At 60.0% G+C, this 57,671-nt stretch carries 47 protein-coding genes (1 of these 47 running past the window's edge); 24 read left to right on the forward strand and 23 right to left on the reverse strand.

The features are described from left to right. Positions 1-100: 100 nt before the first annotated feature. The 7 genes from PG5_RS28260 to PG5_RS28290 form a co-directional block, all read right to left on the reverse strand. Positions 101-1,513, reverse strand: coding sequence for an amino acid permease (locus tag PG5_RS28260; RefSeq protein ID WP_020800501.1), 1,413 nt, complete (start codon positions 1,511-1,513; stop codon positions 101-103). Positions 1,514-1,717: 204 nt separating this feature from the next. Beyond that, the gene (locus PG5_RS28265; RefSeq protein WP_020800502.1) at positions 1,718-3,979 is read right to left on the reverse strand and encodes an ATP-binding protein; all 2,262 of its coding nucleotides are present in this window, start codon (positions 3,977-3,979) and stop codon (positions 1,718-1,720) included. Further along, complete coding sequence (locus tag PG5_RS28270) at positions 3,976-4,722, reverse strand: ABC transporter substrate-binding protein (RefSeq protein ID WP_020800503.1); 747 nt, start codon at positions 4,720-4,722, stop codon at positions 3,976-3,978. Before PG5_RS28270 ends, PG5_RS28265 begins: the two co-directional genes overlap by 4 nt. Positions 4,723-4,754: 32 nt before the next feature. Further along, positions 4,755-5,471, reverse strand: coding sequence for a response regulator (locus PG5_RS28275; protein ID WP_020800504.1), 717 nt, complete (start codon positions 5,469-5,471; stop codon positions 4,755-4,757). A 74-nt stretch (positions 5,472-5,545) separates the two neighbouring features. Then, the gene (locus PG5_RS28280) at positions 5,546-6,205 is read right to left on the reverse strand and encodes a TetR family transcriptional regulator C-terminal domain-containing protein (RefSeq protein ID WP_020800505.1); all 660 of its coding nucleotides are present in this window, start codon (positions 6,203-6,205) and stop codon (positions 5,546-5,548) included. Positions 6,206-6,421: 216 nt separating this feature from the next. Next, positions 6,422-7,213, reverse strand: a complete 792-nt coding sequence (locus tag PG5_RS28285) for a class II aldolase/adducin family protein (RefSeq protein ID WP_020800507.1) — start codon at positions 7,211-7,213, stop codon at positions 6,422-6,424. Between the two features lie 77 nt (positions 7,214-7,290). Next, positions 7,291-8,340 (reverse strand): ABC transporter substrate-binding protein, encoded by a 1,050-nt coding sequence (locus PG5_RS28290; protein WP_020800508.1) that lies wholly within the window; start codon positions 8,338-8,340, stop codon positions 7,291-7,293. 314 nt (positions 8,341-8,654) lie between these two features. Here PG5_RS28290 and PG5_RS28295 point away from each other — a divergent pair, with 314 nt between their 5' ends. Then, the gene (locus PG5_RS28295; protein WP_020800510.1) at positions 8,655-10,616 is read left to right on the forward strand and encodes an FAD-dependent oxidoreductase; all 1,962 of its coding nucleotides are present in this window, start codon (positions 8,655-8,657) and stop codon (positions 10,614-10,616) included. 151 nt (positions 10,617-10,767) lie between these two features. Further along, positions 10,768-11,349 carry a cupin domain-containing protein gene (locus tag PG5_RS28300; RefSeq protein WP_020800511.1) on the forward strand — a complete coding sequence of 194 codons (582 nt, stop codon included), beginning with the start codon at positions 10,768-10,770 and terminating at the stop codon, positions 11,347-11,349. On the opposite strand, the gene PG5_RS28305 is transcribed toward PG5_RS28300, so the two are convergent. Next, positions 11,346-12,278 carry a helix-turn-helix domain-containing protein gene (locus tag PG5_RS28305; RefSeq protein WP_020800512.1) on the reverse strand — a complete coding sequence of 311 codons (933 nt, stop codon included), beginning with the start codon at positions 12,276-12,278 and terminating at the stop codon, positions 11,346-11,348. The genes PG5_RS28300 and PG5_RS28305 overlap by 4 nt on opposite strands. Before the next feature lie 162 nt (positions 12,279-12,440). On the opposite strand from PG5_RS28305, the gene PG5_RS28310 reads away from it, so the two are divergent. The 10 genes from PG5_RS28310 to PG5_RS28355 all read left to right on the forward strand — a co-directional run bounded on the left by PG5_RS28310 (position 12,441) and on the right by PG5_RS28355 (position 24,084). Further along, complete coding sequence (locus PG5_RS28310) at positions 12,441-13,799, forward strand: glutamine synthetase family protein (protein ID WP_020800513.1); 1,359 nt, start codon at positions 12,441-12,443, stop codon at positions 13,797-13,799. Between the two features lie 137 nt (positions 13,800-13,936). Beyond that, positions 13,937-15,025 (forward strand): polyamine ABC transporter substrate-binding protein, encoded by a 1,089-nt coding sequence (locus PG5_RS28315; protein WP_020800514.1) that lies wholly within the window; start codon positions 13,937-13,939, stop codon positions 15,023-15,025. Continuing rightward, positions 15,022-16,323 carry an FAD-binding oxidoreductase gene (locus PG5_RS28320; protein ID WP_020800515.1) on the forward strand — a complete coding sequence of 434 codons (1,302 nt, stop codon included), beginning with the start codon at positions 15,022-15,024 and terminating at the stop codon, positions 16,321-16,323. Before PG5_RS28315 ends, PG5_RS28320 begins: the two co-directional genes overlap by 4 nt. Positions 16,324-16,592: 269 nt before the next feature. Then, the gene (locus tag PG5_RS28325; RefSeq protein ID WP_020800516.1) at positions 16,593-17,189 is read left to right on the forward strand and encodes a paraquat-inducible protein A; all 597 of its coding nucleotides are present in this window, start codon (positions 16,593-16,595) and stop codon (positions 17,187-17,189) included. After that, positions 17,186-17,842, forward strand: a complete 657-nt coding sequence (locus PG5_RS28330; RefSeq protein ID WP_020800517.1) for a paraquat-inducible protein A — start codon at positions 17,186-17,188, stop codon at positions 17,840-17,842. Before PG5_RS28325 ends, PG5_RS28330 begins: the two co-directional genes overlap by 4 nt. Further along, entirely contained in the window at positions 17,823-19,499 is a 1,677-nt protein-coding gene (locus PG5_RS28335) for an intermembrane transport protein PqiB (RefSeq protein WP_020800518.1), read from the forward strand. The genes PG5_RS28330 and PG5_RS28335 overlap by 20 nt, the downstream gene beginning before the upstream one ends. Positions 19,500-19,516: 17 nt before the next feature. Then, positions 19,517-20,083, forward strand: coding sequence for a PqiC family protein (locus PG5_RS28340; RefSeq protein ID WP_020800519.1), 567 nt, complete (start codon positions 19,517-19,519; stop codon positions 20,081-20,083). A 318-nt stretch (positions 20,084-20,401) separates the two neighbouring features. Beyond that, positions 20,402-21,415: an iron ABC transporter substrate-binding protein gene (locus PG5_RS28345; protein WP_020800520.1), complete on the forward strand. Its 1,014-nt coding sequence runs from the start codon at positions 20,402-20,404 to the stop codon at positions 21,413-21,415. 3 nt (positions 21,416-21,418) lie between these two features. Next, positions 21,419-23,017: an iron ABC transporter permease gene (locus PG5_RS28350; RefSeq protein ID WP_020800521.1), complete on the forward strand. Its 1,599-nt coding sequence runs from the start codon at positions 21,419-21,421 to the stop codon at positions 23,015-23,017. Next, complete coding sequence (locus tag PG5_RS28355) at positions 23,014-24,084, forward strand: ABC transporter ATP-binding protein (RefSeq protein ID WP_020800522.1); 1,071 nt, start codon at positions 23,014-23,016, stop codon at positions 24,082-24,084. The genes PG5_RS28350 and PG5_RS28355 overlap by 4 nt, the downstream gene beginning before the upstream one ends. A gap of 10 nt (positions 24,085-24,094) precedes the next feature. Here the strand turns inward: PG5_RS28355 and xerC are convergent, their stop codons facing one another. Then, on the reverse strand, positions 24,095-25,033 hold the full coding sequence (gene xerC, locus PG5_RS28360) for a tyrosine recombinase XerC (RefSeq protein WP_020800523.1): 939 nt from the start codon (positions 25,031-25,033) through the stop codon (positions 24,095-24,097). A 188-nt stretch (positions 25,034-25,221) separates the two neighbouring features. On the opposite strand from xerC, the gene PG5_RS28365 reads away from it, so the two are divergent. Beyond that, positions 25,222-26,601: a UDP-glucose/GDP-mannose dehydrogenase family protein gene (locus PG5_RS28365; protein ID WP_020800524.1), complete on the forward strand. Its 1,380-nt coding sequence runs from the start codon at positions 25,222-25,224 to the stop codon at positions 26,599-26,601. A 93-nt stretch (positions 26,602-26,694) separates the two neighbouring features. On the opposite strand, the gene PG5_RS28370 is transcribed toward PG5_RS28365, so the two are convergent. The 7 genes from PG5_RS28370 to PG5_RS28405 all read right to left on the reverse strand — a co-directional run bounded on the left by PG5_RS28370 (position 26,695) and on the right by PG5_RS28405 (position 38,281). Beyond that, on the reverse strand, positions 26,695-29,775 hold the full coding sequence (locus tag PG5_RS28370) for an ATP-binding protein (protein WP_020800525.1): 3,081 nt from the start codon (positions 29,773-29,775) through the stop codon (positions 26,695-26,697). After that, positions 29,772-31,595, reverse strand: coding sequence for a trypsin-like peptidase domain-containing protein (locus PG5_RS28375; protein ID WP_020800526.1), 1,824 nt, complete (start codon positions 31,593-31,595; stop codon positions 29,772-29,774). The genes PG5_RS28370 and PG5_RS28375 overlap by 4 nt, the downstream gene beginning before the upstream one ends. A 5-nt stretch (positions 31,596-31,600) precedes the next feature. Beyond that, positions 31,601-34,417, reverse strand: coding sequence for a S8 family serine peptidase (locus PG5_RS28380; protein WP_020800527.1), 2,817 nt, complete (start codon positions 34,415-34,417; stop codon positions 31,601-31,603). Between the two features lie 82 nt (positions 34,418-34,499). Next, a complete protein-coding gene (locus tag PG5_RS28385; protein ID WP_020800528.1) occupies positions 34,500-35,624 on the reverse strand; it encodes a hypothetical protein in 1,125 nt (374 codons plus the stop codon). A 41-nt stretch (positions 35,625-35,665) separates the two neighbouring features. Then, entirely contained in the window at positions 35,666-36,067 is a 402-nt protein-coding gene (locus tag PG5_RS28390; RefSeq protein WP_042955813.1) for a hypothetical protein, read from the reverse strand. Between the two features lie 36 nt (positions 36,068-36,103). Next, complete coding sequence (locus PG5_RS28395; protein WP_020800530.1) at positions 36,104-37,138, reverse strand: hypothetical protein; 1,035 nt, start codon at positions 37,136-37,138, stop codon at positions 36,104-36,106. Positions 37,139-37,315: 177 nt separating this feature from the next. Further along, the gene (locus tag PG5_RS28405) at positions 37,316-38,281 is read right to left on the reverse strand and encodes a LysR family transcriptional regulator (protein ID WP_020800531.1); all 966 of its coding nucleotides are present in this window, start codon (positions 38,279-38,281) and stop codon (positions 37,316-37,318) included. Positions 38,282-38,589: 308 nt separating this feature from the next. Between PG5_RS28405 and argH the strand changes: the two genes are divergently transcribed. The 8 genes from argH to PG5_RS28450 all read left to right on the forward strand — a co-directional run bounded on the left by argH (position 38,590) and on the right by PG5_RS28450 (position 47,245). After that, a complete protein-coding gene (gene argH, locus PG5_RS28415; protein WP_020800532.1) occupies positions 38,590-40,017 on the forward strand; it encodes an argininosuccinate lyase in 1,428 nt (475 codons plus the stop codon). A gap of 153 nt (positions 40,018-40,170) precedes the next feature. Next, entirely contained in the window at positions 40,171-41,049 is an 879-nt protein-coding gene (locus tag PG5_RS28420; protein WP_020800533.1) for an amino acid ABC transporter permease, read from the forward strand. A gap of 10 nt (positions 41,050-41,059) precedes the next feature. Continuing rightward, positions 41,060-41,824, forward strand: coding sequence for an amino acid ABC transporter ATP-binding protein (locus PG5_RS28425; protein ID WP_008062703.1), 765 nt, complete (start codon positions 41,060-41,062; stop codon positions 41,822-41,824). 38 nt (positions 41,825-41,862) lie between these two features. Then, on the forward strand, positions 41,863-42,687 hold the full coding sequence (locus PG5_RS28430) for an ABC transporter substrate-binding protein (protein ID WP_020800534.1): 825 nt from the start codon (positions 41,863-41,865) through the stop codon (positions 42,685-42,687). A gap of 153 nt (positions 42,688-42,840) precedes the next feature. Further along, a complete protein-coding gene (locus tag PG5_RS28435; protein ID WP_020800535.1) occupies positions 42,841-43,689 on the forward strand; it encodes a polysaccharide deacetylase in 849 nt (282 codons plus the stop codon). After that, complete coding sequence (locus PG5_RS28440) at positions 43,682-44,569, forward strand: polysaccharide deacetylase (RefSeq protein ID WP_020800536.1); 888 nt, start codon at positions 43,682-43,684, stop codon at positions 44,567-44,569. Before PG5_RS28435 ends, PG5_RS28440 begins: the two co-directional genes overlap by 8 nt. Continuing rightward, positions 44,566-45,915, forward strand: a complete 1,350-nt coding sequence (locus PG5_RS28445) for an MmgE/PrpD family protein (RefSeq protein ID WP_020800537.1) — start codon at positions 44,566-44,568, stop codon at positions 45,913-45,915. The genes PG5_RS28440 and PG5_RS28445 overlap by 4 nt, the downstream gene beginning before the upstream one ends. A gap of 151 nt (positions 45,916-46,066) precedes the next feature. After that, positions 46,067-47,245, forward strand: a complete 1,179-nt coding sequence (locus PG5_RS28450) for an MFS transporter (protein ID WP_020800538.1) — start codon at positions 46,067-46,069, stop codon at positions 47,243-47,245. 15 nt (positions 47,246-47,260) lie between these two features. Here PG5_RS28450 and PG5_RS34365 read toward each other — a convergent pair whose 3' ends face one another. After that, on the reverse strand, positions 47,261-47,404 hold the full coding sequence (locus tag PG5_RS34365; RefSeq protein WP_155943756.1) for a hypothetical protein: 144 nt from the start codon (positions 47,402-47,404) through the stop codon (positions 47,261-47,263). Here PG5_RS34365 and PG5_RS28455 point away from each other — a divergent pair. The 3 genes from PG5_RS28455 (at position 47,403) to PG5_RS28465 (ending at position 50,519) form a co-directional block, all read left to right on the forward strand. After that, the gene (locus PG5_RS28455; RefSeq protein WP_042955820.1) at positions 47,403-48,110 is read left to right on the forward strand and encodes an HPP family protein; all 708 of its coding nucleotides are present in this window, start codon (positions 47,403-47,405) and stop codon (positions 48,108-48,110) included. The two genes, PG5_RS34365 and PG5_RS28455, sit on opposite strands and share 2 nt — an antisense overlap. Positions 48,111-48,257: 147 nt before the next feature. Continuing rightward, the gene (locus PG5_RS28460) at positions 48,258-49,364 is read left to right on the forward strand and encodes an enoyl-CoA hydratase/isomerase family protein (protein WP_033042293.1); all 1,107 of its coding nucleotides are present in this window, start codon (positions 48,258-48,260) and stop codon (positions 49,362-49,364) included. Between the two features lie 3 nt (positions 49,365-49,367). After that, positions 49,368-50,519, forward strand: coding sequence for an acyl-CoA dehydrogenase family protein (locus tag PG5_RS28465; RefSeq protein WP_020800541.1), 1,152 nt, complete (start codon positions 49,368-49,370; stop codon positions 50,517-50,519). A gap of 105 nt (positions 50,520-50,624) precedes the next feature. Here the strand turns inward: PG5_RS28465 and PG5_RS28470 are convergent, their stop codons facing one another. From PG5_RS28470 to PG5_RS28495, 6 genes are all read right to left on the reverse strand, one after another. Further along, positions 50,625-51,398, reverse strand: coding sequence for an enoyl-CoA hydratase (locus PG5_RS28470; RefSeq protein WP_020800542.1), 774 nt, complete (start codon positions 51,396-51,398; stop codon positions 50,625-50,627). Positions 51,399-51,538: 140 nt separating this feature from the next. Then, complete coding sequence (locus PG5_RS28475) at positions 51,539-52,666, reverse strand: acyl-CoA dehydrogenase (RefSeq protein WP_020800544.1); 1,128 nt, start codon at positions 52,664-52,666, stop codon at positions 51,539-51,541. Positions 52,667-52,799: 133 nt separating this feature from the next. Then, positions 52,800-53,993: an acetyl-CoA C-acyltransferase gene (locus PG5_RS28480; protein WP_020800545.1), complete on the reverse strand. Its 1,194-nt coding sequence runs from the start codon at positions 53,991-53,993 to the stop codon at positions 52,800-52,802. 12 nt (positions 53,994-54,005) lie between these two features. After that, the gene (locus PG5_RS28485; protein ID WP_020800546.1) at positions 54,006-54,767 is read right to left on the reverse strand and encodes an SDR family NAD(P)-dependent oxidoreductase; all 762 of its coding nucleotides are present in this window, start codon (positions 54,765-54,767) and stop codon (positions 54,006-54,008) included. A gap of 16 nt (positions 54,768-54,783) precedes the next feature. Further along, positions 54,784-56,448, reverse strand: a complete 1,665-nt coding sequence (locus tag PG5_RS28490) for an AMP-binding protein (RefSeq protein ID WP_020800547.1) — start codon at positions 56,446-56,448, stop codon at positions 54,784-54,786. Positions 56,449-56,694: 246 nt separating this feature from the next. Next, positions 56,695-57,671, reverse strand: the 3' portion of a protein-coding gene (locus tag PG5_RS28495) for an AraC family transcriptional regulator (protein ID WP_020800548.1). 40 nt of this gene lie beyond the right edge of the window; the window shows 977 of its 1,017 coding nt (coding positions 41-1,017); its start codon lies off the right edge, out of view; it ends in the stop codon at positions 56,695-56,697.

Consider the following 57,671-nt stretch of genomic DNA (forward strand, 5'->3'; position numbering starts at 1 on the left):
CCTGCTCGCGAAGGCGGCACCACATTCAACATTTCTGTTGACTGGTGCACCGCTTTCGCGAGCAGGCTCGCTCCCACAGGGGGGGTGTTGAGACAGGGATCTATACGCTCGGCAGGCTCGGCGCCAACACCTCTTCACGCTTGCGATGGAACAGGAAATACGCGCCATAACACAGCGCAATAAATCCAAAGCCCCAATACAGTGATGGTCGCTGGGTTTCATCCAGTGCCAGGAACACGAAGAGCGAGCAGCACAGCGTGATGCACATCAGCGGCAACACCGGGAACCACGGCGCGCGGTACTTGAGGTCGCTGAGCTTGCCGCCGTCGCGCAGGTAGGCCTTGCGGAACTTGTACTGCGCCAGGGCGATGACAATCCAGGTCACGGTGCCGGACATCCCGCTCACCGCCATCAACACCATGAACAAGGTGTCGGCGGCAATAAAACTGGTCATCAGCGACACCAGGGCGAAACACAAGGTGATGCTCAACGCACGCAATGGCACGCCACGCTTGCTCAACGGCGCCAGGCTTTTTGGCGCCATGCCGGTTTTCGACATGGCCCACAGGATGCGCGTAGAGGCATACAGGCCGGAGTTGCCCACCGACAGGATCGCCGTGAGGATCACGAAGTTCATCAGGTCGGCGGCGTAGGGGATGCCGACCATGTCGAACACTTGCACGAACGGACTTTCCATCAGCCCAGCCTGCTGCCACGGCACGATGGCCGACAGTACGACGATTGCCAGGACGTAGAAGATCAACACGCGAAACACCACGTTGCGCACGGCGCGGGGAATACTTTTTTCCGGCTGGTCGGTTTCGCCCGCCGCCACACCCATGATCTCGCAGCCCTGGAAGGCGTAGACCACAGTCATCATCACCGCGAATACCGCGGACATGCCGTTGGGGAACAACGAATCGCCGATCAGGTTGGTCATCATCGGTGCAGGCGCGCCACTGGTCAGCGGGATTGCGCCGAAGATCACCAGCACACCGACCACAATGAACCCGAGAATCGCCGCCACCTTGATCCCGGAGAACCAGTATTCCGCCTCACCGAAGGCACGGGTTGCCATCGCGTTGATGCCGAACAGCACTACCACGAACAACGCTGACCAATACCAGATCGGCACCTCCGGGAACCAGCGCGTCATCAACATGCCAGCTGCGGTGAACTCAAGGCCTACGGTGGTGGCCCAGCTCATCCAGTACACCCAGCCGATCATGAAGCCGGTGGCCGGGCCGATGAACTTGGTCGCGTGGGTCTGGAACGAACCGGACACCGGCATCTGCACCGACAATTCGCCGAGGCAGACCATCACCAGGTACATCAGGAAACCGGCAACCAGATAGGCCAGGATCGCTCCCACCGGCCCGCCCTGGTTGATGGTCACGCCGGAGCCCATGAATAGCCCGGTGCCGATCACGCCGCCCAGGGACAACATGAAAATGTGCCGACTCTTCAGGGCCCGAGTCAGCTGGATGCCTTTACGATCGGTGTTTTCGCTCATGCCCGGCACCCCGACTCGCTGAGGCGGGCAGCGCATGACAGGAAGTCAGGCAAGGAGGAAGCAGCTTTACGGCAATTCATTATTATTATCTCCAATAAGCTTCGAAGACCGCGCTGCGGCGGTTGCGTCGATTATTGGAAAGCCATGTAAGGCCCTGTTGTACGTAAAGATCGAAGTTGTAGAAAGTCGTAACAAATTTGTACGTCAGCTCTGCAACAGGCCTTTGAGCGTGTGCAGCGAACCTTGCAGTTGCGCTTCGACCAAGGGCACCAACGATCGAATCGCGGTTTGGTCATTGCCCAGCGCCGCGATTTCCAGACTCCGTAATGCCTCGGCCAAGGCACGAAACCCCAGGGAATCGCCGCTGCCGGCCAGGCGGTGCGCCAGTTGTGCGACTTCGGTGCAATCATCGGCCTCAATGGCTTCGCCCAGTGCCTCACGGTGTTGCACGATTGAGTCGCGCAATACGGTCAGCAAGCCCTGTACTTTCTGCTCGCCAAGCAAACTGCGATGGGTCTGCAGCAACGGCCAGTCCATCGCTGCGTCGTCAACCTCGGACAGGCCGGTAGTTGCCCGCCCCGCCAGCACCTGTCGCAGGTTGTCCAGCTTCAGGGGTTTGGCCAGGATGCCATCCATGCCCGCATCCAGATAACCGCGTACCAACGCCGGTTGCACGCTGGCGGTCAAGGCAAAGATGCGCGTCTCACGGTTAGGTCCGTCGTTGTCACGGATCTGTTTGCACAACTGGACGCCGCTCATGCCCGGCAGGTGCACGTCCAGCAAGATCAGATCGAAGCTGCGCGCCGAGCATTGCGCCCATGCCTGTTCAGCGTCGTTGGCCAGCCACACTTGATGCCCGTCCCGTTGCAACAGGCCCTCGGCCACTTCGCGGTTGAGCGCCACGTCCTCGACCACCAGGATGTCCAGCGCCGGGCCCGCCGCATAAGTGGGCGTCGAGGCAATGGCCTCGATGGCCGGCTGCAACGTCAACTCGAACCAGAAACAACTGCCGCGCTCGACTTCGCTGCTGACGCCGATGCAGCCCCCCATCTTCTCCACCAGATGCTTACAGATGGCCAGCCCCAGTCCCGTGCCGCCATAACGCTGTGCGACTTCTTCGCTGGCCTGGGTGAATCGCTCGAAAATCTTCGCCTGCATCGCCGGGGCTATACCGATGCCGTTGTCGGTGACACTCACCCGCAGACGCTGTCCGCCCAGATCTGGCGGCAATGCGAGCAATGCCACTTCGACACAGACGTCACCGTTTTCTGTGAACTTGATCGCGTTGGCCAACAGGTTACTCAGCACCTGGCGCAGGTATTGCTCGGCACCGTGGTGATGCTCGGCCACCCGTTGATCGACGCGGCAATGCAGGATCGTGTCATTGTCCAGCGCCTTGGGTTCCAGCAGCGTGAGGACTTCATCGAGCAATTGGCGCATCGAGAAATTCACCGGTTCCGGGAGGCTGGTGCCCTCCTCCAGCTTGGCGAAATACAGCACTTCATTGAGGATCGTCAGCAGCCCCTCGCCGGCCTTGTGCAGCGCATCCAGGCGTCTGCTGTCCTGCGGGTCGAGACGGGCACCGCTCAGCAGCTCGGCCATGCCAAGGATGCCATTGAGTGGCGTGCGCAGTTCGTGGCTCATGGTGGCCAGAAACCGTGATTTGGCGAGGTTGGCCGCTTCGGCGTCGTCCTTGGCGCGCATCAGGCTGGCCGTGCGCCGCTCGACCATGCGCAGTAATTCGTCGCGGTTGTCCTGCAGGGCCAGGCGGTCGGTTTCCCGGCGGTCGATGTCGCTGAGGATCGCCCTGCGCATGTCATCGAGGGCATGGGCCACGGTGTCGATTTCGTCGTTTTGCGCGCCAGGACGCTTGTCCAGGCGCAGCGGCTCGTGCCATTGCCCTGCGGCAATGCGCCGGGCAAATTCGGCCATGACTTTCAGATGCCGGGTCACCAGGCGATAAAACAGCCCCGACAACGCCACCGCCAGACCGCAGAAAAACACCGCCATCCACAACAGGTTGGTCAAGCCGGTGGCATACAGGCGTTGATACACCGCCCCCAGGTCGGTGCTGACTTCCAGCTCGCCGAGATGGCGCAAGGGACCGGCAGGTGGTTGGTAATCCAGGGCAAAGCTCTCGATGCGCAACGGCCCTGCCGGCGCGGGATTGCCTTGCACCAGGTCGAAATCGGGACCGGTCAAATGCACCCTGGCGACGTCGGAGAAATCCACCAGGCCGCGCAGTTGCACATTCAATTGCTCTTGGTTCAGGTCCCAGAGACTGCGCTCCAGGCTGGCCAGGTAACCGGCGCGGATCAGCTCCATGCGCGAGTCGATCTCGCGCATTTCCCGGCGATACTCGATATACAACTGCACGCTGCTGGCCAGCACGGTAAAACACAGGCTGAACAGCAGGATGAACCACAGCAGGCGCCGCAGCAGTCCACCGGCACGTGCGCGGATCATTGTGCGTTCGCCGGCAGGTTGATCATGTCGCGGTAGATGACCTCGCTTTCATTGAGAAGGCGCTGGATATCACCGGCATCCACCATGCGCTGCAACTGCGCATCAATCTGCGGCATGTGGGCGGACAACGGCGAACGGCGGGAAACGGCGACCCGCAAATAGTCCACGCTCAGGGCCTTGGGCAAGGCCACGATGTCCTGGGCGCCAGGCAGGGTTTCCACGTACAGCTCACCGGTGCGGCGCTCCTGGGTGATGAAATCGATGCGCCCGCGAATCAGCTTGCCGAAATTCTGGCGGCTGCTGGCGACCCATTCGATGTTGTTGTGTTGCGCGACCATGCGATCGAATGCCAGGCCGTAGCTTTCACCGAACAGCAAGCCGCCACGGTAGTGGGCCAGGTCCTGCAGTTGTTCGAACTTCACCGGATGCTGGCGATTGATGAACAACGCCACTTCTTCGCGCAGCACCGCAACGGTGGAAAACAACATGCTCTGTTCCCGTTGCGCGGTGCTGTAGGCGAGCACCACATCGACCCGGCCTTCGGCAACGTCCAGCAGGCAGCGTTTCCAGTTACCCAGCACCACAATCTCGACCTCATAGCCGAGTTGGCCGAATAACTGCCTGACCACACTGGGCGCCAGGCCACGCACTTGTTTGCCGTCGCTCCAGGAAATCGGCGGGTACACCGGGTAATCGCAATAGCGGATCTTGTCCGCCGCCTGCACGTTGCTCGCCAATAACATCAGTAACGCCCAGAGCAACCGTCCCACCGTCGTCACGCCGCCAGGCTGGCAGTGAACAGGTAGCCGGCGCCATGGATGGTGATGATCAGTTGCGGTTCGGCGGGATCGTCATGCAGTTTGCGGCGCAAGCGCCCCACCAGCACGTCGATCGAGCGGTCGTTGGGCACCCATTCGCGGTTGCGGATCTGGTCCATCAATTGATCGCGGCTAAGGGTGTGGCCGCTGTTGCGCAAAAATACACTGAGCAACTGGTACTCGCCGTGGGTCAGCAAGGTCTCGCTGCCGTCCGGATCGATCAAGCGCCGGCGGTCGGTGTCCAGCGCCCAGTCGGCGAATTGCTTGACCGGTTTGGCGACAGCGGCAACCGGCTGTGGCGCCTGCGCATGGCGTACCCGGCGAATGAGGTTTTTTGCCCGCGACACCAGTTCCCGTGGATTGAGAGGTTTGATCACGTAGTCATCGGCGCCGCATTCGAGGCCGACGATTCGGTCGATTTCGTCATTGCGCCCGGTGATCAGGATGATCCCGACTTCCGATCGCACGCGCAGTTCGCGGGTCAGGGTCAGGCCGTCCTTGCCTGGCAGGCGGATATCAAGCATGACCAGGTCGACAGCCTGGCTGGCCAGGAAGGTTTCGGCCAGTTCCGCCGTGGCGGCGCAGTGCACGTCGTAGCCTTCCTGTGACAGGTAGGCATGCAACAGTTCGCGAATCAGCGGATCGTCATCGACGATCAGTACCCGAGGAGTCATTGCTGGGTGTCCTGCTTGTTTCTTATTAGAGGGCTTGCATCAGCGGCAGAGAGTAGCCACTGCTGAACGGGCGATCAACAGCTACTCGTCTGCACGCAAAACCGCTGCCGGCCGCCGGCCTGCAAACCGTCGACCCAGGCTTCGCAAATCTGGATGCCCTGCTCGGGGGTAAAGGTCCCGGGATTGAGCCCGGACTCCAGCCACAGGCCATCGAGCAACGCGCTAAGGCTGATCGCGGCCAGGTCGGCGTCGAAGTGCTCTCCCCCTTCCTCCCACCCCTCCTCCTGCGCCAACTCCCTGAGCACCTTGCCCAGGATCGCGCGGTACTCGCCATAGGAATGCTCGTGGGCTTGATTGATCGCCTCGGCGGTTTTCACTGCGCCCCAGAAGGCGAGCCAGGCGTCGATCAGTTGCGGGTCGAGCAGTTCGGCGCAGAAGGACGCGCGAAAGAACGCCGACAAACGCTCCCGGCCAGTGGGTGCCGCTTGCTCCATGGCGTCGCGCAACAGCGTCATGACGCGCCCGGTGATCGCCATGTAGGCCTCGGCCACCAGTTCGTCCTTGCCCGAATAGTGATGGCTGATCAGCCCGACCGATACGCCCGCCTCAGCGGAAATCTTGCGGATCGACGCCCCCTGGAAACCATGGCGCTTGAGGCACACCAGTGTCGCCTCGATCAGATTGGCCTTGCGCAACTCCGGTTCCATGCGGGAAAAACGGGCTTCCTGATTCATGGGCGACTGCTCCTGGTTTGTCGATCGTTGGGGCTCGCGTTATGGCTTGCGAGTTGAACGAATGTACAGCAAGAGTATGCCCGCCTGAAAGATCGCCTTCGCGAGCAGGCTCGCTCCCACAGGTTTCTTGTCGTGCACGATATTTCCCAACGCCTTGACCAATTGTGGGAGCGAGCCTGCTCGCGAAGGCGTCAGTCCATTCACACATGATCCCGATCAGTCCCGATACCCCGGCGCCACCCGCTCCAACAATCGCAGTAACGCCGCCCAAGCCAATTGCATGGCATCAGGGTCGCTCAACTCACCCTCTTCCAGCGGCCGCCCCGGGTCATTGAACTGGCGCTCGGTATGCGCGCACACCTGCGCCGGTGGCAGGACCAACTCCCCGGCCGCCTGCGCCGCCAGCTGGATTTCGCAGGCCTTTTCCAGGTAATACATGCGCAAAAATGCCTGGCTCACGGTTTCGCCGACGGTCAGCAGGCCGTGGTTGCGCAGCATCAGCACCGGCTTGTCGCCCATGTCGGCCACCAGTCGCTGTTGCTCACTCATGTCCAGGGCCACGCCCTCGTAGTCGTGGTAGGCCACCCGGCCGTAGAACTCCATGGAAATCTGGTTCACCGGCAACAACCCGCACTTCAACGCCGCCACTGCACAACCGGATTTAGTGTGGGTGTGCAGCACGCACTGCGCATCTTCGCGGGCACCGTGGATGGCGCTGTGAATCACGAACCCGGCCGGATTGACCGGGTACGGCGACGGCTCCACCGCGTTGCCATCGAGGTCGATCTTCACCAGGTTGGACGCGGTGATCTCATCGAACATCAGCCCGTAGGGATTGATCAGGAAGTGATGCTCCGGCCCTGGAATACGCACCGAGATGTGAGTGAAGATCAGGTCGGTCATGCGAAAGTGTGCAATCAGGCGATAACAGGCCGCCAGCTCTTCTCGCAGGCGCTGTTCGGTCGCGCTGCGTTCAGGGGCGGTCAGGGCGGTTGCGATGTTACTCATCGTTCGGGGTCTCCAGGGTGTTCGGTTGGGCAGACAGTAAGGCTGGACGCTTCGACAGGTCCAGCCATCCCCTGTACTTATTTGCTGGCCCAGGCGTTGAAACGTTCTTCCAGTTCTTCGCCATGGTCGACCCAGAAGCCGACGTTCATCGACAACGCGCCCTTGAGGTTCTGCGGCGCCGTGGGCACCCATTGCGCCAGTTTGTCATCGAGCCGCGCGGCGGCCTGGGTATTGGTCGGACCGTAGGGGATTTGCTCGACGTATTTCACCTGTGCATCCGGCTGGTTGGCAAAGGCGATGAAGCGCTTGGCCTGGTCGACGTGCCTGGAGCCCTTGATGATTGCCCAGTAGTCCATGCCGTACAGGCTGCCGGGCCAGACCAGGCCCAGATGACTGCCTTTCTGCGCGGCGTCGGCGATGCGCCCACTGTAGGTCGAGGTCATCACCACGTCGCCAGCGGTCAGCCATTGCGGCGGTTGCGCCCCGGCCTCCCACCACTGGATGTAGGGCTTTAGCTCAGTGAGCTTGGCAAATGCACGGTCCACGCCTTGCGGGGTACCGAGTACCTTGTACACGTCTTCGGTTTTCACGCCGTCCGCCAGCAGGGCGAACTCCAGGTTGTACACCGCACGCTTGCGCAGCCCGCGCTTGCCGGGGATTTTCTGTACGTCCCAGAAATCTGCCCATGACGTCGGGGCCTGGGCCAGTTTGTCGCGATCGTAGGCAATCGCCACGCTCCACACCAACGCGGCGGACCCGCACTCTTGCGCCGCCTCGGGGATCAACTCTTCGCTGCCACCCAGGCGATTCCAGTCCAGTCGCTCATACATGCCCTCTTCGCAGCCACGCATCAGGTCCGGACCTTCGATCTGCACCACGTCCCAGTCGACGTTGCCGGTGTCGACCATCACTTTGATCCTGGCCATTTCACCGTTGTATTCGCTCTGGATCACCTTGCTTTGATCCACGGCGGCAAAAGGCTGGAAGAACGCCACGTCCTGGGCTTTTTGTCCGGCGCCGCCATAACCCACCACCACCATGTCCGACGCTGCCTGTGCGCTGCCAAGGCCCATGGCCAGGGTCAGCGCCAAGGGATAAAAACCGTGCTTGAGCGTATTCGATTTCATCAGTGGTTCCTCGTGCAGGTGCCAGGCGACCCAAGGTCGGCATGGCCCTTTTTTATTGTTGGTGAGGTTCGCCCCAGGAGCGGGCTCGACACGAAACTAATCAAGGCTAAGTAAAAAAACAAGTTGATTTTTTACTACGGGTAAATTTTTATAGACCCAACAAAAACAACGAATACCTGCTGCCTCTGTAGGAGCGAGCATGCTCGCGATGGGGGCCAACGATAACGCGGGCTGCCTGAATGCCCGCGTTATGGTTTACGTCCATCGCGAGCATGCTCGCTCCTACAGGTCAGCCCGCCCGGAGTATGCGCACCATGTCGAGCCCGACCCCAGCTTTTGCTCACCTGTTCGAACCCTTGCAGATCCGTGGCAAGCGCCTGAAAAACCGCATCATGTCCAGCGGTCACGACACCTCCATGCCCACTGACAACCTGGTGAACGAGCAGCTGATTGCCTATCACCGGGCACGTGCCGAAGGCGGCGTCGGGCTGATCGTGCTGCAGGTGGCCGGGGTGCATGACAGTGCGCGGTACACCTCCCACGTTCTGATGGCTACCGACGATGAATGCATCGAGGGCTACCGCAAGCTGGCGCAAACCTGCCACGCCCACGGCACGGTGGTGCTGTCGCAGGTGTTCCACCCGGGACGGGAAATCATGGAATCCAGCGATGGCCTGCTGGCCGTGGCTTACTCGGCATCGGCGGTGCCCAACGAGCGCTTCCGGGTTATGCCACGGGCGCTGGACCAGGCAATGATCGACGAGATTGTCGACGGTTACGCGGCGGCGGCCCGACGCCTGCATCAAGCCGGCATCGATGGCGTGGAAGTGGTTGCCAGTCACGGTTACCTGCCGGCGCAGTTCATCAACCCGCGCGTCAACCGGCGCACCGACGGCTACAACGGCGAGCTGGAGCAGCGCCTGCGTTTCCTGCGTGAAGTCATCGCTGCGATTCGCGCTGCGACCGACGAGCACTTCATCATCGGCCTGCGCATCTCTGCCGATGAACGCGACCCCGAGGGGCTGACCGAAGACGAGTCCCTGGCTGCCGTGCAATCGCTGCAACCCCTGCTGGACTACGTTCACATTGTCGCCGGCACCTCGGCATCGCTCGGGGGGGCCGTGCACATCGTGCCGCCGATGGCGATCGAAGCGGCCTACCTGGCCAAGGAGGCTGGCACCTTCAAGGCTGGCTTGAGCATTCCGTTGTTCGTCACCGGGCGCATCAACCAGCCCCAGGAAGCCGAGCTGATTCTGGCGCGTGGCCAGGCCGATGTGTGCGGCATGACGCGGGCGTTAATCTGCGATCCGCAAATGCCCAACAAGACCGACGACGGCCGCGTGGAAGATGTGCGCGCGTGCATTGCCTGCAATCAGGCGTGCATCGGGCACTTCCACAAGGGCTTGCCGATTTCCTGCATCCAGCACCCGGAAACCGGTCGTGAATTGATATTTGGCCAGCGCCAAGCGACTGTAAAACGTAAGCGCATCATGGTCGTCGGCGGTGGGCCGGCCGGGATGAAAGCCGCTGCGGTGGCCGCCCAGCGCGGGCATGAGGTGACCCTGTACGAAGCCAGCGCGCAACTGGGCGGCCAGGTGTTGCTCGCGCAACTGCTGCCACGGCGCAGTGAATTCGGGGGGGCCAGCACCAACCTGCAGCGGGAAATGCAATTGGCCGGGGTGCGTGTGGTGCGCAATACCCGGGTCGACCGCGCTCTGGTGGAGCAGGAAAAGCCGGACACGGTGATCGTCGCCACCGGTGCTGAACCCTATTGGCCGCCCTTCGAGCGCGGTGGCGAGCTGCACGTGGTGGATGCCTGGCAAGTGCTGCGTGAGGAGGTAAAAATCGGCCGCTCGGTGGTGGTGGTCGATTGGCGCTGCGACTGGATCGGCCCCGGTATCGCCGAGCGCCTGACCCGTGCCGGACATCAAGTGCAACTGGCGGTCAACGGCACCCATTGCGGGGAAAACCTGCCGCTGTACGTGCGCGATCAATTGGCTGGCGAGTTGCACAAGCTCGCCATTCCCGTCATCCCTTACGCCCGGTTGTACGGTTGTGACGACAACACGGTCTACCTGCAACACACCGCCAGCGGCGAGCCGATGCTGATGGAGAACGTCGATACGCTGGTGCTTTGCCAGGGCCATCAGCCAGTGGATACCCTGGGCGCGCAACTGCAAGGCCTGGTGGAATTTCGGCGTATCGGCGACTGCCTGGCGCCGCGTACCGCCGAAGAAGCGATTTATGAGGGACTTAAAGTCGCGTGGGAGCTTTAAGCCTGTTTATACTCCGGGGCTTTAGCGCCAACCTTTGTAGGAGCTGCCGCAGGCTGCGATCTTTTGACCTGCTTTCAAAATACAAGATCAAAAGATCGCAGCCTGCGGCAGCTCCTACAGTGGGCCGTAGCTTACCGGTTTGGAACTCAGTATGAGCAATGACAGCAAGACCCAGGCCGAACCGCATTTTCTCGGCACGCGGATTCGCGGCCTGCGTAAACGCCGGGGCATGACCCTGGCGGAACTGGCCCGACAGAGCGAGCTGACCGCTGGCTACATCAGCCAACTGGAACGCAATCTCGCCTATCCGTCGATCCCGGCGCTGTTCAACATTGCCCGCAGTCTCGGCGTGACCATCCAATGGTTTTTCGCCAGCGAGGCGGTCACCGACCCTGAAGACGACGGCATTGTCGTGCGCAAGCACAGCCGCCTGAACGTGCATTACGAAGACGGCATCGTCGACCAGTTGTTGACCCCGCAAGCCAACCGTCAGCTGGAAATGCTTCACTCGCGTTTCCCGCCCGGCACCTACAGCCAGCAAAGCTATAGCCACGACGGCGAAGAAGCCGGCTATCTGCTGTCAGGCAGCTTTGAGTTGTGGGTCGGCGAGCGCTACTTTCAACTCAATGAAGGTGACAGCTTCAGTTTCTCCAGCCAGGAACCGCATCGTTATGGCAATCCCGGCGACGTGGATGCCGTGGTGATCTGGGTGATTACCCCACCGACTTTCTAGCGCCGGCCACGCCCGGCTGCCTGGACCACGCTTGCACGCTTGAGGGTGTCGCTCGGGAGTTCCTTGAACAACGCGCGATAGCTGCTGGAAAACCGGCCCAGGTGCCAGAACGACCAGTGCATCGCCACTTCGGCCACGGTGGTTTGTGCCGGCGTGCGGCTGAGCAGTTCGCGACGGGCGCTGTTCAGGCGGCGCAGGCGCAGCCATTGGGTTGGCGCCATGCCGGTGAAGGTCTTGAAGGCATGCTGCAGCTGGCGCAATGAAACCCCGGCGACCTCGGACAACGCCAACAGGTTGAGCTGTTCCTCCGGGCTCTCCGCCGCCCATTCCCCTACCCGCTTCATGATCGCCCGCTCCCCTGCCCGGCGCTGCAATGCTCCCGGGTCGAGGCAGGTACAGGCGTTGTCGAGGATGAACAGGCAATCCTCCAGCAGTTGCTGGGTCAAGGCTTCGCGGCTTGGCGGGTCGTAGGTCTGCGACAGCTGGGTCAGGGTTGCGCTGAGCCAACGGCTGAACAATGCATTTTGCTGCGAATTGAGCGGCGCCATGAACAACCCCTCCAGCCGCGCGACATCCAGGGCGTGACGCTGGACAAACTCGGGCCCGAACACCACGGCGATTTCCTGGTAGTTCTCCGGGGTGATCCAGATATTGCGGCTTTCGCCGTTCAACACGTACAGCGCGTTGTCGCTACGGTCGAAACAGAACGCGAGCGCGCCTTGTGGCGCGCTGAAATTCTGCTCGACCCGGGTGTTCATGTGCTCCTCGTAAATCTCTACGCCCTGTAGATCCAGATAGCGCACCCTGCCGGCAAAATGCCCCGGCGACATCTGTTGGTAATGCTGGACCCAGCCCGGTGTGGCACGGATTTGCTCGGCGATATCACAGGTATTGAACGCTTGAACGTGTAGTGAATTGCAGACTGTCATTGGGTGACCTTACGCACTCTTTTGGTGCGCTTTGTCCTGCTTAAAGTGGATAGATGGAACCGCAAGGCTCGCCCAAGATAGACGTCAACGCGCTACAGGGGAAGTGTCCGGCGGATGAAACCGGCCTCTCCTGGCGTTAATAAAACCAATAACGAGGTCTTTATGAATGTCCCTTTCGATCAGCTGTTCACTTGGCTGAAAGATCACAAGATTACCGAAGTCGAGTGCGTCGTCAGCGACCTGACCGGCATTGCACGCGGCAAAATCGCACCCACCAACAAGTTCCTGCATGAGCGAGGCATGCGCCTGCCGGAAAGTGTGCTGTTGCAAACGGTAACCGGGGACTTTGTCGACGACGACATCTACTACGACCTGCTTGACCCGGCGGATATCGACATGGTCTGCAAGCCGGTATCCGATGCAGTGTACGTCGTGCCTTGGGCGATCGAGCCGACCGCCATCGTGATTCACGACACCTTCGACAAGTTCGGCAACCCGATTGAACTGTCGCCGCGCAACGTGCTCAAGAAAGTCCTGCAGCTGTACACCGATAAAGGCTGGCGGCCGATTGTCGCGCCGGAAATGGAGTTCTACCTGACCCAGCGTTGCGAAGACCCGGATTTGCCACTCAAGGCCCCGATGGGCCGCTCCGGGCGCGCCGAAAGCGGTCGCCAGTCGTTCTCCATCGACGCCGCCAACGAATTCGACCCACTGTTCGAAGACGTCTACGACTGGTGCGAACTCCAGGGCCTGGACCTCGACACACTGATCCACGAAGACGGCCCGGCGCAGATGGAAATCAACTTCCGCCACGGCGACGCCCTGGACCTGGCCGACCAGATCACCGTGTTCAAGCGCACCATGCGCGAGGCGGCGCTCAAGCACAATGTCGCGGCGACGTTCATGGCCAAGCCGGTCGGCGATGAGCCGGGCAGCGCCATGCATATCCACCAGAGCGTGGTGGACATTGCCACCGGCCAGCCGATCTTCGCCGACGCCGACGGCAACATGAGCGAGTTGTTCCTGCACCACATCGGTGGCTTGCAGAAGTACATCCCCAAAGTCCTGCCGATGTTCGCGCCGAACGTCAACTCGTTCCGCCGCTTCCTGCCGGACACTTCGGCACCGGTGAACGTCGAATGGGGCGAAGAAAACCGCACCGTCGGCCTGCGCGTACCGACCTCGAGCCCCGACGCCATGCGTGTGGAAAACCGCTTGCCCGGGGCCGATGCCAACCCTTACCTGGCCATCGCCGCCAGCCTGCTGTGCGGTTTCCTGGGCATGGTCGAGCGCATTGAACCGAGCCCCGCGGTGCAGGGCCGGGCCTATGAGCGGCGCAACCTGCGCCTGCCGATCACCATCGAAGACGCGCTGACGCAGATGGAGGAATGCGCCACCGTCAGCCGCTACCTGGGCGACAAGTTCGTGCGCGGCTACGTCGCGGTCAAGCGCGCCGAGCATGAGAACTTCAAGCGCGTGATCAGCTCGTGGGAGCGCGAGTTCCTGTTGCTCAGCGTCTGACTCGAAGACCTCTTCGCGAGCAGGCTCGCTCCCACATTTGAAATGCATTCCCCTGTGGGAGCGAGCCTGCTCGCGAAAGCGGCCGCCAGAACACCAAAAATCACCTGAAAAAACCAATAATTCCAAGAGGTGTCGATATGCGTCTATTGAAATCCATGGTTCCGCTCGCGCTGACTGCAATGTTCAGCGCCGTCGCCCAGGCTCAGCCTCAGGTCAGTGTCTACAACTGGACCGACTACATCGGCGAGACCACCCTCGCCGACTTCCAGGCAAAAACCTCGATCAAAGTGATCTACGACGTTTTCGACTCCAATGAAACCCTGGAAGGCAAGTTGCTCGCCGGGCGTACCGGGTACGACGTGGTCGTGCCCTCCAACCACTTCCTCGCCCGCCAGGTGAAGGCCGGCGCGTTCCTCAAGCTGGACCGCGAGCAACTGCCGAACTTCAAGAACCTGGACCCGAAGCTGCTGGCCTTGCTGGAGAAAAACGATCCGGGCAATGCGCACTCGGTGCCGTACCTGTGGGGCACCAACGGCATCGGCTACAACGTCGACAAGGTCAAGCAGGTGCTGGGCATCGACCGCATCGATTCCTGGGCCGTACTGTTCGAGCCGGAAAACATCAAGAAACTCAGCCAGTGCGGCGTATCGATGATGGACTCGGCCGATGAAGTGTTTCCCGCAGTCCTCAACTACATGGGCATGGACCCGCGCAGCGAGAACCCCGAAGACTTCAAGAAAGCCGAAGCCAAGCTGCTGGGCATCCGTCCGTACATCACCTATTTCCATTCGTCCAAGTACGTCTCGGACCTGGCCAATGGCGACATCTGCGTGGCATTCGGTTACTCCGGCGATGTGTTCCAGGCCGCCAACCGGGCCAAGGAAGCCAATAACGGCGTGAACATCGCCTACGCCATTCCCAAGGAAGGCAGCAACCTGTGGTTCGACCTGCTGGCCATTCCCGCCGACGCCAGCAACCCGAAAGAGGCACACGCGTTCATCAATTACCTCCTCGACCCGCAAGTGATCGCCAAGGTCAGCGCCTCGGTCGGCTATGCCAACCCCAATCCGGCGGCAAAGCAGTACATGGACCCTGGATTGGTGAACAACCCCGAGGTTTACCCGCCGCAGGAAGTGCTCGACAAGCTCTATATCTCCACCACCCCGCCGCAGTCGATCATGCGCCTGATGACCCGCTCGTGGAGCAAAGTGAAGTCCAACCAATGAACCAGTACACACAGGAACATGCTCGCTCGTATTACGCCGCGTCGGCCCATGGCATGGCGCAATTTCCAGGGCTGACAGCGGACCTTGAGGCCGATGTCTGCGTGATTGGCGGTGGTTTCACCGGCATCAACACCGCCATCGAACTGGCCCAGTGCGGGCTCTCGGTGATCCTGCTGGAAGGCCGGCGGATCGGCTGGGGTGCCAGCGGGCGCAACGGCGGACAACTGATACGCGGCATTGGTCATGACGTCAGTGGTTTCGCCAAACATATCGGTGCCGAAGGTGTGCGCTATCTGGAGCGCGCCGGTATCGAATCGGTCGAGCTGGTGGGCCGGCGAATCCGCGAACACGGCATCGATTGTGACCTGCGCTGGGGTTTTTGCGAATTGGCTAACACCCCGGCGCAGTTTGCGGGACTTGCGTCTGAATACGCAGCGCTCAAGGAATCGGGGTACGCCCACGAAACCCGCCTGGTCGAGCCCGGACAGATTCGCACGCACGTGGTCAATTCAGGCGTATATGCCGGCGGTCTGGTCGACATGGGGTCCGGTCACCTGCACCCCTTGAACCTGGTCCTGGGCGAAGCGCGGCTTGCGTCGTCCCTTGGCGTGCAGATCTTCGAGCAGAGTCCGGTGCTGGAGTTGATCCATGGTGACACCGTGCAGGTTCGTTGTGCTGGCGGCACGGTTCGCGCGGGTAGCCTGGTGCTTGCCTGTAACGCCCACCTGGAAGAACTCGAACCGAAACTCAGCGGCAAGGTGCTCCCGGCCGGCAGCTACATCATTGCCACCGAACCCTTGTCGGCAGACGTTGCCGCGCAGCTGATCCCGCATAACCTGGCGCTGTGCGACCAGAAAGTCGGCCTGGACTACTACCGGCTCTCGGCAGACCGGCGCCTGTTGTTCGGCGGTGCCTGCCATTATTCCGGGCGCGATCCACGGGACATCACGGCCTACATGCGCCCGCAGATGCTCAAGGTCTTTCCGCAGCTGGCGAATGTGCGCATCGACTATCAATGGGGCGGCAAGATCGGCATCACAGCCAATCGATTCCCACAGGTCGGGCGCCTGCGCCAACACCCGAATGTGTTCTACGCCCAGGGTTACTCAGGCCATGGCCTCAACGTGACCCACTGGTGCGCAAAACTGCTGGGCGAAGCGATCCAGGCCGGACATAGCAAAGGCTTCGATGTGTTCAGCGCCGTTCCGCACATGACCTTCCCGGGCGGCCGCGCCCTGCGCTCGCCGCTGCTGGCGCTCGGCATGCTGTGGTACCGGATGCGCGAAGTGCTCGGTTAACCCCCGTGCCCCTCTTGCGGCACGCGGCGGTCTCTGTAGGAGCGAGCATGCTCGCGAAAAACCTGAGAGCACCGCGGGGTGCCAGGCTCCCCTCGTTATCGTTAACGACCATCGCGAGCATGCTCGCTCCTACAGTAAATCGGGTGCATCTGGTCGACTGCCAGGCCCATGCGCCAACCCCATAACCTTTATTTCGATTTGCTCAATCGCGAGTCACTTCTATATTGAGGGGGTGCTCTGAACTTCGTGCCTCTTGTTGAGCCTGGCCCATGGCAACTACTGATCAACTGATCATCTGCGAGCACTGCGACTGCGTGTATCAAAAAGTCACACTCGCCAAACATCAGAAAACCCTGTGTACACGCTGCGGCGGCGTGCTTCAGCGCTATAACGGCCTGACGGTGGAGCAACGCCTGGCGTTGACCTTCACCGCATTGATGCTGTGGATTTTCGCCAACTTCTATCCGGTCATGAGCATCAGCCTCAAAGGCCTGAAAAATAGCGCAACACTTTGGGATTCGGTGCTGGCGTTGAGCCTGGGCCCCATCACCTTCATCGCCATGGTGGCGGCGATCGCCATGATCATCGCGCCGATTTTCCAGTTGGTGCTCTTGATCTGGGTCCTGGGTTTCGCCCTCACCCACAGGCGTTCACCTGGTTTCAGATTCTGCATGCGCTGGCTGGAAACCCTCAGGCCGTGGAGCATGCTGGAAGTCTGCCTGCTGGGAGCAATGGTCGCCGTGATCAAGCTCGCCGGGTTACTGGATGTGCTGCCCGGCATCGGTCTGTTCGCCTTGGCCATCCTCAGCCTGATGATGATCCGCATTGCCGGCCGCGATATCCGTGAACTATGGGACATCGTATGACAACACCTCCTGTCGCCAGTGATCTCAACCTGTGCCTGTGCCACAGCTGCGGCCTGGCCTGTGACATGACCTTCGAACCCCATGAATGCGAGCGCTGTGGCGCTCCCCTGCATCGACGTAAACCCAACTCGTTGACCCGGACCTGGGCGTATATGTTCACCGCACTGGTGTTTTACATCCCGGCCAATTTGCTGCCTGTGATGAACACCAAGATGGTCGGCAATGGCGCCGACAGCACGATCATGAGCGGCGTGATTGAGTTCTGGCAGCACGGAGCCTGGGATATAGCCCTGATCATCTTCATCGCCAGCATCGCGGTGCCTGGCGTCAAGTTCGTCGCACTGACGCTGCTGCTGGTGACCGTTCAGCGCGATAGCCAGTGGGCACTGCGCGAGCGTTCGCAAATGTACCGTTTTGTCGAGCTCATCGGTTATTGGTCGATGCTTGACGTCATCGTAGTGGCCCTGGTGGCCTCCCTGGTCAAGTTCCAGGCCCTGGCCGATATCGAACCGCGCCCGGGCATTTTGTTCTTTGGCCTGGTGGTGGTGTTCACCATGCTCTCCGCGATGAGTTTCGATCCGCGACTGATCTGGGATAAAGAGCGGCAAAAACCATTAAATGAGGAGGTCACGGATGAAGTCACAAGCCACTGACGGGCCGTTGGTCCCGGGCCAAGCTCCGATCAAGACCCGCCGCTTCAGCTTTTCGCTCGTGTGGATCGTACCGATCGTTGCGGTGCTGGTGGGGATATCGCTGGTGGTCCACAGCATCTTGCAGGAAGGTCCCACCATCACCGTCACCTTCAAGACTGGTGACGGCCTGACCGCCAACAAGACCGAAGTCAAATACCGCAACGTGGTAATCGGTCATGTCTCGGACGTAGAACTGGCCAACGACCAGAAGAGCGTGAACGCCACCATCAAACTGGCCAAACAGGCCGAAAGCTTCACCCGCAAAGACTCGCAGTTTTGGGTGGTTAGGCCGCGGATCGGCGCTGGCGGGGTGTCGGGTATCGATACGCTGTTGTCCGGGGATTACATCGGCGCCGATATCGGCCAGGACAATGCACGGGCGAAGACCTTCAAAGGCCTGGAAAACCCGCCAGCCATCACCTATGGCGAGCCGGGCAAGCGTTTCACCCTGCACACCCAGGACCTGGGGTCACTGGATATTGGCTCGCCGGTCTACTACCGCAAGATTCCGGTCGGCCAGGTCGTGGCCTACGCCCTGGACCCCGATGGCAAAGGGGTGAACATCGAACTGTTCATCCACGCCCCCAATGATCAGTACGTCACTGAGAACACCCGATTCTGGAACGCCAGCGGTGTGGACGTGAGCGTCGGTGCCAACGGTTTTGCGGTCAAGACCGAGTCCCTGTCTTCCTTGCTGGTGGGTGGGATTGCGTTCCGTGCGCCGGAATACAGCCCCGACGACAAACCGGCCCCGGAAGAATATGCCTACGAACTGTTCGAGGACCAGCAAACCGCCCTCGCCCCGCCCTACGGCAAGGCGCAATACCTGAGTTTACGTTTCGATCAGGCGCTGCGCGGGCTCAAGGTCGATGCACCGGTGGAATTCCTGGGTGTGGAATTCGGGCGAGTTGTCTCGATCAATCTGGATTTCGACGCGAAGAAACGCACGTTCCCGGTCAATGTCGGCATCGTGATTTATCCGCAACGACTCGGCCAGGCCCACGCAAAAATGCTCAAGGCCTTGAATCATGACCCCAATGACGAAGCCGCGGGCGTCCGCCTGATGGGCTCTTTCGTCGAAAACGGCCTGCGTGCGCAGGCCCGTAGCGGCAATCTGTTGACCGGTCAGCTATACATTGCACTCGATTTTTACCCCAAGGCCGAGAAAGTCGTTTTCGATCCCACCGCCCGCCCCGTTTCCATTCCAACGATTCCGGGCAGCCTCGAACAATTGCAGGAAAAGCTCGAGGCCATGGTCACCAAGATCAATCAACTGCCCATCGAACGGATCGCCGGCAATCTGGACAGCAACCTCGTCGAATTGCGCAAGGGTTTGTCGCAATTCAATGCCAAGACCTTGCCTAGCGTACAAAGCACCCTGGGGGACGTGAGCAAAACCCTGCAATCGGCCAGCACCACCTTGCAATCGGCCAATTCGACGCTTGCCGATGACTCGCCGCAACGGGAAAAACTCAGCCAGACGATGGATGAGCTCGGACGCACCTCGCGCGCCTTGCGTGATCTGGCCGATTATCTGGGCCGGCATCCGGAATCCTTGATTCGCGGCCGTCCAAACAATGCCGCGCCGATCGATATGCAAGGGCCGCCGAGCAAATGACCACAGGAGCAACATTCATGGCTTTTTCACTGAAAATCACCTTGTTCGCCGCGTTGTCGTTGCTCGCCGCCTGCCGCAGCGATCCGATTCAGTTTCACACCCTGACCCCAGCCCAACTGACGGGCACTTCACGCAATGGCGCGCAAATCGAGATTGAATTGCTCAGCGTCCCGCCGCAGGTCGATCGCCCGCAGATCGTCGTACGCCAGGGCAATACCGGCATGGCGATCCTGGAAACCGACTGGTGGGGTGCCAGCCTGGTGGATGAGTTGCGCAGCGCCTTGCTCGACCAGATGATCAACAATAATCCGCAACGCAGGCTGTTGGTGCGCCTGGAGGTACAGCGCTTCGATTCGATTCCCGGCCAGTATGGATTGCTCGACGTAAGATGGCGCCTGCGCAGCAGCAATGGCCATGAAGACGTCATCGGAAATTGCCGCAGCACCCTGCAGACCCCATCAGGACCCTCGATCGAGGAGCTGGTAGCTGCGCAGCAGAACAACGTCAGGCGCCTGGCCGCGCTGATCAGCCAGGCAGCGGCTGGCACGCAAAAAGGTTGTCCATCCGCCAATGCCAACCAATGATGCAATCCCCCTGTCCAAGCGAGGCTTTGTGGCGAGGGGATTTATCCCCGCTGGGTCGCGCAGCGGCCCCAAAACCTGCAAATCGGTGTATCTGATTCCGTGTGCATTAGCGTTGCGACTGCTTCGCAGCCGAACGGGGATAAATCCCCTCGCTACAAAGGTTCGCCCACAGGATTTGACGATTTTTTCTCATTCGAGGCTCTACATTAGCCGGCGTTGAATCTGCAAATGATTCGTATTGATCTAGAATAATTGACGTCGTTCTATTTCTCGATTGAATCAGCTTGCATGACCCAAAATAACAGGAGCCGGCGCCGCATGAAGTCCCCAATCCCTTCGTTCCTCAAAAAGGCCCTGCTGGCCACCGCTTTGCTGAGCGCTGGTCACGCGTACGCCGCCGATACCGTTGGTATCGTGGTCTACAACGCACAGCATGAAAGCCTGACCAAATCCTGGGTCGAAGGTTTTACGCAGGAAACCGGTATTCCGGTGACATTGCGCAACGGCGACGATACCGAAATGGGCAACCAGATCGTGCAGGAAGGCGCCGACTCGCCGGCCGATGTATTCCTCACCGAGAACTCCCCGGCGATGGTGCTGGTCGACAACGCCGGTTTGTTCGCGCCCGTGGACAAAACCACCCTGGAACAGGTCGATTCAGCCTACCGCCCGGCCCACGGCAAATGGCTGGGCATCGCTGCACGCTCCACGGTGTTCGTCTACAACCCGAGCAAATTGTCCGAAGCCCAGTTGCCCAAGTCGATCATGGACCTTGCCGCGCCGAACTGGAAAGGCCGCTGGGGCGCATCCCCGGGCGGCGCCGACTTCCAGGCGATCGTTGCCGCCATGATCGAACAAAAAGGCGAAGCCGCCACCCTGGAGTGGCTCAAGGCGATGAAAACCAACTTCAGCGCGTACCGGGGCAACAGTTCGGTGCTCAAGGCGGTGAATGCCGGGCAGATCGACAGCGGCGTGATATACCACTATTACAGCTTCGTCGATCAGGCAAAGACCGGCGAGAACAGCAAGAACACTGCCTTGCACTACTTCAAACACAAGGACCCGGGAGCGTTTGTCAGCATTTCCGGAGGTGGCGTCCTGGCCTCCAGCAAACACAAGGAACAAGCCCAGGCGTTCCTCAAGTGGATCACTGGCAAGGACGGCCAGGCCATCCTCAAGGACGGCAAGTCGTTTGAATACGCCGTGGGCAAGAACGCCGAATCCAACCCTAAACTGGTGCCTTTGCAGCAGCTCGACGCGCCGTCCGTGGACGCCTCGAAACTCGACAGTAGAAAAGCCGTGGAGCTGATGACTCAGGCGGGACTGCTCTAATTGATGCCTGAAATCCTGCCGGTGGATACCGCCCAAGCGCTACCCGCCAATTTACGTAGACGGTCACGCGGCATGTTCGCGAGCCGCGGTGGCGCGTGGGTGGTCGGGTTGTCGGTGCTGGTGTCGTTGCTGGCACTGCTGCCGATTGCCTACGTCATCGGCGTGTCCTTGCAAACCGGCTGGTCCACGGTGGTGACCTTGGTGTTCCGCCCACGGGTGGGCGAGTTGCTGACCAACACCGTGTTGCTGGTGGTACTGACCATTCCCCTTTGCGTGGCGCTGGGTGTGGCACTGGCCTGGCTGACCGAACGCACGGATCTGCCGGGGCGGCGCTGGTGGTCGTTACTGGCCACGGCCCCCCTGGCGGTGCCAGCCTTTGTCCACAGCTATGCCTGGGTCAGCCTGGTGCCGCCGATCCACGGCTTGTTTGCCGGGGTGCTGGTGTCGGTCATTGCCTACTTCCCGTTTCTCTACCTGCCGATTGCCGCAACGCTGCGGCGCCTCGACCCGGCCATTGAAGATGTCGGCGAATCCCTTGGGCTCAAGCCGTGGGCGGTATTTTTTCGCGTCGTGCTCCCGCAGTTGCGCCTGGCCATTTGCGGTGGCGCGTTGCTGGTCGGCCTGCATCTGCTGGCCGAGTACGGTCTGTACGCGATGATCCGCTTCGACACCTTCACCACCGCGATCTTCGATCAGTTCAAGTCCACCTTCAACGGGCCTGCCGCCCACATGCTGGCCAGCGTGCTTGCCTTGTGTTGCCTGGTGATGCTGACCGTGGAATCCGCCGCTCGGGGCCATGCGCGCTACGCCCGCGTGGGCACCGGTAGTGCCCGTGAGCAACGGGTGGTGCGCCTGAAAACCCCGGCCAGGGTGCTCGCATTGACCTTGCAGGGCGTCACATGTGCCCTGGCGCTGGGTGTGCCCCTGATCACCCTTGGCGGATGGTTGATCGCCGGCGGCGTGCAAGCCTGGGACCTGGATGAGCTCCTGCCGGCCCTGCAACAGACCCTGCTGCTGGGTGTCGCGGGCGCGGCCCTGACCACCTGCGCGGCCATTCCCATCGCCTGGTTGTCAATCCGCTATCCAGGACGGATGCAACGGATACTGGAAAGCTGCAACTACATCACCAGCTCATTGCCGGGCATCGTCGTGGCGTTGGCCCTGGTGACCGTGACCATTCACTTTGCCCGGCCGATCTACCAGACCACCATCACCGTGCTCTTGGCTTATCTGCTGATGTTCTTGCCCCGGGCCCTGGTGAGCTTGCGCGCCGGCATCGCCCAGGCACCCGTGGAACTGGAAAACATCGCCCGCAGCCTGGGCCGCTCCCCTGCCCGCGCATTGTGGCTGATCACCCTGCGCCTGGCCGCTCCGGGGGCGGCTGCCGGCGCGGCCCTGGTGTTCCTGGCGATCACCAATGAACTGACCGCCACCCTGTTGCTCGCGCCGAACGGCACGCGGACCCTCGCTACCGGGTTCTGGGCCATGACCAGCGAAATTGACTATGTCGCGGCAGCGCCCTATGCCCTGCTGATGATCCTGTTGTCGCTGCCGCTGACCGGGCTCCTTTATCACCAATCGAAAAAAACGGCTGGCCGATGAACACTCTTGAACTGCATTCACTGAACAAGTCCTACGGCGCCCACAAAGCCCTGGATAACGTCAGCCTGTCGGTACCCAGCGGCAGCCGTACGGTCATCGTCGGCCCCTCGGGCTCGGGCAAGACCACCTTGCTGCGCATGATTGCCGGCTTCGAGTTCCCTGACTCCGGCCGCTTGTCGCTCAATGGTCAAACCCTGGTCGACAGCACCCATGAAGTACCGGCACACCAACGCCTGATTGGCTATGTCCCGCAGGACGGCGCTTTGTTTCCGCACATGACCGTGGCCGCCAACATCGGCTTCGGCTTGTCGATCAAAGGCCAAGAAAAGCACGAGCGTGTCGCCCAGTTGATGGACAGCGTAGCCCTCGACTCGACCATGGCCGCGCGCTGGCCCCACGAGTTGTCCGGCGGACAGCAGCAGCGTGTAGCGCTGGCACGGGCACTGGCGCAGCGGCCGCGCCTGATGTTGCTGGACGAGCCGTTTTCGGCACTCGATACCGGTTTGCGCGCGGTCATGCGCAAGATGGTCGCCCGCCTGCTGGAAGACGCAGGGGTCACCACCATCCTGGTCACCCACGACCAGAGCGAAGCCTTGTCCTTCGCCGATCAACTGGCCGTGATGCGCCATGGCCGGCTGGTGCAGTCAGGCCATCCGCTGGACCTCTACCGCTACCCCGAAGACGAACAGACCGCGCTGTTCCTTGGCGACGCCGTGGTCATGCCGGCCCGGATCGAGGCGGGCTGGGCGCATTGCGACCTGGGCCGGATACCGGTCAACAATCATCGCAACAACCACTCGGCGCAGATCATGCTCCGGCCCGAACAGTTGCAACTGGCCAGCGTCTTGCCAGACGACACCGGTGTCGCTGGCTGCCGGGCAAAGGTCATCGACCGCGACTTCAGCGGAAACACCTGCACCTTGACCGTGGAGTTACAGCCTCGCGCCCCCGACCAGCCGATTGGCCGATCCTTGCTGGTGCGCAGCTCCGGCATGTATGCGCCGCCGGCGGGCAGCGCCGTGCAGGTCTCGACGATTGGCCACGCGCACGTGCTGAGCGAACCTTGAGCCAAGGCCCTCAAAGGTCGAAGCGATCTACCGCCCGACGCCGCTCGTTGTCATCGCGCACATCGTAGTTGGCCGTGGTCTGGATATTGCTGTGATGCGCCAGTTTTTGCGCGATGGACAGATCGTGTTCTTCAATCACCCGGGTGATGAACGAACGGCGAAAATCATGCGGCATGATTTTCACCCCCACCTGTGTGCCCCGCTGCCGGGCGATGTAATAGATCGCGTGCTTGGTAATGCGCTCACGGGTGATGTGACTGCCGCGCCGGATTCGGTTGAACAGGAACGGATCGTCCTCTTCGCCTTCCTTGAGCATCGAGCGGCGCAGTTCCAGCCAGGCATCGAGCTTGGCGAAAGCCCAGGCCGGGGCGTACTTGATCAACTGTTTGTTGCCCTTGGCCGTGACGCGCAGGCTGCGCTCATTGAAGTCGACCTGATTGAGGTCGAGGTTCACCGACTCCGATTTGCGCATGCCAGAACCGTACAGGATCGCAATGATGGCGGCGTCGCGCAGGCCTTGTGGCCGAGGATCGGCGGCGCAGACCTCCATCAATTCCTGGATCAATGAGCGCCGCAGGTTGCGCCCCTGGGACAGACGCGTGCCGGCGATACCCTTGACCGAGCGCATTTTCAACAAGTGTTCCTGGCTGATCAGGCTCATGCGCCACGCTTCGTTCATCACTCCGCGCACCGCATTGACGTACAGCGACGACGTGTTGGGCGCGTAACCGTCGGTGCGCAATGTCGCAACCAGGGCGATGACGTCTTCAGGTTGCAGGTCGTGCCAGGCAATCTCCTCGACATTCATGTCTTCGAAGCCCAGGCGGTCGGCGGCGTCCTGCAAGACGTAACGCATGGTCAATTGGCTGGAGGGGGCCAGTCGGGCCAGATACAGGGTCAGGGGATTGGGTTTGGCGGCTTTTGGATCAGCAGCAGGTAAGTCAGTCAAACGAAACGGCCTTGAATAAAGAGGAAGCAGAAAACGCTGTAAGACAGGGATGCCGCTACGCTGCCGGTCGTGGCCTGGAAAGTCAAATACTCTGCCGGCAAACACCGTATTGGCCGACGAACCGATAGACGAACTGAAACATGGCAATGCTAAACCTTGATCGGACTCGATCGGGGCAGGAGCAAGCCATGAGAATCAGTGTTTTGGGTAGCGGCTACGTCGGCCTGGTGCAAGCGGCCGTCCTGGCTGAAGTCGGCCACGACGTGGTCTGCATGGACGTCGACGAGAAAAAAGTCGAGTTGTTGCAACAGGGCCACGTGAGCATTTTCGAACCGGGGCTGGCCAGCCTGGTGCGCGAAGGCCTGGACGCCCGTCGTTTGCAGTTCACCAGCGATGAAAAACTCGCGGTGCAACATGGCCAGGTGCTGTTTATTGCTGTCGGTACGCCGTCGCGTGACGATGGTTCGGCAGACCTGAGTCAGGTGATGGCGGTCGGCGAGGCGGTGGCGCGGCACCGTGAGCAACCGCTGATCCTGGTGGAAAAGTCCACGGTGCCGGTGGGAACTGGCGATGCGTTGCGGACGCATATCGACAAGTGCCTGATCAAGGTCGGGCGCCTGTTGCAGTTCGATATCGTGTCCAATCCCGAATTTCTCAAGGAAGGCTCGGCCGTGTCCGACTGCCGGCGTCCGGACCGTATCGTCATTGGCTGCGAACGCGAAGACGTGCGCGAGGTAATGCGTGACCTGTACGCCCCCTTCAACCGCAACCATGAACGCGTCATGTTCATGGACCTGCGCAGTGCCGAACTGACCAAATACGCCGCCAACTGCATGCTGGCGACCAAGATCAGCTTCATCAACCAGATCGCCGAACTGGCCGAACACCTGGGTGCCGATATCGAATCGGTGCGCCTGGGCATCGGCGCCGATTCGCGCATCGGCTACCACTTCATCTACCCCGGCTGTGGTTATGGCGGCTCCTGCTTCCCCAAGGACATGCGCGCCCTGATCCACAGCGCCGCAGAGGCCAATTGCACCAGCGACCTGCTGCAAGCGGTGGAAGCCATCAACCAGCGGCAGAAACACAAATTGTTCGAACGCATCAAGGCCTTCTACCAGGGCGATTTGCGCGGCAAGACCTTTGCCCTGTGGGGGCTGGCGTTCAAACCCAACACCGACGACATGCGCGATGCGCCAAGCCGGGTGCTGCTCGAAGCGCTATGGGCCGCGGGCGCCAACGTGCGTGCGTTCGACCCGGAAGCCATGCAGGAAACCCAGAAACTGTACCCCGATGAAACCCGGCTGATGCTCATGGGTACGCCAGAGTCGGTATTGAATGGTGCCGAAGCGCTGATCATCTGCACCGAATGGCAGCAATTCAAAGCCCCCGATTTCGACCTGATCCGCCAGCGGCTCAGTGCCCCGGTGATTTTCGACGGCCGCAATCTATACGACGCCGAGCGCCTGGCGCGCAATGGTTTCCTGTACTTCCCGATGGGCCGCGGCGAGTCACGCAAGTTGCCGATTCCTTATCAGCAATGGCCTGCTGCTTCAGTGGTTGCTTGATCGCCCTGGCACAGGCATCCGAAGGCAGCCTTTGGGGCTCGGGCTATTGGCGCTACGATTGAGTGCCGTAGACACCGGCGGTGAGCAAGATGGTCAGGGACGTCCGCGCACTTTATTGCCGATCTGGTGCAGTTGGTTGTCATAAGCGATACAAATTGCAGCCATCTGTGAAATAGCGCGATCGGTCGGATAGCGCTTGCTGAAAAAACGAACAAGCGCCATCAACAGTCCGCATCGATCTGCAAAATGAATCAATGTTGAGGTCCAGCGTTGCGAATCCCGGAAAATCGAAGCCTCCAGGTTTTGACGTTTAAGCTCCTCTGGCCATAGCCAAACCTGAGATTCAATGTCTGCAGAAAATTCAATCAGTGCCTGGCTGTGTTCACTCAACGCGTTGCGAATCAGTGGGTACAGTTCCGGGCTGAGGCCTCGCATGACCTCTTGAGCAGTTTGCGAGTTGCACAACTTGCGCTCAAATTCGACGTAACCGCCGACAGAGGTTTTTCGCTGCAATTGAGCCAGTGAAAGGCTCGACCCGACATTGTGAGACTCAACAAACTCTTCGATGCCCTTGTCAATAACCCTAAACGATTTGTGTGGGTGATCAACGGCGTTAAGAACAGTGGAACTCAGATCGCATAACAACCTGGTTGCGATGACGATCGCAAGCCTGCTCGATTGCGGGTCGTTATCCACGCCCAGAATAACGCTCGCACGCAGCGCTTCGATGGATTCAGTTCTAATTTGTGAGAAAGGCTTTATTGGCCACCGCAGAGTGTCCAATGGCTCGATGCCGCAAAGCGACATCAGCATCGAGATCCCTTCCCCGGCACTGAGGCCGAGTTTGGCAGTGCGGTTAATCGGTCGCGCCCATTCGATATATCGAGCTTTCTCCAAGCGCGACTGTACAAGCTTGCCAAACGTGATGCCACGGTCCTCGCCAAGCGACGCCAGCGCCACACGCCACACCGGCGTCTCAGTAAAGTCCTGTATATAAGCTCTGGACGCTTCTCCAGACTCAAGCAGATTAAAAAATTCGTCGACTACATCCGATGCTGCCCGTACCAGCGATTCGATATCCGCACGCTCGAATTTGGCTGCGATGTAACTGGAAAGATCGGTCGTAGTGTTCGGCGAGTTGGTGGGTTGTTGATACTTGTCAAGATCAACAGATTGGGAATAGTTCAGTGACTCAACACTTGCACCACTCCGCATCTTACGGTTCGCCTGAAGACTGTTATATTTGATTTGATGAACAGAGCTTAAGCTGGCCACTTCGACTTCAGTCAATTGCCGCCGGGTAAAAAGCTTAAGTTTTGCCCGTTGTTCGACGGGAATTTCTTCAATATCTTCTCCGACGGAAGCCAACAGCGTTCGAAGCTGCGCCGGATCGGGCAAATCTACTCCTGGAATGAATAGTCTGTGGTATTGAGCCTCAATATCTTGCTCTCTTTCAGTGAGGTAGGGATCGCGATACGCCTGATAATACGCAGCTGCGCCTGCATGAATTGCCACAGACGCCTCTCGCTCGGCGAGCGTCATCAAGTGCAACATCAAACGCCGTAAGTCACGTCGATGAAGAACCACCAACGGCTCGCTGGTGTGCTCTACGAGCCATACTTGACTCGACAATTGTGTGAACAACGCCGTCGCCCTTTCATTGCTCATATTCTGCAACTGGCACGGTTTAGCAAGTACATGCTCAATAAGACCCGGTGTGACACGGCGCAACACCAATCCTGGGTGCGCCAGTTTTTCAACATCCGGATCTTTGGCACGCAGGCGTTTCAATATACGCGTGTAGATGAAGCCGTTAACGAACCGCTCATCCAACTGTTGACTGTTTTCGCTGTCGAGAATGTCTCGCGCGGCGACTACACCACCCTCTTCAGATAAATAACGTGCGAGAATTTTAATGAGCAATGGGTGACCACCCAATTTTCGCACCAGACGCAAACAAAGCGGACGCTCAACCTCAATACCGTCGTTGCGCAGCAGCGTTTGAAGAAAACGCCCGGCATAGGCAGCAGGCAAATCGCCCACGACAAGCTGATTCTTTTGCGTTACGTCCAGAGGGACAGAGTATTCAGGAGGAAGTATGCGACCGCTCAGAACAGGTCGCAGAGCGTAAATCCTGCCTTCGGTATGAAGGTCTTCCAGCCAGCGCGTGATCTTCACGGCTTCGCTCTCGCTACGCACCATGACTTCTTCAAACGTATCAATAATCAGGACAACCGGTTCGCGCAAAGGCAGTACCGCTGCCAGCTGTTGTTGCCATATCGACCAGATGGAGCTGGTAAAGGACGCCTCTGAATCAAAATCTTCCGAAAGATTTGCCGCTCCCTCCCTAACCTGTTCGCGAAAGCGCGAAAGGCGCTCGGAGAGGTCCGAGCGATAGAGTGCGAGTTGTTTGCTGAACTCCAACAGCATCAGGTTGACATCCGCAGTTGCAAACGCAGCACGGTCAAGGTCAAGCCAGATCACCGGAACGCCTCCCCAATTCGGCCGCATCAATTTTCTGACAAACTCGGCAAGCAACGCAGACTTTCCTGCACCGCCGATGCCTGTAACCCGCATCGGCTCGGGTGGCGCTACCCCTGCAAGCACTTCGTCGGGGATAGAAAACACGTAGTCATTGAGACGCTTGAGTTCGGTATGCCTTCCCAAAAGTTTTGTTGGCAACACGATCCTTAGTGTCGACTCGACTGCCCTTCGAGCGAGTACCCTTTCCACCTGTTGAGAAGATGTCTCGGCATTCGCTACCGGTGCTACAAACTGTATGGCGGTGTTCAGTTCCGCCAGCGCCTTAGTGGGCAGATCGAGCAACTTGACCGGGCGGCCTAATACGGTTGCAATCAAATGCTCGCCAAACAGATCATCGGGTTCCGGCCTGGCTTTTCGCGCCACCTCTGCGACCCGGCCGGACCTACCCAACGCACTCAGCGTCGAGCGCCGGGTATCGGGGTTGAGCCGCCAGCGGAACCCTTGTTCCGACTCCACTTCGTCGCAGTCTTTGGCCAATGCCCTTAACACTTCCATCGCAGTATCAGGGTCGCTTTCCATTGCAACGAGCTTTTGCGGATCGAAAGTGCCAACCAGCGACGCGGTCTCACGCGCCTTCAACACCAGGTCAGAAATTACACCGTCGACGGCAGCTTGCACTGATTCACTCATGAGATACTCATCGCAGGATGCAAGACTTCCAGGATATAGGTCGCCAAGGCAGAAAAGCGTGGGCCGCCAAGCAGTGCAGCACCTTTTTCCACAGTCACCGTAAGCCTCTGGACCTCTGCAGGCGAAAGTGTAATGTTTAAAGCAGAGGAATAGAGCCCGATGTACGTTGAGATTTCCTCGTGCGTAACCATCCTGCAAAGATCGCGGCTGACCAATAGGGCGGAAGCGCCAGGCACGACGCCGGAGAATCCAATCAGGACGATACGCAGCAGTGGTATCAATTCGATCTCCTGGTAAAGCCTTTCCAGAAAATGCCGTATGGCGCCATTCGGCAAGGGATTGACGTCGAGATCATCGATGACCAGCCATGTCATCTTCTGACCTGTAGCTATTTTCAGTCGATAGGCGAATTCGGGAAACAGCGTGTCTTTGATCCAGGCTTCGATAGCGGTATCTGCATTACTGGCCGATGGCAATGCAGAGGCCAGGGAAGAGGCGGCCACTCGTTTGAGAATTTGCGCAGCAAGCCTCTCCGGCTCAATTTCCAACTCAGCCGCCCTGAACTCAATAACTGAGTGCTCGGCATCACCCAGCAACGAGCGCAGCAGCTTGATGCTAAAGCTTTTACCTGTCTTGGGATCGCCACTGACTGCAAGAATCCGTTTTTTTCCTGACAAGCAGAGCAACACGGCACGCTGAAAATCCTCACGACCGAGAACCGGTTCGGCAGTTGCCGCGATCTTCCAGATCGGATCAAATCCGATAACCGTGAGATAGTCAGCCACTTTCTCGCCCTTTGTCGCGATGCATGCCGTAGGGATCGCGCCGTTAATCACGGCACTCCCACCCTCATCGCTGAATCCGCACTGATGCAATGCAATGGGTTGAAACTCTGCATCAACGAGCAGACCACCAGACGCACCGTGCTGGGCATTGGCATTGTGACGCAAGCGAGACTCCAGGACCGGAGGCCAAAGCGCTACGCCAACCCCCATAGCCACACGCATTCCGACGCCCGAAGGGTGTTGAAACAATGTGACTTGAGCTCCTGCTGCATTAACCCTCGGCTTGCGTTGAGGATCCAGTTTATAAAAACCTCGCTCGCGCCCGACAGCCGTCTGGAGGCGAATGACTGCGTAGTCGAGGAAGACGTCGAAACCCTCCGCGGCAACGTTATTAAAATCAGTAACGGTAACTGAGGGCATTTCCGTGGGGTGGTACCGGCTGGATTCAATAAGCCACTGCTCGGCAACATGAACTGTAACCGTCTCGTGTGATCCGCCAAATCGGTCGAATTCGATGCGTATTTCACTTTGACTGTTTGGAAGCACAGCACCCTTTGCATCCACCAGCAGACTGACAACATGCCAGGCGGTCATCAACGCCTGCGGACCGACCAAAAAACCGGTGCCCGTCACTTTCTCTGTGCCGTGATCGATGATGATGCAACCAACGCGCCGGGTTGCCGTCATCACCCCCGTCTGGAGCAGTTCGGGCCGAAGATAGCCGAGTAAGGGTTGAACGATGCCCTGAAGATCAATCTGCATGCTGCTCGCCGCAGGTGTCTTTTTATCGACTTCAGGAATGGCTCCGGCGCTAAGCAACTGTAAGCACAGCTCATCAATCCAGCCGCCTTCCCTTGCGGCCGCGAGCGCTGAAAAAAAAGGAACCTGGCTCATGGGGACCCTGAGCTGAACCATTTTAAGTTCGTCGGTTCCGTGCCTGACCGCCAACGGATCGTACAGGCTCGCGAACACGTCGCGGGAAAGTACAATCCCGGCGGCAATCCGGCTCAGCACTTCATCCGTTGGCGGGGGCATTTTTTTTAGCCCTTCCAGTTGATGTCGGTGCGCAACAGGAAGTTTTCGCCAGCAGCTAGAGCCCCCATGGAATGCGCGTAGTTCTCACGCATCCAGTGTCCTCCAAAATGCAGGCCGACGACCCCCATCGGGTCATCCTGGTTAACAATAAATGAACCCGAACATCCTCCCAGCGTCGTGGCATCATGTGTCAACATCCATTTTCTGGCATCACGCTCGGATTGCCCGGAGGCCAGCATGATCTCTCCGGGAGAGAGATACTTGGTGCCGTAGTCAGCACCAAACAGTTGGTTCAAGCGAGCTGCGATTTCGACATCGATTTTCCCGGCGGCATCACGCGGCAGGACGGAAGGCCGACCTGGGTAACCCACCATGAAAATCACTTTGCCTGGGTCTGATTTACCTTTATCACGTACCAGCTCCATCGGTGCGGGAAGTGTCTTGCCAACGCTATTAACGGTTTCGACTTCCAGCAAAGCCGCGTCCAGGCAGGTGAAATCAATCAGATCATCACGAATTTCATCAGGTCCGGCCCCAATGACCGACTTGATGTGGAACCGAGTCGCCGTAGTCTCTGAGCTGGGCTCATCGGCAAAATCGATCGTGACGCGGGCACTGGTCACTATCCACTTTTGCGGATTGTTTCGCGTGGGGACGGGCGCGGCAAAGGTCTGAAGCACATGACGGTTCGTCAGGACGATCCCCGTTCCGACCACAAATCCTGTCCCCATATGCACGCCGTCGACATCAATTCGCCCAACCTTGGCCATTCGGTTCTGCAAGCTATTGTCTTGCTTGGCTAGAAAAAGCTGGTCCTGCCACTCTTTAACCCGGGGATCATTCTCATCGATGTCGTTGTTGCGTACCCGCAGTGCTGGTCTTCCCGTTAAACGAACCAACGCCTCCAGCCCCATCAAACCACTCAAATTCAACGGTCGTCCCTGGACGAACTGATCTATGCCTTCTTCGATCGAGCCAATGACCAGGTTGCGGTCCTTGGCATCAAGAGGCCTTCCTGCGTCAAGTAACTTGGCGAAACGGTCAATCTGTTCCACTTTACCTGTGCCAAGCAGATAACTACGTGCCTTTTGCGGGTCAAACACCCCTGCGCTTTCCAGGCCCAACCCCTTACGTGGCAACCCTATGCGCATTCGAGTGATCTGTAGAGCGCCAGGTGCGACGCTGGGTGGGCGAGAGAGGCTGGTTTTTCCCGATCGCTCGGCAAATCGCAGCAATCTCGTATCCGCAGACTGCGACGCGGCTTCACTCAACTGGGGTGAAGGTCTTGTTCCTTGAGTCTTCGCTTCCGTTTTCAAAGTCCCGGCCGACCCCGTCAATCTCGCCTGGTTGAGAGCAATCATGGCGATCTCGGACTCATACCTGTCCCATGGAAAACCGGTATCGCTCGCGGCAGGACCGAATTCCTCATCGAGAAGTCGCTGCATGGACTGGACAGGTTCTTCGGCGACCTCGGAATGCGCAAGGGGAATTTCAGCCAGCTTCAAGTCCAGCAGATTCCTGGCATGGATGACACCAGGACCGAAATCTTCGACATCCCAGTCAGGCGGCCGTTTGGCGGTCGATTGCAGCGCCACCTTGAACAGCCGCTGGACCGAAACGCCTCTTTGCCGCGCCTCTGTGATCACGGCATCCCGCCCATGATGGGCCAACCACAACGCTGCGATACCGGCGACCATGGCTGCAGCGAAGGATGTGCCCTGACCACCGCTCACGATTGAGGCAGGATCGGATACCGAGTTACGCTGCGCCCGCCATACGAACTCCGCTGGTGCGCAAATATCAACCGAGCCGCCACGGCAACTGCCTTTCCAGGGCTTGTTGTCAATGTTGGTGCCCGCAACGGCTATCACCTCCTTGTAACGGGCCGGCCAGACTACGGTGCGCACACAATTACCCGCAGCGGCGATGACGATGAGATCACTTTCAATCGCCACGCGTACCGCGGCATGCAACGCCCGACTGGGAACGCCTCCCAGACTCATTGATATAATGTGGCAACCTGCCCGTTCAGCGTGGGCAATAGCGGCAGCAACGGGTGCAGCATTGAAAACTTTCACATCTTCAATGCAGCGTATCGGTGCCACGCGTGCTTGCGGCGCCACGCCACTCATCTGTGCCGTCTCTTTGCCGGCAACGACACTGGCCGTTCCGGTGCCATGGCCGGGGTTGGCCATCTCGGACGAGAGAGGGTCTTGTGGGTCAGCATCTCCATCGATGATGTCGAAAGCCCGAGTCATATCCAGCATCTCGTCTCCCAACTGATCATGCTTCGTGATCCCGGTGTCTGGTTGCCCTACCACAATGCCATCGCCACGACTCATGGCCCACGCATCGGTTACCCCGGCAATCTGTAATGCCCAACGCCGGTCTGGCGGTGCGTCACCCTTGACCCAACACAAACCGTCCAGAACATTGGTGGCCTCGATAGTCGGATTCTCAATCTCTTGCTCTGGGTCAGCAAAAAAATCGGAACCCACGTCAGGTTCAGCACTGACCAGTTCAAGTACATCGGCGAGGGCGTAACCAATGGCGAACAGTTCCCGCGGCGCCAGTGTTCGTTCGACTCCGATGAAACGTAGAACAAGAAATTTTTCCAATGCCGCATCCAACTCAAGGAGTTGGAAGCGGGATGAACGCAGCGCGGATGAAACTCGCTCCTGCTCTGTAGCCAGATCCGGTTTCTGCACATACTCCAGGATAAAACGCAGCTCATATGCAGGGAACGCTTTGCCTGAGTTCGATACTGGTACAGCAGCGTCGGTACTGGCCAATATTTCGCGTAACAGATTCAGATACTCCATCTCATGACTCCTGCTTTTGCATCTTGCTAACAAGGCGCCTTGAAGTTTTTGCGACACTTTCCTGGCAGTTAAAGGGCTGACGTCATGAGGGGAGGAAAAGCGAATTAACAATATTTTTGACCAATGCGGAATATTTGGCTTCCAGCCGCGCGCGGTCAGGATCGTCATCAGGGAGTTTCGCGATTCGCTGCTTCATCTGGAGCGCCTGATCGCGAAATCGCATGTCGGAGGCAAGCTTGAGCCCCTCCATGATTGCGTCGACCGACGCCTCTCCCTTGTCACCAATATCGAAAAACCGTTTTAGAACCGATGCACTGGCTATTGTGGGTGCGAACTCCTCCAACCCCGGCCGACTCTTGCCGTCGAGGCTAATGACTATGTAGGGTTCGTCGCCGGCATAGAGCGCCTTGGTTTCTCGGTGGACGAGGCCCTGCCCCGCTACGTAGTCATAGTCAATCGGCAAGTTCTGCGCATGGCAAAGCAGGCGGAAGTCGGCACGCGCGCCAGGCACACCAGGAGAGTCGAAAGGTATTGATTCTGTGATTGTAAACTCTGCCCCGCCGTCGAGCAGTACATTTGAGAGATTCCCTGCCAAGTGAACTATCACTCCAGCCCCGAGTAGATAACCCGCATACGGCATTAACAGAGGAATGCCACCTGCCGCCTGCAGCCCCTTGCTGGCCTGTTCAACAAACTCTTCGGGGAAATCATCAGTCGCCAACTCAACGCTGAGCGTGAGACTGTCGGCAACCACCGATGGGTAGTACGCAATTACCGGTGTACCGTTCGAAAAGGCGCTGGGCACTTTCAAATGGCTGTGTGCTTCGAGCTGTCGCTCAATAAAGTTAAGCGCCCGAGAGCTGGCAGCAAATATCGAATAATCCTTGACACTCGAAATGACGGCTACGTCCTTGCGCCTGCCGAATAATCTTCCTGATTTGGGAAGACGACCCGTGTAGACATGACGAAGTTCGACGGTCAATGGCTTGCCGATTCCAATGGGCGTGAAGCTCCCGGCTTCTGTAACTTCCAGCCTTGGTTCCAGTAAGATCGGCTCAGAGCCCAGTTCACGACCAAAACTCAACGGTAGTGGTCCCTTCACCAGTCCTTCGGAACGCAACGCGAGATGTTCTGCGATCTCATCAGCGCGAGCACGGTACTCAGTTTCTTCCAAAATGGCATCGTCAACGATTCGATAAACCGGCATGGTGCAGCCCTCCTGAGGTGCTTTGCGCAACGGTTGAAACTTCATTCCTCCCAGCCGCTTCCCGGGCGAAACAAGCCACTGGCTTTGTCGAAAACGCTTTTACCCAGAAACCCATCACTCTTAGCCTGCATCAAGGCCTTTTTCAGTGTCCGGCAGCGTTCCGGATAATCATCCGCGCCTATTTTGCAGAGCAGGTCAAGCCTGCCCTTCACTGTGCTTGACCCCGCCAGCGCTGCCTTCACCTGGGTTTTCAAGCCTCGCCCCTGATGGTGGATGTCAGCGATTGCGGCGCAAACCAGGTCCGAAACCCCGTTCAAGTCATACATGACGCTGTAGGAGTTGCGCATACGGCGCATCACGATTTGCGCTGCCAGGTTCACTTGCATCCCATTGAAAGCGTCATCGGTATTTGCCAGATGGATAAGTCGGCTGGCAGCGCTCAACTCGACATCGTCGACCTGAGTGCCATCGGCATTGAGTTAGCGCATGAAGTCGGAAAGGTTCATTTCGCTCGGTTTGGCCGGACGCGGGTACTCGATCTCAAGGCTGATCGCGTGCGCGCCCGACATTCGATGCAGCTTCCCGTCAACCACTTCAAGGTCCGGGAAAAGCTCCCGGAAACCCGCATTATCGACAGCCAGTTTACGGAACAAAAGAATGAGGTTATCCCTCGGCGTATGGGCCGCCAGCTGGAAAAAACCGAAGGTGAAAGCCGCTCTATCGTAGCTGTTCAATCGGTTGAAATGGCCGTCACTTTCGCCAGCAGCAATGATCCCCAACATGGCCGCGACCGGCCCGTAGTCGTCTGTAAATCGCGGTATTTCATAGCGCGGACCAGAAAGTTTGCCCGATGGCTGCGCCAACCCACGCAATGATTTGTAGGCAGTCTCTCGTCCCACGTAGAACTCAGGCTCATCACCCAGTGTCGCGAAATAATCGTGCCTGGTTGCAGTAGCAAGGACTTTGCGTATCACAGGGGTTGGACCAATTGCCTGGGGTTGGATGGCCGCCGGTGGGGCTCCCTCGGGCATGGCTTGCTCTGGTTCGGGGACATCCGCTCCAGGAGGAAACGTGCCGTAAAACAGACCTTGGTTACCTCCATAGGTGTTCTTGAACCGATCGAGAAAAGCCTCAGGCGTCTGCTTGACGACGATGTCTTGCTTGTTCGAATAGTTGTAGATGAAGCCACCGCTAAAAATCCCGACATGTTTCTTCGGCACGTTGCGCATCACATGACCGGCGAGGTTGACATTTGTTTTGTCGGTAACGAAGACCAGGCACATGCCTGGCGGCTGACTGCCCCAATTGCCGACACTGGGGCATTCAGTAAAGAGTTCCTGGACGCGAATGCATGCGCCAGGATGCCTGCCTCTCGTATGAGTGCGGCAGGAGTACCCGACATCCAGGCTCAGTACGTGACAAACGAAATGGGCACAATGATTGTCGTCGGGATGGGTAAATTTGTTCTGGCAAAAGTCCGTGATGGACATGCCAAGGGTAGCGCTAAGCTTCATGGAACGATCTCCGCACAAGTTGAGTGGGGTTTATCGATCATGGCTCTACTGCTCAGCGACTTCAGGGCACATGAAGTGATGCTTTCTGTAGCCTAGCCGGGTACGACAATATTGCAAATCGTTGCAAATCAGTCGCCTGAATTGCTCGACTGCAGAACTGTCAAAAAACCGTCGAGCTTAGGCTGCCGCCTTCAAGTCCACACCCAACGCCTGAGCAAACGCTTTGACCAACGGACTGCGGACAGTGTTGTGACGAAGGATCAGATTGAACGGCGTGACGATATGAATCAGCTCCGGACACAGCGCCCGAAACTGCCCTTGCGCCACCCAGTTCGCGGCGTAATGCTGCGGTAGAAACCCAACGAATCGACCGGTCCTGATGAGCAGCGCCACGGCCTCAACCTGAGTCGCCGAAGCGGAAAAGCTGTCGTAGTTGGCGAAGTTGAGCTTGTCGCGATGGATTGCGTAGCGGTGGTTGATGCATTCGTAGTCCTTGAGCATGTTGCTGCTCATCTGATCCGCCGGCGCATCGAACAACGGGTGACCCAACGCGCAGTAAACTTCCGAGCGTTCCTCATACAATGGGTAGTAATCGAACTCTTCCCGCCGTTGATAAACCGGAACGATACCGGCCACCAGTCGACCCTCGACGACACCCCGTTCGATCTCATCGAGCTGCGACGCTTGAAGTTGAAACCTTACTTTTGGCGAGTGCTCATTTATTGTTCTAAGAGCGCTAACTAACGGCGATAATGGATCGGAAATCGTATTATCAATAACCCCAATACCAAGATCCCCAACAAGTTCATTTTTCGCTGAACTAAGGCGATCACGGAAGTTGTCAACCGAGGCAAATAAATCAATCGAGGCCTGATACACCAAGCGCCCTTCTTCGGTCAGGTGGAAACCCTCGCGACCTCGGGTGCACAGGCGCATACCGATACGGATCTCAAGGTCGGAGATCTGTTTGCTGATCGCCGCCAAGCCCACATTCAACTCGTTTTGTGCCGCACTGAAACCGCCGGCCTCGACCACCGCCTTGAATACCTTGAGCAGCTTGAAATCCAGCCCACTGAGGGCCAGCGGTGCCCGTTGCAGCGTTTTCGGCGGCGGGTTTCCGGAATTGGAAAGTGGGGTTTCCATAATGCTTATTTACCTCTGGCGCCACATTCAACAACCTGTGTCCAACAACAAAAACATAGCTGACCTAATAATAATGAACACAGAAAACCAGGCTTGGCAACCGCCAAAAAATCCCGAACATCAGTGCCAACTGACTGTTCTCGAAACAATAAAAGCTGACACTACGATCAGCTTCCGCCTCCCCGGCAACTGTATTTTTCCCCTGCCCTTGAAACCTGATTTGGCCTGATTGCGCCCGAATGCTCTTCGGCACTCACGGCAAGTCCGGCACTGCGATTTCAATCCGCTTATCGACGAGGAAAACAACAATGTCTCAAACCACCGACCGTCTCTGGGGAGCTCGCTTCAAAAGCGGTCCGTCCGAAGCCCTGGCCGCGCTGTCCCGTTGCCCGGAACGCTACTTTCGCCTGACCCCGTATGACCTCGCCGGCTCCAAGGCCCATGCCCGGGAACTGCAGCGCGCCGGGTTGCTGAGCGAACAGGAAACCCGGACCATGCTCGACGCCCTGGAAGGCATCGGCGCTGACTTTCGCGCCGGCAGCATTGCCCCGACCCTCGACGACGAAGACGTCCACACCTTCATCGAACGCCTGCTGACCGAGCGTCTTGGCGCGCTGGGCGGCAAGCTGCGCGCAGGCCGCTCGCGCAACGACCAGACCGCCAACGATCTGCGGCTGTTCCTGCGTGACCATGTGCGCACCCTGGCCGTTGAAGTGCTGGCCTTGCAGCAGGCGCTGGTGGACCAGGCCGAGCAACACATCGAAAGCATCTGCCCCGGCTTCACCCACTTGCAGCAAGCCCAGCCGATCGTGTTTGCCCATCACCTGCTGGCCCACGCCCAATCGATGCTGCGCGACGTCCAGCGGCTGGTGGACTGGGATGTGCGTACCTCGCTGTCGCCACTGGGCGCGGCAGCGATGGCGGGGTCGGCCATTGCGCGCCTGCCACAGCAGTCGGCGCAGGAGATGGGTTACCGCGGCGTGTGTGAAAACTCCATCGACGCCGTCGCCAGCCGCGACCACGTCGCGGAGTTCCTGTTCATCGCCAGCATGCTCGGGGTCAACATTTCCCGGCTCGCCGAAGAGTTCTGCCTGTGGTCCTCGCGCCAATTCCGCTGGGTCTTCCTGGACGACGCCTACGCCACCGGCAGTTCGATCATGCCGCAGAAGAAAAACCCGGACATCGCCGAACTGGCCCGGGGCAAGGCCGGCCGCCTGATCGGCAACCTGACCGGTCTGCTGTCCACCCTCAAATCCCTGCCGCTGTCCTACAACCGCGACTTGAGCGAAGACAAGCACGGCGTGCTCGACAGCGTCGACACCCTGCTGCTGGTGCTGCCGGCCATGGCCGGGATGGTGGCGACCATGAAGGTCAACGTCGAAGAATTGCGGCGCCAGGCGCCCCTGGGGTTCACCCTCGCCACCGAAGTCGCCGACTGGCTGGCGGTGCGCGGCGTACCGTTCAAGGAGGCCCACGAAATCACCGGGGCGCTGGTCCAGGCCTGCGAGAAACACGACATCGAACTGTGGGAAGCGTCGCCTGCGTTGCTGGCCGAGATCGACCCGCGCCTGACGCCACAGGTGCGCGACAGCCTGACCCTGGAAGCCGCCATTGCTGCACGCAGTGGTTGGGGCGGCACCGCGCCGCAACAGGTACGCGAACAGATCGCCCGCCTGAAAACCGCCCTCGCCGCCCAGCAGGTCTGGACCGAGGACTATCAGGGCTTCCGCCTCTGATAGGCGACCAACCCCCTGTAGGAGCGAGGCTTGCCCGCGAAGAGGCCATGCCAGTCAGCATCAGTGGTGAATGACACACCGCTTTCGCGAGCAAGCTTCGCTCCTACAGGGGAATGTGGTGGATTTGAGAGAACAGTGTACGGAGAAACAACCATGAGCCAGACACAAGCAGAACGACTCCAGGCGGAGCGCAAACTGGCGGAAAACCAGTTCGACATTACCCAGTACGATCATGTGCCACGGCGTTACTACGGGCGGATTTTCTTCGCCACGGTGATCGTCATTGCCATCATCGGCCTGGTGCGGGCTTTTGCCGAAGGTAAGATCGAATGGTCCTACATCGGCCAGTTCCTCACTTCCCAGGCGATCATGTGGGGCTTGCTCAACACCATCGTCATGGCGGTGCTGGCAATGGCGCTGGGCATCGTGTTCGGGGTGATCACCGCGATCATGCGCATGTCGGCCAACCCGATCCTGCGCTACGTGGCGGTGACCTACACCTGGCTGTTTCGCGGCACGCCGCTGATCCTGCAACTGCTGTTGTGGTTCAACCTGGCGTTGATCTTCCCCACCATCGGCATCCCCAGCCTGTTCGAACTGGACACCGTGAGCCTGATGACGCCCTTCGTCGCCGCCCTGCTCGGCTTGAGCATCAACCAGGGCGCCTACACCGCCGAAGTGGTGCGCGCCGGCCTGCTCTCGGTGGACACCGGCCAGTATGAAGCCGCCAAGTCGATCGGCATGCCGCGCCTGCAGGCCTTGCGCCGGATCATCCTGCCCCAGGCCATGCGGGTCATCATTCCGCCGGTGGGCAACGAATTCATCGGCATGGTGAAAATGACCTCCCTGGCGAGCGTGATCCAGTACTCGGAACTGCTCTACAACGCCCAGAACATCTACTACGCCAACGCCCGCGTGATGGAGCTGCTGATCGTCGCCGGTATCTGGTACCTGGCCACCGTCACCGTCCTGTCCTTCGGTCAAAGCCGTCTGGAGCGTCGTTTCGCTCGCGGCGCCGGCAAGCGTTCTTGAGGAGCCCAACATGAGAAGCATCGTCAAGGCCGTGAGCCTGAACAAGTACTACGACCATTTCCACGCCCTCAAGGACATCAATATCGAAGTCGAGCAAGGCGAAGTGCTGTGCATCATCGGCCCGTCCGGCTCCGGTAAAAGCACCTTGCTGCGTTGCGTGAACCAGCTGGAGAAGATCGACAAGGGCGGCCTGTGGGTCGACGGCGAACTGGTGGGCTATCGCGTCGTCGGCAACAAGCTGCACGAACTCAACGAGTCGCAGATCGCCCGCCAGCGCCTGTCCACCGGCATGGTGTTCCAGCGCTTCAACCTGTTCCCGCACATGACCGTGCTGCAAAACATCATCGAGGGGCCCTGCCAGGTGCTCAAGCGTTCGCCCAAGGAGGCGCACGAAGAAGCCGTGGAATTGCTGGCCCGGGTCGGCCTGGCCGACAAGCGCAACAGCTACCCGATCGAACTCTCGGGTGGCCAGCAACAGCGGGTGGCGATTGCCCGCGCCCTGGCCATGCGCCCCAAGCTGATGCTGTTCGATGAACCCACTTCGGCACTCGACCCGGAACTGGTCGGTGAGGTGCTGTCGGTGATGCGCGACCTGGCGCAGACCGGCATGACCATGATCGTCGTCACCCATGAACTGGGCTTCGCTCGCGAAGTCTCCAACCGCATGGTGTTCATGGACGGCGGACAGATCGTGGAGGCAGGAAGCCCCGAAGAAATACTAATAAGTCCGCAAAACCCACGCACCCAAAGCTTCATTTCTGCCGTTCGAACCTAGTGCCCTTTAGCGCTCACAACACTCATAAGAGAACGACCATGAAGAACTTCGTTATTCCAGCAGTACTCGCAGGCGTTATGGCATCCGGCTTCAGCTTTGCTGCCGAGTTGCCGGCCAGCATCAAGGAAAAAGGCGAGATCGTCGTCGCGATCATGCCCAACTACCCGCCGATGGACTTCAAGGACCCGGCCACCAACACCCTCACCGGGCTGGACGTTGACCTGGGCAACGCCCTGGCCGAACGCCTGGGGGTGAAGATCAAATGGCAGGAAACCGGCTTCGAGCAAATGATCAACGCCCTGACCACCGACCGCGTGGACATGGTGCTGTCGGGCATGACCGACACCAAGGAGCGCCAGGCCAGCGTGACCTTCGTCGACTACTTCACCAGCGGCCCGCAGTTCTACACCCTGCAGAAAAACGCGGCCACCAACGAGATCATCGACCTGTGCGGCAAGAAGGTCGGCACCAGCCGCCGTACCACCTTCCCGGCGGAAATCGCCGAGTGGAGCAAGGCCAACTGTGAAGCCGCGGGCAAGCCTGCGATTAACGTGATCGGCACCGAAGGCTCGGCCGACGCCCGTGCGCAACTGCGCCAGAGCCGTATCGATGCGGCCATGCAGGGCAGCGAAACCCTGCCGTACCTCAAGACCCAGGAAAAGGACATGTACAAGACCGTGGGCCTGCCGATCTCCTCGCAGTTCACCGGCCTTGGCGTGAGCAAGAAAAAACCTGAGTTGAGCGAAGCGGTGAAGGTTGCCCTGCAGAGCATGATCGATGACGGCAGCTACCAGGCCATCCTGAAGAAGTGGGACCTGGAACTGGGTGCGATCAAGACCGTGACCATCAACGCCGGCAAATAACCGCACAGGCAACCCCATCCCACTGTAGGAGCGAGCCTGCTCGCGATGGCGGCATGCCAGTCGATGAAGATGTTGAATGTGCCACCGTCATCGCGAGCAGGCTCACTCCTACAAGGGTTTGGTGTGTATTTATAGATAGCTGGAGCACCACTGATGTCCTCCTTACCCCAACCCACCTGGCCCGACCAGCACAAGGCCTGCCTGGCCCTAGCCTTCGACCTCGACGGCCCGACCGGCGATGCCATGCTCAACGGTTCGATCTGGCGCAAGCCCGAGTACTTCGGATTCGGCGGTTACGGCCCCTACCGGGCATTGCCGCGGATTCTCGATTTGCTCGATGAGTTCCGCATCCCGACGACGTTCTTCGTCCCGGCCTGGGTCGTGGAGAACTGGCCTAAACAGTGCCAGGCGATTGTCGAGCGCGGGCATGAGGTGGCTTATCACGGCTACAAACACGAATCCTTTTACGCCCTGACGCTGGAACAGCAAAAGGACGTCATGAAGCTTTCCCGCGAAGTGTTCTGGAAGCATTTGAACATCCGCGCCGAAGGCTTCCGCACGCCCTCTGGCGACTGGCGCGCCGAAACCCCGGCCATGCTGGTAGAGGCAGGCGTGAGCTACTCCAGCAGCATGCGCGGCGATGACCGGCCGTACCTGGTCAACGTGCCGGGCCATGCCACGCCGCTGGTAGAAATCCCCGGGCGCTGGGAAATGGACGACTACGCCTCCATCGCCTACACCCGGGCCCCGGACTTCCCGTCCGGGCTGGACCGCACCGCGAGCTACTCGCTGACCCTGGACAACTGGTGCCGCGAATACGACGGTGCGATGAACGAAGGGTTGTGCCTGACCACCCTGTTCCACCCCAAGATCACCGGCAAACCGGGGCGCATCCTGTTGCTGGAAAAACTCTTCGAACACATGCGCCAGCGCGACGACGTCTGGTTCGCCACCTGCCGTGACGTCGCCCGCTGGTGGCTCAAGGAGCATCACCATGGCTGAGTCCACCGTCTGGCCCAAAGGCTATCGCTGCGCCGTGGTGCTGACCGTCGATTACAACGACATCCACGGCATTCTCACCCAGGCCCCGGAAGTGGCCGGACGCGACAAGACCCTGTCGGTCTGGCGCTACGGCACCCAGCGCGGCGTGGAACGACTGCTCGCTCTGTTCAAGGAGCTCGGTGTCTGCAGCAGCTGGTTCGTCCCCGGCATCGTCGCCGAAGAAAACCCCAGCCACATCCACGCAATCACCACCGGCGGACATGAAATCGCCTGCGCCGGGTATCGCCACCAGAACTACGACACGCTCGACCTCAGCGCACAAAGTGCCGAGGTGGCCAAGGGATGCGCCGCATTGAAGGCGCTGACCGGCCAGCGCCCCAGCGGCTTTCGCATTCCGGCCGGCAACGCAGCGCCGGGTTTCATCGAGGCGCTGCAGGACCAGGGTATTGAGTGGTCGTCGTCATGGCGCGGCGATGATCTACCGTTCGCGCACCCGACAGCCCCGCAGGTGATCGAGTTGCCGTTGCACTACGAACTGGAGGACGAACCTTACTTCGCGTTCAACCTCAGCCCGGCAGTACCACCGGCGCAATCACGGATCGCTTCCTACAGCCACACCCTGGGCAACCTGCAAATGGACTTCGCCGGCTTCCACCGTTTTGGCTTGTGCTACGTGTTGCGCCTGCACCCGGAAATCATTGCCACGCCCGGGCGCATCGCGGTGTTGCGCGAATTGCTCGAAGGGATTTTGCAGCACGATGACGTGTGGATCGCCACCGGCGCCGAAGTCGCCCGGTGGTGGGCGCAAACCGCCGCACCCGTGCCCGAGGATCATCCGGCGTGCGTGTTCGAACGGCATTATCGGGATTACCTGTCATGAGCGGACGCCTGCAGCGACTGGCGCAGTTTTGCACCGATACACGATTCGAAGACCTGCCACCGGCGCTGGTCGAGCAAGCCAAGCGACACATCCTCGATACCTTCGGCGCGACCCTGGCCGGGGCCGGGAGCGATGTGGCGCGAACGGCGCGCGAGGTTTACCAAGGCGAAGCTGGCAGCAGCTTGATCTGGGGCACCCAACAGCGGGTTGGCGCGGCACAGGCCGCGATGCTCAATGGCATCGCCGCCCACGCCCTGGAACTGGACGACACCGGCGGCTGCGATCATTCCGGCGCAGTGGTGATACCGGCGGTGATGGCCGCGGTGTCGCTGTCCGATCAACCGATGACGGGACGCGAGTTCATCACCGCCGTGGTGATCGGCTACGAAGTCGGTCGCCGGGTGCTCGAAGCCTGCGGCGGTTACTCGGCCCATAACGGCGCCGGCTGGCATTCCACCGCCACCTGCGGGGTGTTCGGCGCGGCGGCGGCCTGCGCGCGGATCCTGCGCCTGGACGCCGGGCAGACCTTGTCGGCCCTGGGCATCGCCGGCAGTTTCAGCGGTGGCTTGTGGGCCTTCATCCACGATGGTTCGCAAAGCAAGAAACTGCACAGTGGTCGAGCCGCCGAAGGCGGTTTGCTCGCGGCGCGCTTTGCCCGGCAAGGCATCAGTGGACCAACCCGGTTATTTGATGACGTCTGGGGCGGATTTCTCAATACCCTCGCCGCCCCCACTTCCAACCCCGAGGCGCTGGATGCCGGGCTGGGCGACGTGTGGAAACTCGCCCGTTGCTCGATCAAGCCCTACGCTTCCTGCCGGGGTACGCATTCGGCCATCGACGCCCTGGGCCTGTTGCTCGAGCAGCTCGATGTGCAGGTTGATCAGGTTGAAGACATTCAGGTTTCGTTGTGCGGTTTTCTAAAGGACATGTGCGGCGGCCATGACGTCGCGAGCCAGGCGGCGGCGCAAATGAGCCTGCCCTATGCGCTGGCGGCGCGGCTGGTGCACGGTCATTGCCGTCTGCAGGCGTACGACGATGACTTGCGCGGCGATCCGCGCATTGCCCCGTGGATGTCGCGCATTCGTCTTGAAGTGGACCCGCAACTGTCCGAGGATGGCGAACCCGTGGTGAGCGTGCGGACCGTGGACGGTCGGCAGGCGAGCCTGTGCGTCGATCCGCCCTTGGGGGCGCCGGGTAACCCGTTGAGTGATGCGGCGCTGGAGGAGAAATTCTTCAGCCTGGCAGAGCGGGTGATGCCGCGGGGGCAGGCTGAGGAATTACTGGGGCAGTTGTGGCGGCTGGAAGCGCTGGAATCGCTGCGCACGATTGAGAGGTGGCTGACGTGATGATTGCGTGGTCTGATCCGGCGTCTTCGCGGGCAAGCCTCGCTCCTACAGGTTTGCGACGCCCTTGTAGGAGCGAGGCTTGCCCGCGAATGGCAGCAACTCGGTATCGCGTCGGACACTACAGAATCTGAATAAGGACATTAGCACCCCCGTGGCCACTTACTCGCTCGTTATTCGCCGGCTGATGATCGTTTCGCTGACCATCGTCGTCAGCCGCGCCATCACCAGCCCGCTGCTCACCCTGTTCCTGAGCAACAAACTGGGCCTCAACCAACAGGACGTCGGCTTGCTGCTGGGCATCGCGGTGTTCATCGCCACCCTGCTCGCCCTGTATGGCGGCTACATCATCGACCGCCTGGAAAAACGCCGGTTGCTGATCCTGGCGATGCTTTCCAGCGCCATCGGCTTCGTGCTGCTGACCTTTGCCGAAAACCTCTACCTGACCACCCTGACGCTGGTCATCACCGAGACTGCGTCGGCCTTGTTCCTCATTGGCTCCAAGGCGATCCTCAGCGAAAACCTGCCCATGGGCCAACGCGCCAAGGCGTTTTCCCTGCGCTACACCCTGACCAACATCGGTTACGCCACCGGCCCCATGCTCGGCGTGGTGATTGCCGGGGTGTATTCGATCGCGCCTTTCCTAATCGCCGGGGGGATCGCGTTTTTCAGCATCTTCCTGATGCTGGGTATCCCCAGGGACTCAGCGCAGACACCGACAGTCAGCCAACCACAGAGCTTCCTCAAGACCCTGGTCACCCTGAAAAACGACCGCACGCTGATCATGTTCACCTGCGGCTGCCTGCTCAGCACCGTGGTGCACGGGCGCTTCACCCTGTACCTGTCGCAATACCTGCTGGTGACCGAAGATTCCAAGCGCGCCCTGGAAACCATGGCGGCCCTGCTCGCCTGCAATGCGATCAGCGTGATCCTGCTGCAATACCAGATCGGCCGCTTCCTCAACCGTGAGCAACTGCGTTACTGGATCGCGGGCGGCACCAGCCTGTTCATTGTCGGGCTGATCGGTTTTAGCCTGGCCGACAGCCTGGTGGGCTGGTGCGTGGCGATGTTCATCTTCACCCTCGGCGAAATGATCATCTACCCGGCCGAATTCCTCTTCGTCGACACCCTGGCCCCGGAAGAACTGCGCGGCAGCTACTACGGCGCGCAAAACCTGGCCGCCCTCGGTGGCGCCCTGAGCCCGGTGATCTGCGGCTTCCTGTTGATGCACACCCCGGCGCCGACCATGTTCTACGCCTTGAGCGCGCTGACGGCCATGGGCGGTTTCCTGTGTTTCATGAGTGGCCGGCGCGTGGCGATACATCAGAAATAATGAACTGAAGCTTCATTAATATGAATTTGTCAGCATAGGAAAGGCACGGCACACTGTCGCCGTTCCTCCCCCAACAGTTGGAACAACTTCAAGGGCTTTCCGGGTTTCCCAGGCAAGCCCTTTTTTTTCCTCGGTTTTTAATGGAACGATGTTCATCATGCTTGCTCGCTGGTTGCCCGCCGCCATCAACACCCGCCCTTCGGAATGGAGTCGCGCTGCCATCGGCATGGCGCTGGGAACAATGTTCAGCGTCTGGCTGTGCGCTCAGGTATTCGGCATGCAAGTGGCGCAGCACCTGGTCGGTCCGCTGGGTGCCTCGGCGGTCTTGCTGTTTGCCGTGTCTTCCGGCGCGCTCGCGCAACCCTGGTCGATTCTCGGCGGCTACTTGAGTGCTGCGGTGGTAGCGTTGCTGGTGGCCCACGTGCTGGGTCGGACCCTGGGCAGCGCGTGTCTCGCGGCGGGCATGGCGCTGATCCTGATGTGCTGGCTGCGTTGCCTGCACCCGCCGGCCGGGGCACTGGCATTGCTGATGGTGCTGGCGGACCCCGCGACCATTGCCATGGGCTGGAAAGCCCTGGGCCCGGTGATGCTCGCCGCATTGACCATGCTGTTCAGCGCCTTGGCCTACAACAACTTGACGCGCATCCGTTACCCGAAACGCGCCAGCGAACCGGTGGCCGTCGTTCCCGCCGACCACCCTCCTGTCGACAGCCAGGCGATCACCGCCCAGGACCTGAAACTGGCCCTGGCGCAGATGGAGGCCTTCATTGACGTTACCCCTGAAGACCTTGAACAGCTGATCCATGCCACTGAGTTGCAGGCCAGGCGGCGCAGTATTGGCGAGGTGCTAAGCCGTAGCGCCTGAACCGGACTGTTTTTCGTTTGCTTCTGCAAAAATGCAGAAAGCACCTGCACATTTTCCGGTTGTACGAGGCAAATTTGCACTGTTACGATCCTGCATCGCTCGCGCGCGAGCTTGTCTATAAAGAACAATAAAAGCAGGGAGTTAGTGATGACTGCTGAGGTTTTATCGAAGGGGACTTCGTCCATGGTCGCCACGCAAAATGAAGTGCTGGCCGAGGTCCGCAACCACATCGGTCACCTGACCCTCAACCGCCCCGCCGGTCTCAACGCCATTACCCTGGAAATGGTGCGCGACCTGCAACGTCAGCTCGACGCCTGGGCACAGGATGAACAGGTGCATGCGGTGGTGCTGCGCGGCGCCGGCGAAAAAGCCTTCTGTGCCGGTGGCGACATTCGCTCGCTCTACGACAGTTTCAAGAGCGGCGACACCCTGCACCAAGACTTCTTCGTCGAGGAATACGCCCTCGACCTCGCGATTCATCATTACCGCAAACCGGTGCTGGCCTTGATGGACGGCTTCGTGCTGGGCGGCGGCATGGGCCTGGTGCAAGGCGCCGACCTGCGGGTGGTCACCGAGAAAAGTCGACTGGCGATGCCTGAAGTCGGCATCGGTTATTTCCCGGACGTCGGCGGCAGTTACTTCCTGCCGCGCATCCCCGGGGAACTGGGGATATACCTGGGCGTCAGCGGCGTGCAGATCCGCGCGGCCGATGCGCTGTACTGCGGTCTGGCCGATTGGTATCTGGACAGCAGCAAGCTGGCCACGCTGGATGACAGACTCGATCAACTGCAATGGCACGACACGCCATTGAAGGACCTTCAGGGCCTGCTGGCGAAGCTCGGGGTGCAACAGTTGCCCGATGCGCCGCTGGCCGCCTTGCGCCCGGCTATCGACCATTTCTTCGCCTTGCCCGATGTGCCGAGTATTGTGGAACAAATGCGTGAGGTAACGGTCGCCGACAGCCATGAGTGGGCGACGACCACCGCCGACCTGCTGCAGACCCGCTCGCCCCTGGCGATGGGCGTGACCCTGGAAATGCTCCGGCGCGGCCGGCACCTGAGCCTTGAACAGTGCTTCGCCCTTGAACTGCACCTGGACCGCCAGTGGTTCGAGCGCGGCGACCTGATCGAAGGCGTGCGCGCCCTGCTGATCGACAAAGACAAGAATCCGCGCTGGAACCCACCGACCCTGCAGGCGCTGGACGCCGAACATGTAGCGAGTTTCTTCAACGGTTTCGATGAGAGCGGGAGCTGAATCATGCACGACCTCGAATTGACTGAAGAACAAGTCATGATCCGCGACATGGCCCGGGACTTTGCCCGGGGCGAAATCGCGCCCCACGCCCAGGCCTGGGAAAAAGCCGGCTGGATCGACGATGCCCTGGTGGCGAAGATGGGTGAGTTGGGCCTGTTGGGCATGGTGGTGCCCGAGGAATGGGGCGGCACCTATGTCGACTATGTTGCCTACGCCTTGGCGGTGGAGGAAATCTCTGCTGGCGATGGCGCCACCGGCGCGTTCATGAGCATCCACAACTCGGTGGGCTGCGGGCCGGTGCTCAACTATGGCAGCGAAGAGCAGAAACAAACCTGGCTGGCCGATCTTGCCAGCGGCCAGGTCATTGGGTGCTTCTGCCTGACCGAACCCCAAGCCGGTTCCGAGGCGCACAACCTGCGCACCCGCGCCGAATTGCGCGATGGCCAGTGGGTGCTCAACGGCGCCAAGCAGTTTGTCAGCAACGGCAAACGGGCCAAGTTGGCCATCGTGTTTGCCGTGACCGACCCGGAGCTTGGCAAGCGCGGCATTTCGGCGTTCCTGGTACCGACCGATACCCCTGGCTTTATCGTCGATCGCACCGAACACAAAATGGGCATCCGTGCCTCCGATACCTGTGCGGTCACTCTGAACAACTGCACCATTGCCGAGGCCAATCTGCTGGGTGAACGCGGCAAGGGCCTGGCCATTGCCCTGTCCAACCTCGAAGGCGGCCGCATCGGCATCGCCGCCCAGGCGCTGGGCATTGCCCGCGCGGCATTCGAAGCGGCGCTGACCTATTCCCGCGAGCGCGTGCAGTTCGGCAAAACGATTAATGAACACCAGAGTATCGCCAACCTGCTGGCCGACATGCACATGCAACTGAACGCAGCGCGGCTGATGATCCTGCACGCGGCACGCCTGCGCACGGCCGGCAAGCTATGCCTGTCAGAGGCCTCGCAGGCCAAGCTGTTTGCTTCGGAAATGGCCGAGAAAGTCTGCTCGTCAGCGATTCAGATTCACGGCGGGTATGGGTATCTGGAAGATTACCCGGTCGAGAAGTATTACCGGGATGCGCGGATCACGCAGATCTATGAAGGGTCGAGCGAGATTCAGCGGATGGTGATTGCCCGCGAATTGAAGAATTACCCACTTTAAAGCTTGAGAGCTTCGCGAGCAGGCTCGCTCCCACATGGGACCTCAGCGTGAATGAGATCCCTGTGGGAGCGAGCCTGCTCGCGAAGAGGCCCGCAGGCCACTACATCACTTGCCCTGGAACTCGGCCTCACGCTTGGCAATAAACGCCGCCATCCCTTCCTTCTGATCCTGCGTCGCAAACGCCGCATGGAACACCCGACGTTCAAAGCGCACGCCTTCGGACAAGCTCACTTCAAAGGCACGGTTCACGCTTTCCTTGACCATCATCGCAATCGGCAGCGACTTCTTGGCAATCAACGCCGCGACTTTCAGCGCTTCATCCAGCAATTCATCGCTCGGCACGATGCGCGCCACGATGCCGCAACGCTCCGCTTCCACGGCATCGATCAAACGCCCGCTCAAGCACATCTCCATGGCCTTGGCCTTGCCCACGGCGCGGGTCAGGCGCTGGGTGCCACCCATGCCCGGCAACACGCCGAGGTTGATTTCCGGCTGGCCGAACTTGGCGTTATCACCGGCCAGGATGAAGTCGCACATCAGTGCCAGCTCACAGCCACCGCCCAGGGCGAAGCCGTTGACGGCGGCGATGATCGGCTTGCGACGGTTGGCCACGCGGTCGCTGTCGCTGAACAGGTCGTCGATATAGATCTGCGGATAGGTCAGCTCGGCCATTTCCTTGATGTCAGCACCGGCGGCAAAGGCCTTTTTCGAACCGGTCAGGACGATGCAACCGATGTTCGAGTCGGCCTCAAAGCCGTCGAGGGCGTGGTTCAGTTCGCTGACGATCTGCGCGTTCAACGCGTTCAGCGCCTGCGGGCGGTTGAGGGTAATCAGGCCGACCCGGCCATGGGTTTCCAGCAAAATCGTTTCGTAGTTCATTAATTGACTCCTGCTAAGCACTCGGTCCCTGTAGGAGCGAGCATGCTCGCGATGAACCAGAGAACGCTGTGGGGTATCAGGCACCCAGCGTCATCGTTGACCACCATCGCGAGCATGCTCGCTCCTACAGGGGTTCCTTTTCAAAGATTGCGTGAAATGACCATGCGTTGAATATCGCTGGTGCCTTCGTAGATCTGGCAGACCCGCACGTCGCGGTAGATCCGCTCCAGCGGGAAGTCGTTCAAGTAGCCGTAGCCACCCAATGTTTGCAACGCCGACGAGCATACCTTCTCGGCCATTTCGGATGCGAACAGCTTGGCCATCGATGCTTCCACCAACGCTGGCTTGCCGCTGTCTCGAAGCGCCGCCGCGTAATGCACCATCTGCCGCGCCACGGCGATCTGGGTCGCCATGTCCGCCAGGCGGAAGGCCACGGCCTGGTGCTCGATGATCGGCTTGCCGAAGCTCTCGCGCTCACGGGCATAGTCGCGGGCCGCTTCGAAGGCGGCGCGAGCCATGCCCACCGATTGCGAGGCGATGCCGACACGCCCGCCTTCAAGGTTGGCCAGGGCGATCCGGTAGCCTTCGCCCTCTTCACCCAGGCGATTGGCCACTGGCACTTTCACCTCTTCGAAGAGAATCTGGCAGGTGTCCGAGGCATGCTGGCCGAGCTTGTCCTCGACCCGGGCGACTTTGTAGCCCGGCGAATCGGTGGGCACGATGAACGCCGTGATGCCGCGCTTGCCGGCCGACGGGTCGGTCACGGCGAACACGATTACCACCCCGGCGTTCTGCCCGGAGGTGATGAACTGCTTGCAGCCGTTGAGCACGTAGTGATCACCGTCCAGGCGCGCACGGGTTTTCAGGCCGCTGGCGTCGGAGCCGGCCTGGGGTTCGGTGAGGGCGAAAGCACCCAGCATCGCGCCACTGGCCAGGGGCTTGAGGAAGCGCTCTTTCTGATCGTCGTTGCCGTAGTTGAGAATCGGCACGCAACCTACCGAGTTGTGCACGCTCATGATGGTCGAGCAGGCACCGTCGCCCGCGGCGATTTCCTCCAGGGCCATGGCGTAGGCCAGGTAACCGGTATCGCAACCGCCCCACTGCTCCGGCACCAGCATGCCGAAGAAGCCCAGCTCGCCCATCTCGGTGATGGCCTCCTTGGGAAAGCGGTGTTCACGGTCCCATTCGGCGGCGAACGGTTTCAGCCGTTCCTGGGCAAAGTCCCGGGCCGCGTCGCGTATTTGCTGCTGTTCGTCATTGGGGATCATGACCATTCCTTGAAAAGGTAATCGCTCCCTGTGTAGGAGCTGACGAGTGAAACGAGGCTGCGATCTTTTGATGTTGCTTTTAAAGATCAAGATCAAAAGATCGCAGCCTGCGGCAGCTCCTACAGGGGTCGTGTTAGTAGAGGCATTCCACGGCCATGGCCGTCGCTTCGCCGCCACCGATGCAAATCGCTGCAACGCCGCGCTTCAGGCCTTTCTGGCGCAGGGCCGAGAGCAAGGTCACCAGGATCCGTGCGCCAGAGGCGCCAATGGGGTGGCCGAGGGCACAGGCGCCGCCGTGCACGTTGAGTTTTTCGTGAGGGATTTCCAGCTTGGTCATGGTCACCAGGCTGACCACGGCGAAGGCTTCGTTGACTTCCACCAGGTCCACGTCGTTCAGCGACCAGCCGGTTTTCTTCATCAATTTCTCGATCGCGCCCACCGGTGCCACCGGGAACAGGCTCGGCGTATCGGCGAATGCCGCATGACCGTGGATCACCGCCAGTGGCTTGAGGCCACGCTTGTCGGCTTCGGAACGGCGCATCAGCACCAGTGCCGCCGCGCCGTCGGAGATGGAGCTGGAGTTGGCCGCCGTCACGGTACCGCCATCGCGAAACGCCGGTTTCAGCGAGGCAATCTTGTCCAGTCGGGCTTTCGGTGGCTGCTCGTCGTTGCTGATCGTCACCTGTTCCTTGCCGACGGTGACGGTCAACGGCACGATCTCGTCCTTGAAGCTGCCGTCCTTGATGGCCTGCTGGGCGCGGGTGGTCGAGGCCACCGCAAACGCATCCTGGGCTTCGCGGCTGAAACCATTGGTTTCGGCGCAGTCTTCGGCGAAGGTACCCATCAGGCGTCCCTTGTCGTAGGCGTCTTCCAGGCCGTCGAGGAACATTGAATCCAGCACCCGGCCATGCCCCATGCGGTAGCCACTGCGTGCACGGTCCAACAGGTACGGCGCGTTGGACATGCTTTCCATGCCACCGGCGACTACCACCTCGGCGCTGCCGGCCACCAGCATGTCATGGGCCAGGATGGCCGCTTCCATGCCCGAGCCGCACATCTTGTTGAGGGTGGTGCAACGGGTCGATTTATCCAGGCCGGCGCCCAGTGCCGCCTGACGCGCAGGCGCCTGGCCCTGGCCGGCAGGCAATACGCAGCCGAACAGCACTTCGTCGACGGCATCGCTGGCAACGCCAGCACGTTCCACCGCGGCCTTGATGGCGGCGGCACCGAGTTGCGGCGCCGTGAGGCTTTTCAGTTCGCCCTGGAAGCCGCCCATCGGGGTGCGCACGGCGCTGACGATAACAATTGGATCGTTGGCAATAGTCATGACAAATCCTCCTTATTTGGCCGCCATGCGCAAGGCACCGTCGAGACGGATCACCTCGCCATTGAGCATGCTGTTTTCAATGATATGCCGGACCAGCGAAGCGTACTCGGCGGGTTTGCCCAGGCGCGGTGGAAACGGCACGCCGGCAGCCAGGGAGTCGCGCACTTCCTGGGTCATGCCGGCCATCATCGGCGTTTCGAAAATGCCCGGGGCGATGGTCATCACGCGGATACCGAAGCGCGCCAGTTCACGGGCGGCCGGCAAGGTCAGGCTGACGATCGCCCCCTTGGACGCCGAGTACGCCGCCTGGCCGATCTGGCCGTCGTAAGCCGCCGCAGAGGCGGTGTTGATGATCACGCCGCGCTCGCCATCGGCGTCCGCTTCGGTTTCGGCAATCGCCGCCGAGGCCAGGCGCAACATGTTGAAGCTGCCGATCAGGTTGACGTTGATCACCTGGCTGAAGCTTGCCAGCGCATGCGGACCGTTCTTGCCCAGGATCTTTTCGCCACGCACGATGCCGGCACAGTTGACCAGGCCATTGAGGCCACCGAAGGCCTTGACCGTTGCCTGCACCGCGGCCTCGGCCGCTGCTTCGCTGCTGATGTCTGCCACCACGCTTTGCGCGCCCAGGCGCTGGGCCTGCGCCGCGACAGCCTCGGCATTCATGTCCACCAGCATCACCTTGGCGCCGGCCGCGACCAGCATTTCAGCAGTGGCCGCACCGAGGCCGGAAGCACCGCCGGTGACGAGAAAAACCTTGTTTTCGATCTGCATGATTGTTTCCTTGGATTCAAGCTGGAACGTTCTTCGCCGCGGCCTCTTGAGCCTTGGCGACTTCCTGGTTGCGCAAGATAAAGCGCTGCAATTTGCCGCTTGGGGTTTTCGGCAACTCGCTGACAAATTCGATTTCGCGGGGATACGAGTGCGCCGCCAGGCGCTTGCGCACGTATTGGCGCAACTCTTCGGCCAGCTCCGGGGTTGCGCGGTATTGCGAGCAGATCACGACGAAGGCCTTGACCAGCTCGGTGCGCTCCGGATCGGGTTTGCCGACCACTGCGGCTTCCACCACCGCCGGGTGCTCGATCAATGCGCTTTCCACATCGAACGGGCCGACGCGGTAGCCGGAGGTGGTGATCACGTCGTCGCTACGGCCGACGAAGCTGATGCTGCCGTCCGGGTTCCACTCGACCGTGTCGCCGCTCAAGTAGTAATTGCCGACGAAGGCCTTGGTCGGCGCGCCTTCGTAGCCAGCGAACCAGCACATCGGCGATTGGGTACGGTCGATGGCGAGAATCCCCGGCTGGCCGACGCCCAGTTCCCGGTAGTCATCGTCCAGCACCACGATGCGGTGGCCGGGCGAGGCAAAACCGGCGGCGCCCATATGGATCGGGTGCTCCAGGCCATGGTGGTTACACAGCACCATGCCCAGTTCGGTCTGGCCGTAATGGTCATGGATGACCACGTCCAGGTTATCGGCGAACCAACGGATCACTTCCGGGTTCAGCGGCTCGCCGGCGCTGCTGACAATGCGCAGCTTGCCCTTGATCGACCTGGCGAATTCCTCGCCACCGGCGATCAACAGGCGATAAGCCGTCGGTGAGCCGGTGAGGTTGGTGATCCCGTACTTGTTGATCACCCGGCAGGTGCTTTCCAGGGTGAACGGACCATCGTAGAAAGTAATCGGATGCCCCATGGACAGCGGACCTGTCACGCCGAAATAGATGCCATAGGCCCAGCCCGGGTCGGCCAGGTTCCAGAAGGCGTCTTCGGGGCGCAGATCCACTGCGTCAAGGGTGTAGCCCTTGAAGGCGACGATGGCCTTGAGCGGCACCGACAGCGCTTTTGAAGGGCCAGTGGTGCCCGAGGTAAACATCAGCAGGAACGGGTCTTCGCCGGTCAGCAGCACCGGTTCGCAATCATTGCCGTAGTTGGCCAGTTCGGCCCAGAAGCTGTAGTCACCACGGACAATGCCCTGCCCTTTGGCACCTGCGACGGTGACGATGGTTGGGCAGTCGGCGACTTCCGCGAGTTTCGAGCGATTGACCGCGTCGGTCACCACTACTTTGGCTCCGGAACTACCCAGGCGATGCTCGATGGCCTTGGGGCCGAAAGCGGTGAACAACGGTTGATACACCGCGCCGATGCGCCAGGTGGCAAACACGGTGATCAGCAATTCGATATTGCGTGGCAGGAGCCCGGCGACTTTGTCGCCTTTCTTCACGCCTTGGGCCAGCAGGAAGTTGGCGAAACGCGCGGCTTTGTCCTGCAGGTCGGTGAAAGTGTAGGTCGCGCTGGTGCCGTCACGTCCCTCCCAGAACAACGCGATACGCCCAGGGAGCGCATGCCGGTCGCAACATTCGATACAGGCGTTGAGAGCGGTCAGATTGCCTGCGAGTGCGGCATCGACGGTATGCTGGTAGTTGAACTGTGAAACAGCAGACAAGTAATCGCGCATTGCCAGAGTCCCTGTATTTTTTGTTAGGTGGGGGAACCGTAACCAACAGGGAAATACTCGCTCCAGGCGGGGTGTGGGGCAATGGTCAAAGTTATCAAGTTGCTTGACTGGTTTGGCCAAAAACCAACCTGGGAACGCGATCCCTGTAGGAGCTGCCGCAGGCTGCGATCTTTTGATCTGTTTTTCAGCGGCCCCGAAAAGATCAGGATCAAAAGATCGCAGCCTGCGGCAGCTCCTACAGGGGGGTTAGGGAGATTCGTTGAGAATCAAACTGCGGTAATGCCCGGGGTTGGACCCCGACCATTTGCGAAATGCCTTGTAGAACGAACTTGTATCGGCAAATCCCAGCCGGGCGGCGATGTCGGCGAAGCTGATGGCTGGTTCCGCCAGCCAGGCGATGGCCAGTTCCTTGCGCACGCTGTCCTTGAGCCCCTGATACGTCTGACCTTCCTCGGCAAGGCGACGGCGCAGGGTCGAGGCCGACATGCACAGGCGTTGCGCCAAGGTTTCGGTCTCCGGCCACTGCTCGGCGGGTAGTTGCCGCAGGTCCTGCTTGATCCGGCTGGCCAGGCTTTGCGGGTCGCGGTACTTGACCAGGATGTTGGCCGGCGCATGGGCCAGGAAGCGCCGCAGCTCCTCAAGGCTGCGCTTGATCGGCAGGCCCAGGCAGTCAGCGGAAAAGATCATCCGTGTACGTGGTCGGTCGAAACGCAGGTTCTCGGAGAACATCACCTGATAGTCATGGCAGAAATCCGGCTGCGCACAGCGCAGCTCGATCGCCAGGATCGGAATTCGGCGTCCGGCCAGCCAACAGGCCACGCCGTGCACGATCATCCAATAGGTAAAGTAAGTGAAGGCCCGACGCGGTTCATGGTCGTCCTCGAGCAACACGATTTCCGCCAGGCTTTGCTGATGAACCAGCTCGGCAGGCATGCGCTCAAGCATCAACGACAGGAAACTCAAACCCGTGGTGAGCCCGGCGGCCAGGCTGGGCTGGACCATGGCACAGCGACAGAGGAACTCCAGGCTGCCGGATTTGAGCTTGCGCGGGTCCATGCCGAAAAACTCGTCATCCCCACGCCGCGCCAGCAAGCGCCACAAGCGCGCATAAGCGCTGGCCGCAACACGGGCGTCGCTGCTGGCGAGCAACGCCGAATCAATGCCAACCTTGTGCAATACCTCATCGGTAGCTGCGCCCGGTTCGCAACTTTGCAGCAGCGCTT

Source organism: Pseudomonas sp. G5(2012) (assembly GCF_000408945.1).
In the GTDB taxonomy this organism is placed as follows: domain Bacteria; phylum Pseudomonadota; class Gammaproteobacteria; order Pseudomonadales; family Pseudomonadaceae; genus Aquipseudomonas; species Aquipseudomonas umsongensis.

What these genes read in the sequence shown, in the direction of transcription:
- PG5_RS28260 (WP_020800501.1), bottom strand. Translation starts at nt 1,513, where the DNA reads ATGAGCGAAAACACCGATCGTAAAGGCATCCAGCTGACTCGGGCCCTG.
- PG5_RS28265 (WP_020800502.1), bottom strand. Translation starts at nt 3,979, where the DNA reads ATGATCCGCGCACGTGCCGGTGGACTGCTGCGGCGCCTGCTGTGGTTC.
- PG5_RS28270 (WP_020800503.1), bottom strand. Translation starts at nt 4,722, where the DNA reads ATGTTATTGGCGAGCAACGTGCAGGCGGCGGACAAGATCCGCTATTGC.
- PG5_RS28275 (WP_020800504.1), bottom strand. Translation starts at nt 5,471, where the DNA reads ATGACTCCTCGGGTACTGATCGTCGATGACGATCCGCTGATTCGCGAA.
- PG5_RS28280 (WP_020800505.1), bottom strand. Translation starts at nt 6,205, where the DNA reads ATGAATCAGGAAGCCCGTTTTTCCCGCATGGAACCGGAGTTGCGCAAG.
- PG5_RS28285 (WP_020800507.1), bottom strand. Translation starts at nt 7,213, where the DNA reads ATGAGTAACATCGCAACCGCCCTGACCGCCCCTGAACGCAGCGCGACC.
- PG5_RS28290 (WP_020800508.1), bottom strand. Translation starts at nt 8,340, where the DNA reads ATGAAATCGAATACGCTCAAGCACGGTTTTTATCCCTTGGCGCTGACC.
- PG5_RS28295 (WP_020800510.1), top strand. Translation starts at nt 8,655, where the DNA reads ATGTCGAGCCCGACCCCAGCTTTTGCTCACCTGTTCGAACCCTTGCAG.
- PG5_RS28300 (WP_020800511.1), top strand. Translation starts at nt 10,768, where the DNA reads ATGAGCAATGACAGCAAGACCCAGGCCGAACCGCATTTTCTCGGCACG.
- PG5_RS28305 (WP_020800512.1), bottom strand. Translation starts at nt 12,278, where the DNA reads ATGACAGTCTGCAATTCACTACACGTTCAAGCGTTCAATACCTGTGAT.
- PG5_RS28310 (WP_020800513.1), top strand. Translation starts at nt 12,441, where the DNA reads ATGAATGTCCCTTTCGATCAGCTGTTCACTTGGCTGAAAGATCACAAG.
- PG5_RS28315 (WP_020800514.1), top strand. Translation starts at nt 13,937, where the DNA reads ATGCGTCTATTGAAATCCATGGTTCCGCTCGCGCTGACTGCAATGTTC.
- PG5_RS28320 (WP_020800515.1), top strand. Translation starts at nt 15,022, where the DNA reads ATGAACCAGTACACACAGGAACATGCTCGCTCGTATTACGCCGCGTCG.
- PG5_RS28325 (WP_020800516.1), top strand. Translation starts at nt 16,593, where the DNA reads ATGGCAACTACTGATCAACTGATCATCTGCGAGCACTGCGACTGCGTG.
- PG5_RS28330 (WP_020800517.1), top strand. Translation starts at nt 17,186, where the DNA reads ATGACAACACCTCCTGTCGCCAGTGATCTCAACCTGTGCCTGTGCCAC.
- PG5_RS28335 (WP_020800518.1), top strand. Translation starts at nt 17,823, where the DNA reads ATGAAGTCACAAGCCACTGACGGGCCGTTGGTCCCGGGCCAAGCTCCG.
- PG5_RS28340 (WP_020800519.1), top strand. Translation starts at nt 19,517, where the DNA reads ATGGCTTTTTCACTGAAAATCACCTTGTTCGCCGCGTTGTCGTTGCTC.
- PG5_RS28345 (WP_020800520.1), top strand. Translation starts at nt 20,402, where the DNA reads ATGAAGTCCCCAATCCCTTCGTTCCTCAAAAAGGCCCTGCTGGCCACC.
- PG5_RS28350 (WP_020800521.1), top strand. Translation starts at nt 21,419, where the DNA reads ATGCCTGAAATCCTGCCGGTGGATACCGCCCAAGCGCTACCCGCCAAT.
- PG5_RS28355 (WP_020800522.1), top strand. Translation starts at nt 23,014, where the DNA reads ATGAACACTCTTGAACTGCATTCACTGAACAAGTCCTACGGCGCCCAC.
- PG5_RS28365 (WP_020800524.1), top strand. Translation starts at nt 25,222, where the DNA reads ATGAGAATCAGTGTTTTGGGTAGCGGCTACGTCGGCCTGGTGCAAGCG.
- PG5_RS28370 (WP_020800525.1), bottom strand. Translation starts at nt 29,775, where the DNA reads ATGAGTGAATCAGTGCAAGCTGCCGTCGACGGTGTAATTTCTGACCTG.
- PG5_RS28375 (WP_020800526.1), bottom strand. Translation starts at nt 31,595, where the DNA reads ATGCCCCCGCCAACGGATGAAGTGCTGAGCCGGATTGCCGCCGGGATT.
- PG5_RS28380 (WP_020800527.1), bottom strand. Translation starts at nt 34,417, where the DNA reads ATGGAGTATCTGAATCTGTTACGCGAAATATTGGCCAGTACCGACGCT.
- PG5_RS28385 (WP_020800528.1), bottom strand. Translation starts at nt 35,624, where the DNA reads ATGCCGGTTTATCGAATCGTTGACGATGCCATTTTGGAAGAAACTGAG.
- PG5_RS28395 (WP_020800530.1), bottom strand. Translation starts at nt 37,138, where the DNA reads ATGAAGCTTAGCGCTACCCTTGGCATGTCCATCACGGACTTTTGCCAG.
- PG5_RS28405 (WP_020800531.1), bottom strand. Translation starts at nt 38,281, where the DNA reads ATGGAAACCCCACTTTCCAATTCCGGAAACCCGCCGCCGAAAACGCTG.
- argH (WP_020800532.1), top strand. Translation starts at nt 38,590, where the DNA reads ATGTCTCAAACCACCGACCGTCTCTGGGGAGCTCGCTTCAAAAGCGGT.
- PG5_RS28420 (WP_020800533.1), top strand. Translation starts at nt 40,171, where the DNA reads ATGAGCCAGACACAAGCAGAACGACTCCAGGCGGAGCGCAAACTGGCG.
- PG5_RS28425 (WP_008062703.1), top strand. Translation starts at nt 41,060, where the DNA reads ATGAGAAGCATCGTCAAGGCCGTGAGCCTGAACAAGTACTACGACCAT.
- PG5_RS28430 (WP_020800534.1), top strand. Translation starts at nt 41,863, where the DNA reads ATGAAGAACTTCGTTATTCCAGCAGTACTCGCAGGCGTTATGGCATCC.
- PG5_RS28435 (WP_020800535.1), top strand. Translation starts at nt 42,841, where the DNA reads ATGTCCTCCTTACCCCAACCCACCTGGCCCGACCAGCACAAGGCCTGC.
- PG5_RS28440 (WP_020800536.1), top strand. Translation starts at nt 43,682, where the DNA reads ATGGCTGAGTCCACCGTCTGGCCCAAAGGCTATCGCTGCGCCGTGGTG.
- PG5_RS28445 (WP_020800537.1), top strand. Translation starts at nt 44,566, where the DNA reads ATGAGCGGACGCCTGCAGCGACTGGCGCAGTTTTGCACCGATACACGA.
- PG5_RS28455 (WP_042955820.1), top strand. Translation starts at nt 47,403, where the DNA reads ATGCTTGCTCGCTGGTTGCCCGCCGCCATCAACACCCGCCCTTCGGAA.
- PG5_RS34365 (WP_155943756.1), bottom strand. Translation starts at nt 47,404, where the DNA reads ATGATGAACATCGTTCCATTAAAAACCGAGGAAAAAAAAGGGCTTGCC.
- PG5_RS28460 (WP_033042293.1), top strand. Translation starts at nt 48,258, where the DNA reads ATGACTGCTGAGGTTTTATCGAAGGGGACTTCGTCCATGGTCGCCACG.
- PG5_RS28465 (WP_020800541.1), top strand. Translation starts at nt 49,368, where the DNA reads ATGCACGACCTCGAATTGACTGAAGAACAAGTCATGATCCGCGACATG.
- PG5_RS28470 (WP_020800542.1), bottom strand. Translation starts at nt 51,398, where the DNA reads ATGAACTACGAAACGATTTTGCTGGAAACCCATGGCCGGGTCGGCCTG.
- PG5_RS28475 (WP_020800544.1), bottom strand. Translation starts at nt 52,666, where the DNA reads ATGATCCCCAATGACGAACAGCAGCAAATACGCGACGCGGCCCGGGAC.
- PG5_RS28480 (WP_020800545.1), bottom strand. Translation starts at nt 53,993, where the DNA reads ATGACTATTGCCAACGATCCAATTGTTATCGTCAGCGCCGTGCGCACC.
- PG5_RS28485 (WP_020800546.1), bottom strand. Translation starts at nt 54,767, where the DNA reads ATGCAGATCGAAAACAAGGTTTTTCTCGTCACCGGCGGTGCTTCCGGC.
- PG5_RS28490 (WP_020800547.1), bottom strand. Translation starts at nt 56,448, where the DNA reads ATGCGCGATTACTTGTCTGCTGTTTCACAGTTCAACTACCAGCATACC.